Annotated in this window: 58 protein-coding genes and 1 pseudogene (2 of these 59 cut by a window edge); 43 read left to right on the top strand and 16 right to left on the bottom strand. The window is 73.9% G+C overall.

What is annotated here, in order from left to right; translation table 11 throughout:
- Positions 1-154: the 5' end (the start) of an ATP-binding protein gene (locus FJR00_RS10080; RefSeq protein WP_141338605.1), read on the bottom strand. It extends 2,777 nt beyond the left edge of the window; only the first 154 of its 2,931 coding nucleotides appear in the window; the start codon lies at positions 152-154; the stop codon falls past the left edge of the window.
- Positions 155-246: 92 nt separating this feature from the next.
- Here FJR00_RS10080 and FJR00_RS10085 point away from each other — a divergent pair, with 92 nt between their 5' ends.
- On the top strand, positions 247-1,392 hold the full coding sequence (locus FJR00_RS10085) for a class I SAM-dependent methyltransferase (RefSeq protein WP_202876641.1): 1,146 nt from the start codon (positions 247-249) through the stop codon (positions 1,390-1,392).
- A gap of 43 nt (positions 1,393-1,435) precedes the next feature.
- Here FJR00_RS10085 and FJR00_RS10090 read toward each other — a convergent pair whose 3' ends face one another.
- Positions 1,436-1,798: a hypothetical protein gene (locus FJR00_RS10090; protein ID WP_141338606.1), complete on the bottom strand. Its 363-nt coding sequence runs from the start codon at positions 1,796-1,798 to the stop codon at positions 1,436-1,438.
- Positions 1,799-1,945: 147 nt separating this feature from the next.
- Between FJR00_RS10090 and FJR00_RS10095 the strand changes: the two genes are divergently transcribed.
- The 8 genes from FJR00_RS10095 (at position 1,946) to FJR00_RS10130 (ending at position 8,791) form a co-directional block, all read left to right on the top strand.
- Positions 1,946-3,547 (top strand): M6 family metalloprotease domain-containing protein, encoded by a 1,602-nt coding sequence (locus tag FJR00_RS10095; RefSeq protein WP_202876642.1) that lies wholly within the window; start codon positions 1,946-1,948, stop codon positions 3,545-3,547.
- Positions 3,548-3,578: 31 nt separating this feature from the next.
- Positions 3,579-3,806, top strand: a complete 228-nt coding sequence (locus FJR00_RS10100) for a hypothetical protein (RefSeq protein ID WP_141338607.1) — start codon at positions 3,579-3,581, stop codon at positions 3,804-3,806.
- A gap of 28 nt (positions 3,807-3,834) precedes the next feature.
- The gene (locus FJR00_RS10105) at positions 3,835-4,248 is read left to right on the top strand and encodes a hypothetical protein (RefSeq protein ID WP_141338608.1); all 414 of its coding nucleotides are present in this window, start codon (positions 3,835-3,837) and stop codon (positions 4,246-4,248) included.
- A 33-nt stretch (positions 4,249-4,281) separates the two neighbouring features.
- Positions 4,282-5,040, top strand: coding sequence for a DUF2589 domain-containing protein (locus tag FJR00_RS10110; protein WP_202876643.1), 759 nt, complete (start codon positions 4,282-4,284; stop codon positions 5,038-5,040).
- A gap of 27 nt (positions 5,041-5,067) precedes the next feature.
- A complete protein-coding gene (locus FJR00_RS10115; protein ID WP_141338609.1) occupies positions 5,068-5,811 on the top strand; it encodes a hypothetical protein in 744 nt (247 codons plus the stop codon).
- Between the two features lie 2 nt (positions 5,812-5,813).
- Positions 5,814-6,404 (top strand): hypothetical protein, encoded by a 591-nt coding sequence (locus tag FJR00_RS10120; protein ID WP_141338610.1) that lies wholly within the window; start codon positions 5,814-5,816, stop codon positions 6,402-6,404.
- Positions 6,405-6,498: 94 nt separating this feature from the next.
- Positions 6,499-7,260, top strand: coding sequence for an AfsR/SARP family transcriptional regulator (locus tag FJR00_RS10125; protein WP_141338611.1), 762 nt, complete (start codon positions 6,499-6,501; stop codon positions 7,258-7,260).
- 76 nt (positions 7,261-7,336) lie between these two features.
- Positions 7,337-8,791, top strand: a complete 1,455-nt coding sequence (locus FJR00_RS10130; protein WP_141338612.1) for a phage tail sheath family protein — start codon at positions 7,337-7,339, stop codon at positions 8,789-8,791.
- A gap of 13 nt (positions 8,792-8,804) precedes the next feature.
- Here the strand turns inward: FJR00_RS10130 and FJR00_RS10135 are convergent, their stop codons facing one another.
- The gene (locus FJR00_RS10135; RefSeq protein WP_141338613.1) at positions 8,805-9,305 is read right to left on the bottom strand and encodes a glutathione peroxidase; all 501 of its coding nucleotides are present in this window, start codon (positions 9,303-9,305) and stop codon (positions 8,805-8,807) included.
- Positions 9,306-9,370: 65 nt separating this feature from the next.
- On the opposite strand from FJR00_RS10135, the gene FJR00_RS10140 reads away from it, so the two are divergent.
- The 3 genes from FJR00_RS10140 to FJR00_RS10150 all read left to right on the top strand — a co-directional run bounded on the left by FJR00_RS10140 (position 9,371) and on the right by FJR00_RS10150 (position 13,458).
- On the top strand, positions 9,371-10,168 hold the full coding sequence (locus FJR00_RS10140; protein WP_141338614.1) for an LLM class flavin-dependent oxidoreductase: 798 nt from the start codon (positions 9,371-9,373) through the stop codon (positions 10,166-10,168).
- A 57-nt stretch (positions 10,169-10,225) separates the two neighbouring features.
- Positions 10,226-12,295: an LTA synthase family protein gene (locus FJR00_RS10145; protein ID WP_141338615.1), complete on the top strand. Its 2,070-nt coding sequence runs from the start codon at positions 10,226-10,228 to the stop codon at positions 12,293-12,295.
- 92 nt (positions 12,296-12,387) lie between these two features.
- On the top strand, positions 12,388-13,458 hold the full coding sequence (locus FJR00_RS10150; RefSeq protein WP_141338616.1) for an alpha/beta fold hydrolase: 1,071 nt from the start codon (positions 12,388-12,390) through the stop codon (positions 13,456-13,458).
- A gap of 39 nt (positions 13,459-13,497) precedes the next feature.
- Here the strand turns inward: FJR00_RS10150 and FJR00_RS10155 are convergent, their stop codons facing one another.
- The 3 genes from FJR00_RS10155 to FJR00_RS10165 form a co-directional block, all read right to left on the bottom strand.
- Positions 13,498-13,893, bottom strand: a complete 396-nt coding sequence (locus FJR00_RS10155) for a type II toxin-antitoxin system VapC family toxin (RefSeq protein ID WP_141338617.1) — start codon at positions 13,891-13,893, stop codon at positions 13,498-13,500.
- Positions 13,890-14,132 carry a FitA-like ribbon-helix-helix domain-containing protein gene (locus FJR00_RS10160; RefSeq protein ID WP_075958623.1) on the bottom strand — a complete coding sequence of 81 codons (243 nt, stop codon included), beginning with the start codon at positions 14,130-14,132 and terminating at the stop codon, positions 13,890-13,892. The genes FJR00_RS10155 and FJR00_RS10160 overlap by 4 nt, the downstream gene beginning before the upstream one ends.
- Positions 14,133-14,225: 93 nt before the next feature.
- Complete coding sequence (locus FJR00_RS10165; protein ID WP_141338618.1) at positions 14,226-15,407, bottom strand: NAD(P)/FAD-dependent oxidoreductase; 1,182 nt, start codon at positions 15,405-15,407, stop codon at positions 14,226-14,228.
- Between the two features lie 131 nt (positions 15,408-15,538).
- Between FJR00_RS10165 and FJR00_RS10170 the strand changes: the two genes are divergently transcribed.
- Both FJR00_RS10170 and FJR00_RS10175 read left to right on the top strand, forming a co-directional pair.
- Positions 15,539-15,784 carry a DUF6457 domain-containing protein gene (locus tag FJR00_RS10170; protein WP_202876644.1) on the top strand — a complete coding sequence of 82 codons (246 nt, stop codon included), beginning with the start codon at positions 15,539-15,541 and terminating at the stop codon, positions 15,782-15,784.
- A 109-nt stretch (positions 15,785-15,893) separates the two neighbouring features.
- Positions 15,894-17,042 (top strand): 6-phosphofructokinase, encoded by a 1,149-nt coding sequence (locus FJR00_RS10175; protein WP_181409582.1) that lies wholly within the window; start codon positions 15,894-15,896, stop codon positions 17,040-17,042.
- Positions 17,043-17,081: 39 nt separating this feature from the next.
- Here the strand turns inward: FJR00_RS10175 and FJR00_RS10180 are convergent, their stop codons facing one another.
- Both FJR00_RS10180 and FJR00_RS10185 read right to left on the bottom strand, forming a co-directional pair.
- Positions 17,082-18,284, bottom strand: coding sequence for an amidohydrolase (locus FJR00_RS10180; RefSeq protein WP_141338620.1), 1,203 nt, complete (start codon positions 18,282-18,284; stop codon positions 17,082-17,084).
- Entirely contained in the window at positions 18,281-19,315 is a 1,035-nt protein-coding gene (locus tag FJR00_RS10185) for a pyridoxal-phosphate dependent enzyme (RefSeq protein WP_141338621.1), read from the bottom strand. The genes FJR00_RS10180 and FJR00_RS10185 overlap by 4 nt, the downstream gene beginning before the upstream one ends.
- 176 nt (positions 19,316-19,491) lie before the next feature.
- Here FJR00_RS10185 and FJR00_RS10190 point away from each other — a divergent pair, with 176 nt between their 5' ends.
- The 5 genes from FJR00_RS10190 to FJR00_RS10210 are packed head-to-tail and all read left to right on the top strand — an operon-like array spanning position 19,492 to position 24,157.
- Positions 19,492-20,277 (top strand): SDR family NAD(P)-dependent oxidoreductase, encoded by a 786-nt coding sequence (locus tag FJR00_RS10190; protein WP_141338622.1) that lies wholly within the window; start codon positions 19,492-19,494, stop codon positions 20,275-20,277.
- On the top strand, positions 20,274-21,605 hold the full coding sequence (locus FJR00_RS10195) for a flavin-containing monooxygenase (protein ID WP_141338623.1): 1,332 nt from the start codon (positions 20,274-20,276) through the stop codon (positions 21,603-21,605). The genes FJR00_RS10190 and FJR00_RS10195 overlap by 4 nt, the downstream gene beginning before the upstream one ends.
- Positions 21,602-22,528, top strand: coding sequence for a bile acid:sodium symporter family protein (locus FJR00_RS10200; RefSeq protein WP_141338624.1), 927 nt, complete (start codon positions 21,602-21,604; stop codon positions 22,526-22,528). The genes FJR00_RS10195 and FJR00_RS10200 overlap by 4 nt, the downstream gene beginning before the upstream one ends.
- 56 nt (positions 22,529-22,584) lie before the next feature.
- Positions 22,585-23,577: an adenosine deaminase gene (locus tag FJR00_RS10205; protein WP_141338625.1), complete on the top strand. Its 993-nt coding sequence runs from the start codon at positions 22,585-22,587 to the stop codon at positions 23,575-23,577.
- Between the two features lie 52 nt (positions 23,578-23,629).
- Positions 23,630-24,157, top strand: a complete 528-nt coding sequence (locus FJR00_RS10210; protein ID WP_141338626.1) for a mycothiol transferase — start codon at positions 23,630-23,632, stop codon at positions 24,155-24,157.
- A 5-nt stretch (positions 24,158-24,162) separates the two neighbouring features.
- On the opposite strand, the gene lhgO is transcribed toward FJR00_RS10210, so the two are convergent.
- Entirely contained in the window at positions 24,163-25,362 is a 1,200-nt protein-coding gene (lhgO, locus tag FJR00_RS10215; protein ID WP_141338627.1) for an L-2-hydroxyglutarate oxidase, read from the bottom strand.
- 90 nt (positions 25,363-25,452) lie between these two features.
- Here lhgO and FJR00_RS10220 point away from each other — a divergent pair, with 90 nt between their 5' ends.
- The 6 genes and pseudogenes from FJR00_RS10220 (at position 25,453) to FJR00_RS10240 (ending at position 29,227) form a co-directional block, all read left to right on the top strand.
- Positions 25,453-25,980 carry a gamma carbonic anhydrase family protein gene (locus FJR00_RS10220; protein WP_141338628.1) on the top strand — a complete coding sequence of 176 codons (528 nt, stop codon included), beginning with the start codon at positions 25,453-25,455 and terminating at the stop codon, positions 25,978-25,980.
- A gap of 57 nt (positions 25,981-26,037) precedes the next feature.
- On the top strand, positions 26,038-26,349 hold the full coding sequence (locus FJR00_RS10225) for a UBP-type zinc finger domain-containing protein (protein ID WP_141338629.1): 312 nt from the start codon (positions 26,038-26,040) through the stop codon (positions 26,347-26,349).
- A 26-nt stretch (positions 26,350-26,375) separates the two neighbouring features.
- Positions 26,376-27,020: pseudogene (locus tag FJR00_RS10230) on the top strand (DUF5996 family protein); the annotation flags it as partial.
- Positions 27,021-27,139: 119 nt separating this feature from the next.
- Positions 27,140-27,295, top strand: coding sequence for a DUF5996 family protein (locus FJR00_RS16665; RefSeq protein ID WP_377466685.1), 156 nt, complete (start codon positions 27,140-27,142; stop codon positions 27,293-27,295).
- Between the two features lie 64 nt (positions 27,296-27,359).
- Positions 27,360-27,956 (top strand): NADPH-dependent FMN reductase, encoded by a 597-nt coding sequence (locus tag FJR00_RS10235; RefSeq protein WP_141338630.1) that lies wholly within the window; start codon positions 27,360-27,362, stop codon positions 27,954-27,956.
- Between the two features lie 149 nt (positions 27,957-28,105).
- Entirely contained in the window at positions 28,106-29,227 is a 1,122-nt protein-coding gene (locus tag FJR00_RS10240) for a maleylacetate reductase (protein ID WP_141338631.1), read from the top strand.
- Positions 29,228-29,253: 26 nt separating this feature from the next.
- Here FJR00_RS10240 and FJR00_RS10245 read toward each other — a convergent pair whose 3' ends face one another.
- A complete protein-coding gene (locus FJR00_RS10245; RefSeq protein ID WP_238330428.1) occupies positions 29,254-29,886 on the bottom strand; it encodes an alpha/beta hydrolase in 633 nt (210 codons plus the stop codon).
- Positions 29,883-30,848, bottom strand: coding sequence for a ring-cleaving dioxygenase (locus tag FJR00_RS10250; RefSeq protein WP_141338633.1), 966 nt, complete (start codon positions 30,846-30,848; stop codon positions 29,883-29,885). The genes FJR00_RS10245 and FJR00_RS10250 overlap by 4 nt, the downstream gene beginning before the upstream one ends.
- Before the next feature lie 147 nt (positions 30,849-30,995).
- On the opposite strand from FJR00_RS10250, the gene FJR00_RS10255 reads away from it, so the two are divergent.
- Complete coding sequence (locus tag FJR00_RS10255) at positions 30,996-31,559, top strand: MarR family winged helix-turn-helix transcriptional regulator (protein WP_141338634.1); 564 nt, start codon at positions 30,996-30,998, stop codon at positions 31,557-31,559.
- Here the strand turns inward: FJR00_RS10255 and FJR00_RS10260 are convergent.
- The gene (locus FJR00_RS10260) at positions 31,475-31,795 is read right to left on the bottom strand and encodes a rhodanese-like domain-containing protein (protein WP_075958633.1); all 321 of its coding nucleotides are present in this window, start codon (positions 31,793-31,795) and stop codon (positions 31,475-31,477) included. The genes FJR00_RS10255 and FJR00_RS10260 overlap by 85 nt on opposite strands.
- A gap of 134 nt (positions 31,796-31,929) precedes the next feature.
- Here FJR00_RS10260 and FJR00_RS10265 point away from each other — a divergent pair, with 134 nt between their 5' ends.
- From FJR00_RS10265 to FJR00_RS10280, 5 genes are read left to right on the top strand one after another with little or no spacing between them, the layout of a single operon-like run.
- The gene (locus FJR00_RS10265) at positions 31,930-33,615 is read left to right on the top strand and encodes a ribonuclease J (RefSeq protein ID WP_141338635.1); all 1,686 of its coding nucleotides are present in this window, start codon (positions 31,930-31,932) and stop codon (positions 33,613-33,615) included.
- A 45-nt stretch (positions 33,616-33,660) separates the two neighbouring features.
- Positions 33,661-34,197, top strand: a complete 537-nt coding sequence (locus tag FJR00_RS10270) for a hypothetical protein (protein ID WP_141338636.1) — start codon at positions 33,661-33,663, stop codon at positions 34,195-34,197.
- Positions 34,194-35,108, top strand: coding sequence for an ABC transporter ATP-binding protein (locus FJR00_RS10275; RefSeq protein WP_141338637.1), 915 nt, complete (start codon positions 34,194-34,196; stop codon positions 35,106-35,108). Before FJR00_RS10270 ends, FJR00_RS10275 begins: the two co-directional genes overlap by 4 nt.
- The gene (locus FJR00_RS15760) at positions 35,105-36,736 is read left to right on the top strand and encodes an ABC transporter permease (protein ID WP_181409583.1); all 1,632 of its coding nucleotides are present in this window, start codon (positions 35,105-35,107) and stop codon (positions 36,734-36,736) included. The genes FJR00_RS10275 and FJR00_RS15760 overlap by 4 nt, the downstream gene beginning before the upstream one ends.
- 4 nt (positions 36,737-36,740) lie before the next feature.
- Positions 36,741-37,868, top strand: coding sequence for a lycopene cyclase family protein (locus tag FJR00_RS10280; protein ID WP_181409584.1), 1,128 nt, complete (start codon positions 36,741-36,743; stop codon positions 37,866-37,868).
- A gap of 4 nt (positions 37,869-37,872) precedes the next feature.
- Here FJR00_RS10280 and ctlX read toward each other — a convergent pair whose 3' ends face one another.
- Positions 37,873-38,901 carry a citrulline utilization hydrolase CtlX gene (gene ctlX / locus FJR00_RS10285; protein ID WP_141338639.1) on the bottom strand — a complete coding sequence of 343 codons (1,029 nt, stop codon included), beginning with the start codon at positions 38,899-38,901 and terminating at the stop codon, positions 37,873-37,875.
- 79 nt (positions 38,902-38,980) lie between these two features.
- On the opposite strand from ctlX, the gene FJR00_RS10290 reads away from it, so the two are divergent.
- Complete coding sequence (locus FJR00_RS10290; RefSeq protein WP_141338640.1) at positions 38,981-39,913, top strand: NAD-dependent epimerase/dehydratase family protein; 933 nt, start codon at positions 38,981-38,983, stop codon at positions 39,911-39,913.
- Positions 39,914-40,019: 106 nt separating this feature from the next.
- Entirely contained in the window at positions 40,020-40,448 is a 429-nt protein-coding gene (locus tag FJR00_RS10295) for a hypothetical protein (protein WP_141338641.1), read from the top strand.
- Positions 40,449-40,464: 16 nt separating this feature from the next.
- On the opposite strand, the gene FJR00_RS10300 is transcribed toward FJR00_RS10295, so the two are convergent.
- Positions 40,465-40,863 (bottom strand): DoxX family protein, encoded by a 399-nt coding sequence (locus tag FJR00_RS10300; protein ID WP_141338642.1) that lies wholly within the window; start codon positions 40,861-40,863, stop codon positions 40,465-40,467.
- 167 nt (positions 40,864-41,030) lie between these two features.
- Between FJR00_RS10300 and FJR00_RS10305 the strand changes: the two genes are divergently transcribed.
- Complete coding sequence (locus FJR00_RS10305) at positions 41,031-41,930, top strand: SDR family oxidoreductase (RefSeq protein ID WP_141338643.1); 900 nt, start codon at positions 41,031-41,033, stop codon at positions 41,928-41,930.
- A 44-nt stretch (positions 41,931-41,974) separates the two neighbouring features.
- Here the strand turns inward: FJR00_RS10305 and FJR00_RS10310 are convergent, their stop codons facing one another.
- Positions 41,975-43,243 (bottom strand): YbjN domain-containing protein, encoded by a 1,269-nt coding sequence (locus tag FJR00_RS10310; RefSeq protein ID WP_141338644.1) that lies wholly within the window; start codon positions 43,241-43,243, stop codon positions 41,975-41,977.
- A 47-nt stretch (positions 43,244-43,290) separates the two neighbouring features.
- The gene (locus tag FJR00_RS10315) at positions 43,291-43,662 is read right to left on the bottom strand and encodes a hypothetical protein (RefSeq protein WP_141338645.1); all 372 of its coding nucleotides are present in this window, start codon (positions 43,660-43,662) and stop codon (positions 43,291-43,293) included.
- 237 nt (positions 43,663-43,899) lie between these two features.
- Here FJR00_RS10315 and FJR00_RS10320 point away from each other — a divergent pair, with 237 nt between their 5' ends.
- The 9 genes from FJR00_RS10320 to FJR00_RS10360 form a co-directional block, all read left to right on the top strand.
- Complete coding sequence (locus FJR00_RS10320; RefSeq protein WP_141338646.1) at positions 43,900-47,754, top strand: nSTAND1 domain-containing NTPase; 3,855 nt, start codon at positions 43,900-43,902, stop codon at positions 47,752-47,754.
- 61 nt (positions 47,755-47,815) lie between these two features.
- Positions 47,816-49,411, top strand: a complete 1,596-nt coding sequence (locus FJR00_RS10325; protein WP_141338647.1) for an alpha/beta hydrolase — start codon at positions 47,816-47,818, stop codon at positions 49,409-49,411.
- An 81-nt stretch (positions 49,412-49,492) separates the two neighbouring features.
- The gene (locus tag FJR00_RS10330) at positions 49,493-50,035 is read left to right on the top strand and encodes a cupin domain-containing protein (protein ID WP_141338648.1); all 543 of its coding nucleotides are present in this window, start codon (positions 49,493-49,495) and stop codon (positions 50,033-50,035) included.
- A gap of 59 nt (positions 50,036-50,094) precedes the next feature.
- Positions 50,095-50,613, top strand: a complete 519-nt coding sequence (locus tag FJR00_RS10335; RefSeq protein ID WP_141338649.1) for a hypothetical protein — start codon at positions 50,095-50,097, stop codon at positions 50,611-50,613.
- Positions 50,614-50,778: 165 nt separating this feature from the next.
- On the top strand, positions 50,779-51,165 hold the full coding sequence (locus FJR00_RS10340; protein ID WP_141338650.1) for a GntR family transcriptional regulator: 387 nt from the start codon (positions 50,779-50,781) through the stop codon (positions 51,163-51,165).
- Entirely contained in the window at positions 51,162-51,902 is a 741-nt protein-coding gene (locus FJR00_RS10345; protein WP_181409585.1) for an ATP-binding cassette domain-containing protein, read from the top strand. Before FJR00_RS10340 ends, FJR00_RS10345 begins: the two co-directional genes overlap by 4 nt.
- Positions 51,899-52,681 (top strand): hypothetical protein, encoded by a 783-nt coding sequence (locus FJR00_RS10350; protein WP_141338651.1) that lies wholly within the window; start codon positions 51,899-51,901, stop codon positions 52,679-52,681. Before FJR00_RS10345 ends, FJR00_RS10350 begins: the two co-directional genes overlap by 4 nt.
- A 54-nt stretch (positions 52,682-52,735) precedes the next feature.
- Positions 52,736-53,635 carry an ABC transporter ATP-binding protein gene (locus FJR00_RS10355; RefSeq protein WP_141338652.1) on the top strand — a complete coding sequence of 300 codons (900 nt, stop codon included), beginning with the start codon at positions 52,736-52,738 and terminating at the stop codon, positions 53,633-53,635.
- Positions 53,632-54,072: the 5' portion of an ABC transporter permease gene (locus tag FJR00_RS10360; protein WP_141338653.1), read on the top strand. Its footprint extends 369 nt past the window's final position; the window shows 441 of its 810 coding nt (coding positions 1-441); its start codon is at positions 53,632-53,634; its stop codon lies beyond the right edge, outside the window. Before FJR00_RS10355 ends, FJR00_RS10360 begins: the two co-directional genes overlap by 4 nt.

Here is a 54,072-nt window from a genome sequence, read left to right on the forward strand (position 1 = left end):
CCGCCTCGACGAGGGTGTCCGTCGTGACCGCGGAGCCGGCGTGCACGAGCAGGCAGGTCAGCACCGCCCGTCGACGCCCGGCAGGGACCTGCACGGGTTGCCCGTCGACGAGCACCTCCAGCGTGCCGAGCACGCCGAACCGCAGCCGTGCCACCTGCGCCAGTCTGCCCGACAGCCCGGTGACAGCGTCGTGAAAGCGGCGCCCGCCACGGTGGACCGGTCAGCACGACCCGCCGAGGAGGAACCATGAGCACGCACACCGCATCCCACCGCGCCGACCCCGCGGGCATCGCGACGACGCCGTCCGCGGCGGCCGACGGTGCACCCCCCCACCTCGACCTGGAGCAGGTGGGCGCCTTCGCCCAGCAGGTCGGCATGATGCTCGCCGGCGGCGCCACCGCCGCCATGATGGTCGTCGGCGACCGGGTCGGGCTGTATGCCGCGCTCGCCGGCTCGGGCCCGGTCACCCCGGCCGGTCTGGCCGCCAGGACCGGGACCGCCGAGCGCTACGTCCGCGAGTGGCTCGCCCAGCAGGCCGCCGTCGGCATCGTCCGCCACGACCCGCAGACCGGCACCTTCGTTCTGCCGGCCGAGCATGCCGCCGTCCTGGCCTCGGACGACTCCCCGGCCGCGATGATCGGCGCCGCGCCGCTGGTCACCGGTCTGCACCGGCGCACCGACGAGCTCGCCGAGGCGTTCCGCACCGGCCGGGGCGTGCCCTGGTCGGAGCAGGACCCGGCGATCTTCGAGTCGATCGAGCGCTTCTTCCGCGTCGGCTACCGCAACAGCCTGCTCTCCGAGTGGGTGCCCGCGATCGACGGGCTGTCCGACCGGCTGCACGACGGTGCCACCGTCGTCGACGTCGGCTGCGGGCGTGGGGCCCCGCTGCTGCTGCTCGCGGAGGCCTTCCCGGCGTCGCGCTTCGTCGGCTACGACGTGCACGAGGGCTCGGTCGAGGTCGCCCGCCGCCGGGCCGACGAGGCCGGGCTGGCGGACCGGGTGCGCTTCGACGTCGGGGACGCCCACGGCTTCGCCGACCGGGACGTGGACGTCGTGACCTACTTCGACGCCTTCCACGACCTGGGTGACCCGGTCGGGGCGGCCGCGCACGCGCGCGCTGCGCTGGCCGACGACGGCCGGCTGCTGCTGGTCGAGCCGCGGGCGGCCGACGACCTGGCGACCACGCTGGCGACCGTGCCGCTGGCACCGATCAGCTTCGCCGCGTCGACGTTCCTGTGCACCGCCAACTCCCTGTCCCAGCCGGTCGGGCTCGCGCTGGGCTCGCAGGCGGGGGAGGGACGGCTGACCGAGGTCCTCCACGAGGCCGGCTTCGGCACGGTCCGCCGGGCCGCGGCGAACGACTTCAACATGGTGCTGGAGGCGAGGGTCTGACCTGGGCGGCGGGGCCTTCCGGTCCGTCACTCATCCCGGCCCGTCACTCCTGGGTTGGGCCGCGCCCACCCGCAGGGGGCGAGTCCCGTTCGGGCGGCTCGACCTGCAGGACCTCGTGCAGCTGCAGCTGCCCGCCCTGGGGGCCGCCGAGGTACTCCACCTCGGCCTCGAAGACGTCCCCCGCCCGCAGCCCCGGCTCGTCGCCGACCACGAACATCCGGGCGGAGTCGCCCTGGCGGACGAACAGCCCGCCCGACTCCGCCCGGGCCTCCAGCACGTCCACGGTGAAGTAGCACTTGGGCTGGTCCTCGACCGGCTCCACGGCGTCGACGCGGGCCCTGATCCGGCTGCGGTTCGGTGCGGCCATGACGTTCACGTCCACCACCTCCTCTTCTCCTGCGGCCATTCTGCTCCCCCTCCGCCCCGGCCGCCACGCCCGGCGACGGTGCCGAGACGGTGCGGTGACGGGTCGGTGACGCCCCCTGCCGATGCTGGTGCGCAGCCGGTCGGACACGGGGTCGAGACCCCGCTGAGACAACGAAGGAGGCCCACCGTGGCCAGCAACCAGGTGCACACACCCCGGGGAGAGACAGGGCCGCCCGTCCACTGCGTGATGCCGCCCGCCCCGGAGCTGGAGGAGAAGATCCGCGCCGCCAAGAAGCTGGTGGCGGCCGGACGCGACCTCAGCGAGCAGAACGGCGACGGCCTCGGCTGGCGCGAGTTCAACCTCATCACCAGCCGGCCGGCGCGGACCCGACCGGACACCTTCGGCGAGGTCCGCAGGGAGGCGGCGCCGGTGCTCGGCACCCGCCGGGCGATCGTGCTGCTGGTGGACTTCTCCGACGCGCCGGCCACCCGGACCCAGGCGCACTTCCAGGACCTGCTGTTCTCCAGCGGCACCTCCGCCAACGGCAGCATGCGCGACTTCTTCCGCGAGGCCTCCTACGGCAAGCTCGACGTCACCGGTCAGGTCGCCGGGGCCGGCGGCCCGACCGCAGGCTGGTTCCGTGCCCCCCGGCCGAAGTCCTTCTACACCGACGGCAACTACGGCTTCGGCAGCCACCCCAAGAACGCCCAGGGCCTGGTCGAGGACGTGCTCCAGCTGGCCGACGGCCACGTCGACTTCTCCACCTTCGACAACGACGGCGACGGCACCGTCGAGGCGCTCGTGGTCGTCTGCGCCGGCAGCGGCGCGGAGCAGACCGGCAACGTCGGCGACCTGTGGTCGCACAAGTGGGGCATCAGCCCCCAGACGCGGGACGGCAAGAAGATCTCCACCTACTTCATGGCCCCCGAGGACGGCCGGGTCGGCGTCATGGCCCACGAGCTCGGCCACCTGCTCATGGGCTGGCCCGACCTCTACGACACCGACTACTCCTCCGCCGGCACCGGCGCCTGGGACCTCATGGCCGGCGGCAGCTGGAACGGCGGCGGCGACCGGCCGGCCCACCCCACCGCCTGGTGCAAGGCCCGGGCCGGATGGATCACCCCCACCGTGGTGTGGAACGCCAGCCGGAGCGTGACGATCGCGCCCTACGCCAGGCAGGCGACGGCATACAAGCTCCCTGTCGGCTCGGCCGCGAGCACGGAGTACTTCCTGGTGAGCAACCGTCAGCAGACGGGCTTCGACTCCGACATCCCCGGCGAGGGCCTCCTCATCGAGCACGTCGACGACACCCAGCAGGCCAACAGCGACGAGAACCACTACCTGGTGGACATCGAGCAGGCGGACGGCCGGCGCGACCTCAACCTCAACGCCAACCGCGGCGACGCGACCGACGTCTACCCGACCGGCTCCAACGCCGCCTTCACCGACGCGACCACGCCGAGCAGCAAGAGCTACGCCGGGGCCGCGTCGAAGGTCTCGGTCGAGAACATCGCCCGGTCCGGGGACGACGTCACGGCCGACCTGTCGGTCGGGGGAGCGGCCGCCCGCGGCTGGGTCCACCACCGCACGGTCCGCGCCACCTTCGCCCACGCCACGTCGCAGTGGGCCTGGGCCGACCTCGAGGGAGTCGGCTGGCGACGGGTCCAGGGCGGCTCCGCCGACGCCGTCACCAACATGTTCGTCGGCCTGTGCGAGGCGATGGCCAACCAGCGGCCCGTCCACGCCGACGTCGACGGATCCCTCATCTACACGATGTACGTCGTCTGACAACCCACCCATCTCGACACGAGGAGCAGTCATGGCCTGGCAGCACAACAAGAAGGTCCTCTCGACGTTCATCCACTCCGGGAGCCAGTGGTCCTGGGCGAACCTCGACGGCGGCACCGGCTGGAAGCGGATCAAGGAGGGCTCGCCGGACGGGTGCACCAACCTGACCGTCCTGCTCAACACCGCCTTCGCGAACAACCGCACGGTGCACGTCGACATCGACGCCTCCGGGCTGATTACGACCGCTTACATGATCTGACCGACCCCACGACGCACAGGAGCGCACCATGAGCGAGTCGACGCAGGTGACCGTCACGGTCACCACCGGCGGGCAGACCGGCACCGCGGCCACGGCCGGCGCAGGGACGGGACGGGCCGAGGGGCCGGTGCCGGTCCCGCTGGACCAGCTGTCCGTGCAGGCCGGCGGCGCGTCCGCGGGCACGGACGGCATCGGGTCCGGCCCCGTCCCCGACCTGGGCGCGCAGACGTCCGGTGCGGGGCAGGACGGTCCCCCCACCCCCGGGGCGTATGCCGTCGGCGCGCCGGGCACGGACGCCGGCGGGGACCTCCCGGGCCCGGCCGACCTGGAGGACCTCCCCGACGAGGCGGAGGAGACCGAGGCCGGGTCCGGCGAGGGCACGGCGCGCAAGAGCACCGCGCGCAAGCGGCAGAGCAAGCGGCCGGCGCCCACCGACGGGTGACCGGCACCCACCCACGCACGAAGGAGCCAGGAGATGGCGGACAAGGACGACAGCGCGCAGACCGGGGGCGACGGGCGGAAGAGCCCGGCGCGCTCCGGACGGGGAGGCAAGGACGCGGCATACCCCGCGCCCGACGCGGAGCAGACCGCACAGGAGGTGACGCGCGTGGCCACCGACACCGTGTCCTCGGCGGTGGCCAGCGGGCTGGAGCGGGCACCGGGCGTGTCCACCAACCTCACCAGCGAACTGAACAACATCGACTTCCGGAAGATGATCGGCGGGCCGCTGCAGGCCGCCGTCGACGCCCAGGTCGCCTCGTCGCTGGCGACGGTGGACTTCATCTCCAAGGTCGGCTTCGCCTACCCGCTCGACGACGACGGGGAGCCGGACACCTCCAAGCCGCGCGAGCTGGTCATGGTCGACTTCACCCACACCCGCGACGACGGCGAGCTGGACGACGAGGGCAACCCGGTCGTGCAGAACGTCACCGTCAAGGTGCCGCTGCTGGCGATGCTGCCCATCCCCTCGCTGCGGATCGAGCACGTGGTCATCGACTTCAACGTCAAGCTCAACTCGGTGCAGTCGGCCAGCACCAGCGACGCGCTCGGGGTGAACGCCGAGGTCAAGGGCGGCTGGGGACCGGTCAACCTCAAGGTGTCGGCCTCCTACCAGCGCAAGACGGCCACGAACGTCGAGGTGAAGAAGGAGTACGCGCTGAACGTCAACGTCAAGGCCGTGCAGGACGAGATCCCCGCCGGCCTGGAGAAGATCCTCAACATCCTGGCGGCCTGAGGCGGTCCGGGCGGAGAGGCCGGACCGATGGCCGAGGTCACGCTGGGCGACTACGCCGGCTACATCTTCACCGAGATGGTCAGGGCCCGGGAGGCGGCCGACGCCTACTCCCGGGCCCTGGCCGACCGGTACAACCAGGACGAGGTGCTCCGGCACTTCCCGGTGCCCCGCTTCCGGACCCCCAAGGTCGACATCACCGTGCCGGTCCTGATCTCCGGGGCGCGGTTCTCCCGGACCGTCCGCTTCGTGGAGCCCGAGCAGGACTTTGTCGACGCGCTGGCCCAGTGGGCCGAGGCCGTCCGCACCGAGGTGGAGCACTCCCAGGGCGGGCTGCCCCGGCGCCGGCTGCGCACGGGGGGAGGCGAGGAGCTGTCCGAGGTGCGCCGCCTGGCCGCCGACCTCCACGCCGAGCTCGTGGCCAACCCCGACCCGTCGCACCCCGAGGCGGTCGTGGTGACCTGGTGGCGCCAGATCTTCCGGGCCGCGCTCGCCGGCGCCCGGCTGCTGACCTATTACCTGGAGACCGACGAGAGCAACCGCCTGCTGGCCCGGACGACCGCGGAGGTCCTCGACCACGTGCGCCGGCGGACGGTCGTGTCGCACACCGAGATCGAGAGCCTGCTGGTCGACCCCGAGACCGTGGTCGTGGCCGACGGCAGCACCGACAGCACCGTCTTCGTCGTGCGCGCCGAGATGCTCGAGGAGGGTTTCCTCCTGCGCGAGGTGCAGGAGGAGGACGGCACGGTCTCGCGGATCGTGGAGTTCGACTGACGATGAGGCCCTTCCTGCACGACCGTCGCGCGCGCTACGTCCGGCTGCTGCAGGCCTCGACCGAGGCGCTGCGGGTGTGCATCGCCAAGGACCTGGACGCCGGGGCCCGGGCGTCGACGGCGCTGGAGACCGCGGCCCGGGAGTATGCCGCGATGGGGGAGTCTGCGGGGGAGAACGAGCTGGTCGCACTGCAGGCCCAGCTGGCCTCCGCCCGCGACGGCGTGGACCCCGCGACCCTGGCCCGGGTCACCGTGCGCCGGCGCGAGCTGGAGCGCAGCGTGGCCCTGCGGGTCCTGCTGGAGGCCGGCGAACGGCTGCGCGGGGACGAGGCCGCAGCCGGGGCCACCCTGGAGCGGACCCGCGAGCAGCTCGCGCCGCTGGTCGTCCACGCCCTCGGGCAGGGCTACGTCGTCCCCGGCGAGGACGGGAGCATCTCCCAGACCGAGCTGGTCGCGATGTGGCACCGGCTGCTCAACGACGCGACGACCGGGCAGAGCGCCCGGCTCGTCGCGCTCGGCGTCGCGGCCAGCGACGTCGTCATCCTGCTGGGCGACCTGCTGGCCTCGCTGTCGGGCCCGGGGGAGGAGCCCTGACGTGCCTCGGTGACGGTGCCGTGACGGTCCGCCCCTATACCTGCAGAACTGGATAGAGTTGACGATCGGCTGTGTGAACTACTCGGAGGGTCACATGAGCGACGGACTGCTGAGAGCCCTGGCGGCTGACGACGGGCATGCGGACGCCCCGGTGGTCCACCTGCTGGGGCATCCCCGGGTCAGTCTCGGGGGCCGGGAGCTGCGGCTGGCCGACCGGGGGCTGCGGCTGCTCTCCTTCGTCGCGCTCAACGAGGGCGTCATCGACCGACGGCTGGCCGCGTCCACGCTGTGGCCCGACGACGACGACGTGCACGCCGCCGCCAACCTGCGCACCGCGCTGTGGCGGGTCAACACGGCCGGGACCCACCTGGTGGACGCGACCCGGACGTCCCTGCGACTGGCCCCGGGGGTGCAGGTGGACACGCGGCTGCTCGGCGGCTGGGCCGCCCGGGTGATCTCGCGCACCTCCTCACCGCGCGACCTGTGCCACGGCTGCTGGGACCTGTGCCGGCTCGACCTGCTGCCCGGGTGGTACGACGACTGGATCGTCGACGAGCGCGAGCGGCTGCGCCAGCGGCTGCTGCACGCGCTGGAGGTGACGGCCGGCAGCCTGCTCACCAGCGGGCGCTGCGCCGAGGCCGTGGACGTGGCGCTGCTCGTCGTGCGGGCGGACCCGTTGCGGGAGAGCGCACACGAGGTGCTCATCGGGGCCTACCTCGCCGAGGGCAACCGGGAGCAGGCCTTCCGGGCGTTCGGCCGGCTGCGGACGACCCTGCGCCGCGAGCTCGGGGTCGAGCCCTCGACGCGGCTCGTCCACCGGCTCCGCAGCGAGCGGTGCGAGGCCGCCCTGGGGTAAGGACCACCTCCGCGCCCGGTGCGGCAGGTTGGGGCGGGGTCTCGCGCTCGGGCAGGCAGGCGCGCTTGGATGGCCTATGCCGCACACCGAGCCCAGCGCCGCCGGCGCCCCCATACAGCCGCTGCCGACCTCGGTGACCGGGTTCGTCGGGGCGGCCGACGCCGGGCCGGTCGGCACCCCGGTGACGGTCACCAGCGCGGCGGACTACCACGCCACGTTCGGGCCGAGCCTCGACTCCGACCGGCCGCTGGGTCACGCGGTCGAGCTGTTCTTCGCCAACGGCGGCACCAGCGCGGTGGTCGTCCGGTCGGCGGGTCCGGCGCCTGCGCAGCTGGTCCCGGTAGAGGGACCCGGCGGGGTGCATGCGCTCGACGGATCGGGCGTCACGGTGCTCGTGGTGCCCGGCCTGACCGCGGCCCATCCCGACCAGGTGAGGGTCGCGCTCGGGCGGTGCGCGGCATCCCGCGCGGTGCTGCTGCTCGACCTGCCGCCCGGTCCGTGGGGACCGGCGCACGAGGCAGCGCTGGGGGCGGTGACGGATCACGCGGAGCGTGCCGCGGCATACCACCCGTGGGGCGTCGTCGACGGCGTGACCGTGCCGCCGTCGGGGGCGGTCGCCGGGGTGGTCGCGCGCACCGACGTCGAGCGGGGGGTGTGGAAGGCGCCGGCGGGCGTCGAGCTGCGAGGGGTCGACGGCTTCGCCGAGACACTGACGGACGAGGACGTGGACCGGCTGGTGCAGGCCGGGGTCAACCCGCTGCGCGAGCTGCCCGGACGCGGCCGGGTCGTCTGGGGTGCGCGGACGGTCGCGGGCGGGCGGCCGGCCGACCCGGTCGCGCGCTACGTCAGCGTGCGCCGGCTGACCGACCACGTGCTGGCGTCGGTGACGGCCGGGCTGGGCTTCGTCGCCGACGAGCAGAACGACGCGGCGCTGTGGGCCCGCGTCAGGGGGCTGACCGAGGGCTTCCTGCACGACCTGTGGCGGCGGGGAGCGCTGCAGGGCGCCAAGCCGGAGCAGGCCTACGGGGTGCGTTGCGGACCGGGGGAGACGATGACCGAGGCCGACGTGCTCGCCGGGCGGTTCGTGGTGCGGCTGTGGTTCGCGCCCGTGCGGCCGGCGGAGTTCGAGGTGCGGACGGTCCACCTGCAGGCGGCCGTGGCGGCCGGGGAAGGCGGGTCGCCGGCGGAGCCCGCTCCCCCGGTCGCGCCGAGGTTGGTGGTCCCGTCCGTCGTCGAGGAGCCGGCCGCCGTGCGGCGCGTCGACCTGCGGCGGGTGGTGTCGCGCTACATCGGGGAGACGGAGAAGAACCTCTCGCGCCTGTTCGACCGTGCGCAGGAGACGGGCGAGGTCCTGCTCTTCGACGAGGCGGATGCGCTGTTCGGGAAGCGGACGCGGGTGCGGCACGCGCACGACAGGTACGCGAACCAGGAGGTGGGCCGGCTGATCGAGAGGCTGGCGCGCGAGAAGGGTGTGGAGGTGCGCTGGCAGCAGGGGAAGGCCCGACGGCGGTGGTTGCGGCGCAGGTGGTGAGAGGTGTGCGGTGTCAGCGGGAGGAGGATCCGGCCAGGGCGGCCTCGATCACGTCGACGACCTGCGGATCGGTCGGCTCGGTCTGCGGGCGGAACCGCGCGACGGGCTCGCCGCGTCCGTCGACGACCCACTTCTCGAAGTTCCACGCGACGTCCCCGGCCTCGCCGTCGGCGTCCGGCACCTGGGTCAGCTCGGCGAAGACGGGGTGCTGGTCGGCCCCGTTGACGTCGACCTTGTCCATCATCGGGAAGCTCACGCCGTAGGTGGCCGAGCAGAACTGCGCGATCTCCTCGTTGGTGCCCGGTTCCTGGCCGCCGAACTGGTTGCAGGGGAAGCCGACGACGGTCAGGCCACGGTCGCCGTACTGCTCCTGCAGCTGCTCGAGCCCGGCGTACTGCGGGGTCAGACCGCAGCGGGAGGCGACGTTGACGATCAGCAGGACACGGCCGGCGTGCTCGCCCAGCGTGGTCGGTCGGCCGTCGAGGGTGGTCACAGGTATGTCGTGCAGGTTCACGCGGCCACTGTAGGCGGCCCCGGGGGCCGGGCCACACCCATGCCCCGGGGGCCTAGCGTGGGCCCATGAAGTTCGGCGTGAGCATCCCCCCGTTCACCGATCCTTCCCGGGTCGTCGGCTGGGCCCGGGAGGCCGAGGCCAACGGGTGGGACGGGGTCTTCCTGTGGGACCACGTGCAGTGGCGGCCCGGGGCGGCCCCGCTCGACCCGTGGGTGATGCTGGGGGCCCTCGCCTCCGTCACCGCCACGGTGCGCCTCGGCACCCTGGTCACCCCGCTCTCACGCCGTCGCCCCTATGCCGTGGCCAAGCAGCTCACCACGCTGGACCGGCTCAGCGGCGGCCGGGCGGTGCTCGGGGTCGGCCTCGGCGAACCGCCGGACCGGGACTTCGCCGACCTGGGCGAGGAGTCCGACCCCCGGGTGCGCGCCGCGATGCTGGACGAGGGGCTCTCCGTCGTCGACCGGCTGATGCGCGGCCCCACCGACGTCGCCGGCGACCACTACCGCGTCCGGGCCGACCTCCACCCACGCCCGGTGCAGCAGCCCCGTCCGCCGATCTGGGTGGCCGGGGTAGCGCCCCACCGTCGGCCGCTGGCCCGCGCCCGCCGCTGGGACGGGATCGTGCCGATCGGCCCGGAGGACCACCTCACCCCCGAGCAGCTGGCCGACTACCTGGCCTTGGACGGCGCCGAGGCCCGCCCGGGGTGGGACGTCGTCGTGCACCCGGCCGCCGGGGTGCCCGCGCAGGAGTATGTCGACGCCGGGGCGACCTGGCTCGTCCGGTCGGTCTTCCCGGTGGAGGAGCGATGGGAGGACCAGGTCGAGGCGATCGTGCGCGACGACCCTCGGGCTCCTGCCGGCTGAACGACACACCAGGTCCGGAGCGGACCCGAGGCGACGCGCGGCGCGTACCGTGGACAGATGACACCGGCGACGACGCCGGGTGGAGCATCGGTGCCGCCCGTGACGGCCCGCCAACGCCCCGGTCGGGGTGCTGGCGCGAGGCCGCTCGCCCTGGCCAGGTTCCTCTTCATCGCGGTCCTCGCTCTCGAGCTGATCCTGCGGGCACGGACCGAGGCGCCCTTCCTGACCGTCGGGCTGCTGTGGGCCGCCGTCTTCGCCGCGGTCACGGCCCTGGCGATCACGCTGGTCGCCGGGCTGCTGCCCGGGCGGGCCCGCGACGTGGCGGTGGGGCTCGCGCTGGCCTTCCTCACGCTGCTGTTCGTGTCGCAGCTCATCTACTACGACATCTTCGGCACCTTCTACACGGTCTTCTCCGCCACCAACGCCGGCCAGGTGGCAGAGTTCGCCGCCGACATCGTGGGCAAGATCGCCGAGAACGCCTGGTGGCTGCTGGCTCTGTCGGTGCCCCTGCTGGTCTTCGTCGGGTCGCGGTTCCGCGCCGGCCCCCGGCGCCGGGCCTCGTGGCGGCAGCAGGCCGTGACCGCCGGGATGCTCGTCCTCCTCGTCGGCGGTGCCCTGGCCGGGATCAACCTGGGCGACCGCGGTCAGAACAGTGCCTACGACACCTACTACCGCGACCAGCACCCGGTGACGGCGGTCAACCGGCTGGGGCTGGTGACGAGCATGCGGGTCGACCTGCAGCGCAACCTGCTCGGCCTCGGCGGCGAGAAGGCGCCGCCGGCGGCGGTGGCGCCCCCACGGCATACCCCCGACGGGGCCGTCACCGAGGAGCCTCCCGCGGACGGGGCCCGGCAGACCTCGGGAGCCCGGGGCGAGCCGGAACGGGAGGCGGCACCGGAGCCCAACGTGCTGGACATCGACTTCGACCAGCTCGCCGCCGAGGAGGACGACGACGAGCTGCGCGCCCTGCACGAGTACTTCGCCGCGCGGGAACCGACCGTCCAGAACGAGCAGACCGGCCGGTTCGAGGGCTACAACCTCGTGTTCGTCACCGCCGAGGGCTTCTCCCACCTCGCCGTCGACCCCGAGGTCACGCCCACGCTGCACAGGCTGACCACGGAGGGCTTCCGGTTCACCGACTTCTACACCCCCATCTGGGGCGTGAGCACCTCCGACGGGGAGTACGTGGCCACCACCGGGCTGATCCCCAAGAGCGGCGTCTGGAGCATGTACCAGTCGGGCGACAACGCGATGCCGTTCGCCATGGGCAACCAGCTGGGGCGGCTGGGCTATGCGACCCTCGCCTACCACAACCACACCTACGACTACTACCGGCGGGACGTCTCGCACCCGAACCTGGGCTACGACTACAAGGGGCTGGGCAGCGGGCTGGACGTCACGCCCACCTGGCCGGAGTCGGACGTGGAGATGATCGAGCTGACCATGCCGGAGGTGCTCGAGCAGGAGCCGTTCCACGCCTACTACATGACCGTCAGCGGGCACCTGCAGTACAACTTCGGCGGCAACTTCATCGCGGCGAAGAACCGGGAGCTGGTCGAGGACCTGCCCTACTCCGAGGCGGGGAAGGCCTACATGGCGACCCAGATCGAGCTGGACCGGGCGATGGAGCTGCTGCTCGAGGAGCTGGAGGAGGACGGCGTCGCCGACCGGACCCTCGTCGTGCTCAGCTCGGACCACTACCCCTACGGGCTGACGCGGGAGCAGATCGAGGAGCTGGAGGGGCACGAGGTGGACGACGTCGAGCTCTACCGCAACAGCCTCGTCATGTATGCGCCAGGGATGGAGCCGGTGACCGTCGACGAGCCGGTCGCGAGCATGGACATCATCCCCACGCTGTCCAACCTCCTGGGGCTGGAGTTCGACTCGCGGCTGCTCATGGGCCGGGACGTCTTCTCCGACGCCGAGCCGCTGGTCATCTTCAGCGACCGCAGCTTCCTCACCGACATGGGCAGGTATGACGCGGTGGCCCAGGAGTTCACGCCCGCCGAGGGGGTGGAGGTGCCGGAGGGCTACCGGCAGGCGATCTCCGACGAGATCGACCGGCGGTTCTACTACTCGGCGATGATCCTGGACCGGGACTACTACGGGGTGGTCGTCGATCGGTGACCGTCCTCAGCGCTGCCGGCGCCACGACCCAGCAGTGCCGCACCCCCGGCTAGGCTCGTCGCACCCCGACCCTGCTCGACGAGGAGACAGCGATGACGTTGGAGAACCCGTTCTACAGCCCCGAGGTGCAGGGAGCCTACGAGCTCCACTCCGTCGGCCGGTTCGAGCTGGAGGAGGGCGGGGTCATCCCCGACCTGCAGCTCGCCGTCGCCACCTACGGCCAGCTCAACGAGGCCAAGGACAACGCGATCCTCATCCCCACCTGGTTCTCCGGCACCCACCAGACGTGGGAGCTGACCTACATCGGCGAGGGGCGCGCGCTGGACCCGTCGAGGTACTTCATCGTCGTGGTCAACCAGATCGGCAACGGCCTGTCGACCTCCCCGCACAACACCGACGGCGAGATCGCCATGTCCTCCTTCCCGCACGTGCGGATCGGCGACGACGTCCGGGCCCAGGAGCAGCTGCTGCGCGAGGTCTTCGGCATCGAACGGCTGGCCCTGGTCGTCGGCGGGTCGATGGGCGCCCAGCAGACCTGGGAGTGGGCGGTGCGCTTCCCGGAAAGGGTGCAGCGGGCCGCGATGATCGCCGGCACCGCGCAGAACACCCCGCACGACTTCCTCTTCACCCAGACGCTCATGGACGCCATCACCTCCGACCCGGGCTGGAACGGCGGGGAGTATGCCGCTGCCGCGGACGTCGGCGAGGGGTTGCGTCGGCACGCCGACATCTGGGCCGTCATGGGCCTGTCCACCGAGTTCTGGCGCTCGGAGTTCTGGCGCAACGTCGAGCTGCCGGACGTCAGCTGGGACACCTTCGAGGAGTTCCGCGACAACTTCCTGCGGCCCACGTTCGCCGCGATGGACCCCAACGCCCTGCTGGCCATGGCCTGGAAGTGGCAGCGCGGCGACGTCGCGCGCAACGCCGGCGGCGACCTGGCCGCCGCCCTCGGCCGGATCACCGCCAAGACGTTCGTCATGCCGATCGACGAGGACATGTTCTTCCCGCCCCGCGACTGCGCCCGCGAGCAGGAGCTGGTGCCCGGCAGCGAGCTGCGCACGCTGCACTCGATCGCCGGGCACTTCGGGCTGTTCGGCTTCGAGGAGTCCTACCTGGCCGAGGTCGACGACAACCTCAGGGAGCTGCTCGGCTCCGAGGTGTGAGGCGGGCGGGCGTCACCAGGTGGCTACTCACGGACGGGGTCAGAGGACGAGCACCCGCGCGTCGCTCAAGGATGTCGCCCCTCTGGCCAGACGGGTGTCACGGGTCACCAGCGGCGCGGCGAGCTCCTCGGCCAGGGCGACGTACGCCGCGTCGTAGGCACTCAGGTTCCGACCGAGGTCCAGCGCCCTGAGGGCGGAGGACCGATCCATCGCCCACCGGTCTATCCGCAGGTCGTGCAGGTCGTGGAGCGCGTCGCGAGCCCGGCCGATCGTCAGGTGCCTGCCCCTGACCAGGCCTCTCACCGCGTGCAGGACCTCGACGTCCACGTGGGCGGGGGCGTGCCACCGACCGGTTGCTGCCGGGCCCAGCCGTTCCGCCTCCAGGACGCCCGTCAGCAGGTCGACGACGACCGAGGCGTCGACGACCCAGGTCATGCGTCCCGTGGCTGGTCGGCGTCACGGAGCTGGCGGATCAGCGCCGTGGAGGAGACGGTGGACCGCTCGGACCGGGCCGCGACCCGGTCGAGCACCTCGGCACGCTCGGGGCGGGACGCCTCCTCCTCGAGCAGCCGTCGTAGCAGGAGGTTCAGCGAGATGCCCTGCCGCGCGGCCCGAGCCTTGAGGGTGTCGCGGACGGTCTCGTCGACGTCACGGATCTGGATGAGCACCGACATGGATGGATTGTAATGCACAGTGCATGAAAACCGTGCGGTGGCTTGTGGTGGCCCGCCGAGGGGCCTCGACCGGTCGACCGCAGTGGGCAGCGTTCAGGGCACGAGGCGCCCCTTGAGCAGCGACCGGAAGTAGATCATCGGCTCGACGTAGCGGTCGAAGGCCCACAGCCAGCGGCGTGGCACGGTCAGGTCGACCAGGCCGGTCGTCTGCTGCTGGGCCCCGATGCGGTCGAACTCGGCCAGGAACAGGTGCCGGCGGTCGACCGTGACCGGGATGATCGTGTAGCCGTCGTAGCGCTTCAGCGGCTCCTCCAGCCGGGCGGCGCGGATGTTGTCGGCGAGGATCTCGACCTGCCGGCGCAGGGCCCCGCCCGAAGGCCTCGTCCCCAGGGCCGCGACGTCGCCCAGGCTCCACACCCGCGGGGCGGAGCGGTGGGCCATCGTCCCCGGGTCGACGTCCACCTGGCCAGCCACGTCCTGGCCGGCCAGCGGGGCCAGCCATCCCGGCCCGCGGTAGTGGGGGACGACGAACGCGTGGTCGACCTCGTCGAGCAGGACCCCGTCCGCCGCGCCATCAAGGGTGAGGGTGCGCGCCTCGTGGTCGACGGCCGCGACGGTCGAGCCATGGTGCACGCTCACGCCCGCCTCGGCCAGGCGCGGCTCCAGCCGGCGGTCGGCGAACGGCAGGTCGAGGACGGCGGAGTACGGCGTGACGAGGTGGACGTCGATCCCCGGCAGGACGCCCTGCTCCCGCCAGTGGTCGAGGGCCAGGAAGAGCGGCTTGAGCGCCGTGCCCCCACAGGGGGAGGGCTCCGGAGGGATCGTGAAGACCACCCGGCCGGCCGTCATACGCCTGACGGCACTCCACGCGGGCTCGGCCTGGCTCTCCAGGTGGGGCGTGGTCGACCAGCCCGCCTCCATCGCCGCCGCCAGCCCCGGGATGCCGTCCAGGTCCTCCTCGAGCCCGGGGGCCAGGACGAGGTCGCCGTACCCGACGAGGGCGCCGTCCTCGAGCTCGAGCTCGCGCTGCTCCGGGTGGACCGCGACGGCGCGGCTGGGCAGCCAGGTGCACCCGTCGGGCACGACCTCCAGGGCCGGGCGGGTGAGCTCGGTCATCGACGCCTGCCCGCCGGCGACGTAGTTGAGCATGGGCCGGTAGCGGTGCGGGCGGTCCGGCGTGACGATCGCGACGTCACGGGCGCCGATCCGCCGCAGCCGCGCGGCCAGGGAGATGCCGGCGTTGCCGCCACCGACGATCAGGACGTCGTGCCACATGGGGTGCTCCTTGTCCTCGGGTCGTGCGGGTCGCCCCCGACGGTAGCGGTGGGGCCGGGTGCGTGCCGGACGGAGGCCCCGCGGCCGCCGCCCGGCGGGTCGGCCCGGGGCCTCGGTGGGGCCGTGGGCGCATGAGAAAAGCGAGCGAGATCGAGCAGCAGCACAGGCACTGGCTGGACCGCGTGGGCGAGGTCGCCGGCGAGCCGCTCGACGTCCACGCGGTCGAGCGCGTCCTCGAGCTGGCCAAGCGCGTCGCCCACGGGGCCGACCGTCCGCTGGCGCCGATCGCGGCATACGCCCTGGGGGTCGCCGTGGCCCGGGGTGCCGACGCAGATGCGACGGCCCGCCGCATCGCCGACCTGGGCGGGCAGGACTGAGGGATGCGCCCCCGCGTGGTCGAGCGCCGGGGCGTGCTCCTCCGTTAGCCTGACGCGCACCCCTACGACCGGCCGGGGCGGAGCGGCCCCGGTCAGAGCGGAGAGCGACGTGCGCATCGGCATCCTCACCGGCGGCGGTGACGTCCCGGGACTCAACCCCTGCATCAAGGCCGTGGTCAACCGGGTCCACGAGAAGGGGCACCAGGTCACCGGCATCCGGCGGGGGTGGGGCGGCCTGTTGAGCACCGACCTCGACGACCCGGCGTCCGTGGCCGAGAACCTGGTCGAGCTCGACCCGGTGGGCGTGCGCACCGTCGACCGGACCGGCGGCACCTTCCTGCACAGCTCGCGGACCAATCCCGGGAAGGTGAAGACCGGCGACGTGCCGGACTTCCTGGCCGGGTCGGTCGAGGGGGACGGCCCGCACGACCTCACGCCGCACGTGCTGAAGGTCATCGAGGCGGCCGGCATCGACGTGCTCATCCCCATCGGCGGCGACGACACGTTGTCCTACGGGTTGCGGATGCACCAGGAGGGCGTGCCGACGATCGCCATCCCCAAGACGATGGACAACGACGTCAACGGCACCGACTACTGCATCGGCTTCTCGACCGCGGTGACCCGGGGCGTGCAGTTCATCCACAACCTGCGCACCTCCACCGGGTCGCACGAGCGGATCGCGGTCGTCGAGCTGTTCGGGCGCTACTCCGGGGAGACCTCGCTCATCACGGCATACCTCGCCGGGGTCGACCGGGCCCTGATCCCGGAGGTGCCCTTCGACGTCGACCGTGTCTGCGAGCTGCTGCTGGCGGACAAGGCGGCCAACCCCTCCAACTACGCGATGGTGACGATCTCCGAGGGGGCCACCGTCAAGGGCGGGGACATGATGCTCACCGGCGAGGCCGACGCCTACGGGCACCGCAAGCTCGGCGGCATCGGGCAGGTCGCCGGCGAGCTCATCAAGGAGCGGACGGGCGAGGGGATCATCTACCAGCAGGTCGGCTACCTCATGCGCTCGGGCAGCCCGGACTCCCTCGACCTCATGGTCGCCACCAACTACGCCGTCATGGCCGCCGACCTGGCCCTGGACGGGTCGACCGGGCGCATGGTGGCGCTGCGCAACGGCAGCTACAGCAGCGTCCCGATCTCGGTGACCGGGGAGGGCGTCAAGCGGGTCGATGTGGGCGAGCTCTACGACGCGGCGAACTACCGGCCGATGGTGCGGCACGTGCGCGGGAAGCCGATGTTCCTCTACTGACGGCCGGTCCGCGCCTGGCGGGCGGTCCGGCTGCGAGGGTCAGGGCTCCGGCAGCTCGGCCCGCACCGCCTGCACGAGGAAGGCCACGCCGGCGGGGAGGATCTCGTCGTTGAGGTCGTAGTCGCTGCTGTGCAGGGGCGTCCCTCCGCGGCCGGGCTCGGTGCCGTTGCCCAGCAGGGAGAAGCACGCCGGCACGTGCCGGGCCAGGACCCCGAAGTCCTCGCTCGGCATGACCGGGTCGCAGTCGGCCACCACCCGGTCCGGACCGAGGACGGCGAGGGCGGCTGCGACCGCCCGGGCGGTGACCTCCGGGTCGTTGACCGTCGGGGCGAACTCGTGGGTGTAGGTCACCTCGGCCCGCGCCCCGTGCGCCGCCGCCACGCCGGTCGCGATCCCACGGATCCGCTCCTCCAGCAGGACCTGGACCTGCGGGTCGAAGCTGCGGGTGTCCCCGGTGATCCGAACCGTGGAGGGTATGGCGTTGCGCGCCCCGTCGGTCTCGAACCCGGTGCAGGACACCACGGCCGGGTGCACGGGGTCGACGTTGCGAGCGACCACCGTCTGCAGGGCCAGGACGATCTCGGCGCCGGCCACGAGCGGGTCGACGACCGCCTCCGGGGGGGCGGCGTGGCCGCCCCGGCCGTGGACCGTGATGGTGAAGTTGTCCTCGCTGGCCATGATTCCACCCGGACGCACGTGCAGGTGGCCGGCCGGGACGCCGGGCAGGTTGTGCAGCCCGTAGAGGACGTCGATCGGGAAGCGCTGCAGCAGACCGTCGTCGACCATCGCCTGGGCGCCACGGCCGGGCTCCTCGGCGGGCTGGAGGACCAGCCGGACCGTCCCGGTGAAGCCGCCCTCCTCGGCCAGCACCGCGGCCGCGCCGAGCGCCATGGTCATGTGCCCGTCGTGCCCGCAGGCGTGCATCGTCCCGGGGTTGGTCGACCCGTGCTCACGGCCCTCGACCTCCTGGATCGGCAGGGCGTCCATGTCGGCACGGAGCCCGACGGTCCGCGAGGGTCGGTCGTCGTCGGCGTCGCCCCGGGTGAGCGAGGCGACCAGGCCGGTGCCGCCGACGCCGCGGGCGACGGCATACCCCAGGTCCTGGAGGGTCGTGGCCAGGCGGTCTGCGGTGGCGTGCTCGGCGAAGGCGGTCTCCGGGTGGCGGTGCAGGTGGTGGCGCCAGGCGTGCAGCCTCCCGCCGAGGAGGCGGTGGACGTCGGCGGGCGTGGTGACGGCGCTCATGCGGCGTCGAGCCCTTCCGTGCTGAGCAGAACGACGACGGCGTCGGGCGGGAGAGCCAGGTCGGCGCGTCGAGAGGGGTCGTCGAGCGCCGCGCGAGCCCCGGCCAGGGTGGCTGCGCCGCACGGGCCGGAGGAGACGCCGAGCTCCCGGAGGTCGCGGGACGCGGTGAGGGCCTGCTCGTCGGTCACGGCTACGGCGGCGTCGCACCCGTCGCGTAGGACGGGCCAGGCCAGGGCCGAGACGGTGCCGCAGTTCATCCCGGCCATGACGGTGCCGGCCGTGGGAACCGAGGTAGGTGTGCCGTCCCGCAGGCTGGCGAGCAGGCACGCGGCGGTGTCTGGCTCGACGGACAGGACGCGGGTGGTCTGGAAGGAGTGCGGGGCGGTGCGGTAGTGCGACACCACGGCCTGGGCCAGGGAGCCGACGCCCACGGGGACGGCGACGAGGTCCGGCCGGCGGCCCAGCTGCTCGTCGACCTCCTCCACCATCGTCCGGTAGCCCTCGACGATCCATCCCGGCACGTCCTCGTACCCCTCCCAGGCGGTGTCCTGCACGAGGGCCCGGTCGTCGGCCGCCGTCGCGTGGTGGGCCGCGGCCCGGACCGCGTCGTCGTAGTCGCCCTCGACCCGCACCACCCGGGCGCCCTCGCCCTCGACGAGGGCCGACGTGCTGGCCGGCATGAGGGCCGGGACGAAGATCGTGGCGGTCGCGCCCAGCTCGCGGGCCGTCCGGGCGACCGCTCGGCCGTGGTTGCCGTCGGTGGCGGTGACCAGCTCGGCCCCGGGGAAGCGGTCCAGCACCTGGCGGCAGGCCCACGAGGCGCCGAGGATCTTGAACGCCGGCAGTCCCAGGCGGGAGGACTCGTCCTTGACCAGGACCCGGCCGACGCCCAGCTCCTCCGCCAGGGCCGGCAGGTCCGCGAGCGGGCTGGGGGCGTAGCCGGGCAGGGAGCGGTGGAAGTCGCGAGCGCCGCCGGTGGCGTCGGCAGGCGTCCACCGCCGGGCCGCGGGGTTGCTGAACCAGGACGTCATCGGCCCAGTCTGCCGGGATCCTCGTCCTGCTGCGTGTCGCGTGCTGCACCGCCGGGGTCCAGGCACGGGACACGCCGCAACGGCCACGGCACAGTGCGCGACACGCCGGGGGTGGGGGTTGGGCTGGGCGACACGCCGGGGAGGGGCGGGGGCCGTCGGCTAGCCTGCGTGCCACCGTGACGAAGAGGACACCCAGCACTGCGCATCCGCGCGGCCGAGCCGACCTGCGCGACGCCGTCGTGCTGGTCACCGGTGCCGCCGGGAGCATCGGCACGGCGCTGCGGACGCAGTTCGCCGCCGAGGGCGCGGTGGTCGTGGGGCTGGACCTGGTCGCCGACCCGGAGGCTGGCATCCTCGCCTGCGACATCACCGACCAGGAGCAGGTCGGTGCGGCGGTCGGGCAGGTCGTCGCCGACCACGGCCGCCTGGACGTCCTCGTCAACAACGCCGGCATCTCGGCCATCGGCACGGTCGAGGACCACGACCTGGCCACGCACCGCCGGGTCCTCGAGGTGAACCACCTCGGCGCGCTGGCCTGCACCCTCGCCGCCCTGCCGCACCTGCGGGGGAGCAGGGGCAGCGTCGTGACGATCGGGTCGGTCGCCGGCTTCGCCCCGGTCGCGGGCCGGCCTGCGTACGTCGCGGCCAAGCACGCCGTCACCGGCCTGATGGAGGCGCTGCGTCCCGAGCTGGCCGCCGACGGGGTCCACGTCGGTCTCGTCCACCCGACCTTCGTCACCACCGTGCTGACGACCGCCGACGGCAGCCGTGACCGTTCGACCACGGGAGCCCCGGTCAGGCCGGACGACGTGGCCGCCGCCGTGCTCGACGTCGTCCGCCTGCGCCGGGACCGCGCCCTGGTCGGACGCACCGCGCACCTCGCCTGGCAGGCCTCGCGCCTGGCCCCCCGCACCTACGCCCGCCTGATGACCCGCCGCCTGCGACAAGGAACCCCTGGATGAGCTCGCCCTCCTACGCCGTCATCGGCGCCGGTCCGTCCGGCCTGGCCGCGGCCCGCAACCTCCAGCGCTTCGGGCTGCCGTGGACCGGGTACGAGCTGGCCGCCGACGTCGGCGGGCTGTGGGACATCGACGCGCAGCGGTCGACGGTCTACGAGTCGGCCCACCTCATCTCCTCCCGGACGACGACCGAGTTCGCCGAGCACCCCATGCCGGAGGGCACGCCCGACTACCCCTCGCACCGGCACCTGCTGGCCTACTTCCGCTCCTACGCCGACCGCTTCGGCCTCCGCGAGCACTACCGCTTCGGCACCGAGATCACCTCCGTCGAGCCGCTGGGCGACCCCGGCGACCCGTCGACCGGGTGGGTGGTCCGCGCGACCGGGCGCGACGGCATACCCGTGGAGACCGAGCACGCGGGCGTGGTCGTCGCCAACGGCACCCTGTCCGAGCCGAACGTGCCGCAGCTGCCGGGGCACTTCGACGGGGAGGTCTTCCACACGGCGGAGTACAAGCGGCCCGACGTCCTCGCGGGCAAGCGGGTGCTGGTCGTGGGCGCGGGCAACTCGGGCTGCGACATCGTCGTCGACGCCGTCCACCACGCCGCCAGTGTCGACATCAGCGTGCGGCGCGGCTACCACTTCGTGCCCAAGTACGTCTTCGGCCGCCCCGCCGACACCCTCAACCAGGGCCGTCCGCTGCCGCCGCGGATCAAGCAGGTGGTCGACAGCCGGCTGCTGCGCATGTTCACCGGCGACCCGACCCGCTTCGGCTTCCCCGAGCCGGACCACAAGCTCTACGAGTCGCACCCGATCGTCAACAGCCTGATCCTGCACCACCTCGGGCACGGCGACGCGACCGTGCGGCCGGACGTGGAGCGGCTCGACGGCGACGGGGTCGTCTTCCGCGACGGGACACGGCGCGAGTACGACGTTCTCGTCCTCGCCACCGGCTACCGCCTGCACTACCCCTTCCTCGACCCGTCGCTGCTGGCCTGGCCGGACGGTGCCGGCGCGCCGGAGCTCTACCTGCAGATCGTCAGCCCGGCCGCCGAGGGCCTGTACGTGGTCGGCATGGTCGAGGCCTCCGGGATCGGCTGGCAGGGGCGCTGGGAGCAGGCCGAGCTGGTGGCCGCATACCTCGCCGCGCGCGAGCGCGACCCCAAGGCGGCGGCGCGGATGTGGGCCACGGTGGGCGACCGCTCAAGCTGGCCCGACCTCACGGGCGGCTACCACTACCTCGGGCTGGAGCGGATGGCGTACTACGTCAACAAGGACGCCTACCGTCGGGCGGTCCGGGCGCAGACGGCCGAGCTCGGGGTGGCGCCGTGACCGACGTCGACGACATCCGGATCGCCTTCGACGAGGGCTCGCTGACGACGCTGCGGATCGTGCTCGGGCTCATCCTGCTCGGGGTGGCGCTGGACACGCGGGTGTCGGACTTCCGGCGGGCGGTCAGGCGGCCGTGGGCGATCCTCGTGGCGGTGTTCGCGCAGTTCCTCGTGCTGCCGGCGATCACCTTCGTGCTGACCCTGCTGCTGGACCTGCGCGGGTCGCTGGCGCTGGGACTGATCCTCGTGGCCTGCTGCCCGCCGGGCAACGTGTCCAACATCCTCACGCACCGGGCCGGCGGCGACGTGGCGATGTCGGTGTCGATGACCTCGGTGGGCAACGTGCTGGCGATCTTCCTCATGCCGGTCAACGTGGCGTTCTGGGGTTCGCTGCACCCGACCGGGCGCGACCTGCTGCGCGAGATCGAGCTGAGCCCGCTGTCGATGCTGGCCGAGATCCTGCTCGTCATCGGGCTGCCGTTCGTCGTGGGGATCTACCTCAGCCACCGGTTCCCGCGGTTCGCCGGGAAGGCCCGTCGGGTGGTCGGTCCGGTCGCCACGCTGGGCCTGGCGGCCGTCATCGTCGTCGGGGTGGCCAACAACTGGGCGATCTTCACCGCCTACATCGGGTTGGTCGTGGTGGCGGTGTTCGTGCACGACGCGTTGGCGCTGCTGCTGGGGTACGCCATCGGGCGGGCCGCGCGGCTGCCCGAGGGCTCGGTCAAGGCGTCCACCTTCGAGGTCGGGATCCGCAACGCGGGCCTGGGCCTGCTGCTGGTCTTCAGTTTCTTCGACGGGCTCGGCGGGATGGCGCTCGTCGCCGCCTGGTGGGGGATCTGGGACATCGTCGCCGGGCTGGCCGTCGCCGCGGTGTGGAAGCGGCGGACCGGGGTGAGTCCGGAGGTGGGGGCGGCGGTGGCCTGAGCCCGGCGCGGAAGGACCTCGGGCCCCACGGCCCGGGCTCCTGCCATCATGCCCCCATGACGATCCCCACCGCAGAGCTGCACCTGCACCTCGAGGGCACCCTCGAGCCCGAGCTCATCTACACCCTGGCCGAGCGCAACGGCGTGCAGCTGCCGTGGGCCGACATCGACGACCTGCGCTCGCGCTACGACTTCACCGGGCTGCAGCACTTCCTCGACCTCTACTACGCCAACATGGCGGTGCTGCGCACCGAGGAGGACTTCGCCGACCTGACCCGCGCCTACCTGGCGCGGGCGGCGGCCGGCGGCGTGCGGCATACCGAGGTGTTCCTCGACCTGCAGGCGCACACGGCCCGGGGCGTCTCCGCCGAGGTCGTGCTGCGGGGGGTGTCCGGGGCTCTCGAGGCCGCCGAAGGCGAGCACGGGCTGACCGCCGGGCTCATCGTCACCTTCCTGCGGCACCTGCCCGGGGAGGAGGCGACCGCTGCGCTGCGGGAGGCCCTGGCTGTCGACGTCCCGCTGCTGGGGGTCGGGCTGTGCTCCTCGGAGACCGGGTCGGCGGCGCCGTTCCGCGAGGCGTTCGAGCTCGCAGCCGCGCACGGGCTGCACCGGGTGGCCCACGCGGGCGAGGAGGGGCCGGCGGCCAACGTCACCGAGGTGCTCGACGTCCTCGGCGTGGAGCGCGTCGACCACGGCCTGCGGTCGCTGGAGGACGACGCCCTGGTCGACCGGCTGGCGGCCGAGCGGGTGCCGCTGACGCTGTGCCCGCTGTCGAACGTCCGCCTGCAGGTGGTGGACTCCCTCGAGGGCTACCCGGTGCGTGAGCTGATGGACCGCGGCGTCGTGGTCACCGTCAACAGCGACGACCCGGCCTACTTCGGCGGCTACGTCGACGACAACTACCGCGAGCTCACCGCCGCGCTCGGACTGACGACCGCCGAGCTGGCCACGCTCGCGCACCACAGCGCCGAGGCCGCGTTCGTGACGCCGGAGCGGCGGGCGCGGCTGGACGCCGAGATCGAGGAGTGGCGCGCCGCGCAGGGGGAGTAGGACCTGGCCGGTCCGGTTGTGGGGTGTCGGTCGTCGTGGACACACTGACGGCATGACCGCTGCCGCCACCGACCTCGTCCGTGCCGTCCTGCTCGACGGCTTCCAGCGCATCGAGGAGGGGGTGGGGGAGGTCCTCGGCGGGCTCGACGCCGAGGACCTGCGGTGGCGTCCCGGCATCGACGCCAACCCGGTCGGGTGGCTGCTGTGGCACCTGAGCCGCCAGCAGGACGCCCAGCTCGCGCAGATCGCGGGGGAGGAGGAGGTCTGGCGTGCGGGCGGCTGGCAGGAACGGTTCGACCTGCCCTACGCCCCGGACGCGCACGGCTACGGCCAGGACCCGGGCGACGTCGGCCGGTTCGAGGTTCCGGACCCGGCCCTGCTCGAGGGGTATGCCGCCGCCGTCCACGAGCTGACCCGTCGGCTCGTGCACGGGCTGGGGGAGGAGGACTACGGCCGGGTCCTCGACGACAGCTGGGACCCGCCGGTGACGGTCGCGGTGCGGATCTACTCGGTGCTCGAGGACGCGGCGAAGCACCTCGGGCAGGCGGAGTACGTCAAGGGGCTGCTCGGCCGGGGCTGACCGCGTCAGCCGATCGCTGCCAGCACCTCGTCGCGGATCAGCTCCCCGATCGGGATCGCGGAGGTGGCAGCCGGCGAGGGGGCGTTGCACACGTGCAGCTGGCGGGCGGTCCGGCGCAGCAGGAAGTCCTCGACCGACCTCCCGCGGCGGTCGACCGCCTGCGCGCGGATCCCCGCCGGGTAGGGGCGCAGGTCCTCCAGGGTCACCGACGGGCAGTAGCGCCGGACCCGCTGCAGGTAGGCCCGCCGGCTGATCGAGTCCCGGACCTCGGCCAGGCCGGTGCGCACGTGGTGGCGGGCGAAGCGCCACATCCCCGGGAAGGTCGCGAACGAGGCCACGTCCCGCGGGTCCAACGACCACCGCGGGTAGCCCTCGCGCGCCAGGCCGAGCACCGCGTTGGGTCCGACCGTGACCCGGCCGTCGATCGTGGGCGAGAGGTGCACGCCCAGGAACGGCAGGGCCGGGTCGGGGACGGGGTAGATGAGCCGCTGCACGGGCCGGCGGTCCAGCGGCAGCTGGTAGTACTCCCCGCGGAAGGGCACGATCCGGAAGTCCACGTCCAGCCCGCCGAGCCGGGCGACCCGGTCCGCCTGCAGACCGGCGCACGCGACGGCATACCGCGCCCGCACCAGGCCCGTGTCGGTCTCGACGTCCACGCCGGGGGAGCTCCCGCCCGACTCCTGGACGGCACGCACCGACGAGCGGAGGCGCACGCTCCCGCCGCGCGCGAGGACGTCGTCGGCCATAACCCGGGCCACCCGCCGGAAGTCGACGACGCCGGTCCCCGGGGAGTGCACGGCCCCGAGCCCGGTGACCAGGGGTTCCATCTCCGCCAGCTCGGCCCGGTCCACGCGACGGACCGGTATGCCGTTCTCCAGGGCCCGGGCGTGGAGCGCCTCCATGCGCCCCAGCTCGGTGGGGTCGGTGGCCACGACGAGCTTGCCGACGGTCCGGTGGGGGATGCCGTGCTCGTCGCAGAACTGCGTGGTGGCCGTGGCCCCGGCCCGGCACAGGCGGGCCTTGAGCGAGCCGGGGGCGTAGTACAGCCCGGCGTGGATCACCCCGGAGTTGTGGCCGGTCTGGGCGGTGCCGACCTCGTCGGCCTTGTCGACGACGACGACCCGCAGGCCGGGACGGGCCAGGAGCAGGGCGCGGGCGGTCGCCAGACCGACGATGCCCGCACCGATGACGACGACGTCCTCCACGGATGCCTCCTCCTCCTCGGCGTGGTCCCCTCCCCGGACGCTACCGGCCGGAGGACCATGGTCGGAGCCCGACGAGCGAAGGAGACGACGATGGCAGCAGCAGGTCTGGTCCTGCCCCTGGGCGACCGGCGGCCCGAGATCGACCCGGAGGCGTGGCTCGCGCCGCAGTCCGTGGTCAGCGGCAGCGTGCGGATCGGGGCGGGCAGCAGCATCTGGTACGGCGCGTCCGTGCGGGGCGACAGCGAGCAGATCACCCTGGGGGAGCGGGTGAACCTGCAGGACAACGTCGTCGTGCACGCCGACGCCGGGTTCCCGACGACGGTGGCGGACGACGTGTCGGTGGGCCACGGCGCCGTGCTGCACGGGTGCTCGGTCGGCACCGGCACGATCGTCGGCATGGGGGCGGTCGTGATGAACGGCGCGGTGGTCGGGGAGTCGTGCCTGGTCGCGGCCGGGGCGGTCGTGCTCGAGGGCACGCAGGTGCCGTCCGGGTCGCTCGTGGCCGGGGTGCCCGCCAAGGTCCGGCGGGAGCTGACCGACGAGGAACGGGCGGGCCTGCGGAAGGGCATCGGGCACTACCCCGCGCTCGCGCAGCTGCACCGGGCCGCCCTGGCCTGAGGCTGCGCCCAGGACGCGTCCACCTCTAGCCTGGAACCCCGGACCCGAGGAGAAGCCATGGCCATGCCTCCCTGCACGCACCTGGACACGGTGCGCGACGTCATACCCTCCGCCCAGGGGTGCGAGGAGTGCCTGCGGACGGGGGACAGCTGGGTCCACCTGCGCATCTGCATGACGTGCGGGCACGTCGGGTGCTGCGACAGCTCGCCCAACCAGCACGCGACGGCGCACTGGCACCAGCACGACGACCATCCGTTGATCCGGTCGTTCGAGCCGGGGGAGGACTGGTGGTGGTGCTACGCCGACGCGGTGGCGTTCGAGGTCCCCGGGGCAGGACCGGCGCCGTCCTACGACCCCTCCTCGACGTGACGGGCTCCGCCTGGCCCGAGCTGCCGGTGGACGGGTGGGTCGACACGCGCGACACGTTCACCCTCTGGCTGCAGGTCGTGGGCAAGATCCGGATCGCCCGGACCCCGCTGCTCAACCACTGGTGGAACGCCCCGCTGTACCTGACCGGCCGGGGCCTGACGACCTCCCTGATGCCCGACCGGCCCGGTCGCAGCTTCACCATCGACCTCGACCTCGTGGACCACCGGCTCGACATCGTGACCACCACGGGGGAGGCCGGGTCGATGGCCCTGGAGCCGAGGTCGGTCCGGGACTTCCACGCCGAGCTGATGGCACGGCTGGACGAGCTCGACCTGGCCACGGAGATCTGGCCGGTGCCCGTGGAGATCCCGGGAGCCGTCCCGTTCGCCGACGACGAGGTGCACGACGCCTACGACGCCGCGGCCGTGACGAGGTTCTGGCGTGCGATGGTCGAGACCGAGCGGGTCTTCGACGTCTTCCGGGCCCGGTTCGTGGGCAAGTCGAGCCCGGTGCACCTGTTCTGGGGCGCGCTGGACCTGGCGACCACGCGCTTCTCGGGACGCGAGGCCCCTCCGCACCCCGGGGGCGTACCGAACTGCGGGCCGCACGTCATGCACGAGGCCTACTCGCACGAGGTCAGCAGCGCGGGGTACTGGCCCGGTGGCGAGGGGGAGGGCATCTTCTACTCCTACGCCTACCCCGAACCGGACGGCTTCCGGGCGTGCTCGCCGGGGCCCCCGCTGCGCGCTTCGACGAGGCGCTGGGCGAGGCCGTCCTGCCGTACACGGCCGTGCGCACCGCCGACGACCCGGACGCGGTGCTGCTGGACTTCCTCCAGAGCACCTACGAGGCGGTGGCCACGACGGCCGGGTGGGACCGGGCGGCCCTGGCGCGCCGGGCTGTGACGCGGACCACGGCGGGCGGGGGAACATCCTCCGGTAGTTGACGCTTCACAGACGTGAGGGTGCGAGGGACGCGCCCCGACGTGCTGTGCAGAGGAGAACGACACCGTGACGAAGATCGCCATGGTGACCGGCAGCGTCCGTCCGGGACGCAGGAGCCTCGAGGTCGCCGCCTGGGTGAAGTCGCTCGCCGACGCCCGCGGCGACGCCGACTTCGAGATCCTGGACCTGGCCGACTTCGACCTTCCGGTGTTCGCCGAGCCGGCCTCGCCGTCCGTGGCCCCGCCGGAGAGCGAGGCCGGGCAGCGGTGGTCGAGGGCCGTCGAGGGCTACGACGGCTACGTCTTCGTGGTGCCGGAGTACAACCACTCGGTCACCGGGGCGCTGAAGAACGCGATCGACTACCTCTCGCCGGAGCTGCAGGACAAGGCCGCCGCGTTCGTGTCCTACGGCGCCGTCGGCGGGGCCCGTGCGGTCGAGCACCTGCGCGGGATCCTGTCCCAGATGCAGATGGCCCACGTCCGGGCGACCGTGTCGCTGTCGCTGTTCCACGACTTCGAGAACTTCTCCGAGCTCGCCCCGACGGGGCCGGTCGTGCAGTCGGTCGGCCCGATGCTCGACCAGCTGCTGCGCTGGACCCGTGCGATGGCGGCCGTGCGGGGCGGGGAGTTCGACGCCGAGGAGGGCTCGGAGGCCGCGGCCTGACGCCCGCGGGGCCCGGGCTCAGCGGGCGTGGCGCGAACAACGCCCGTCACGGATCCTCCCTCTCCCGGCGGACACCCTCGATCCTAGAGGGAGGGGTACGACGTGGGTGGGCCGGCGCACCCCGGGAGCCTGCGGGCAGGATGGGCATCATGACGACACCCGAGCCCGCCCCGGACCGGTTGGCCTTCGAGCACCGCGTCCTGCCCCAGCGCGTCCTCTTCGGCAGCGGGTCCGCCGCCGAGCACCTGCGTGCCGAGCTCGGGCGGCAGGGTGCGCTGCGGCCGATGGTTGTGGTGACGTCCAGCTCCGCCGGGACCGCCCGCCGCCTGCTCGACGGGGTGGAGGTGGCGGTGTGGTTCGACGAGGTGGTCCAGCACGTGCCGGTGGGCACCGCAGAGAAGGCGCGCGCGGTCGCGCAGGATCACGGTGTCGACCTGGTCGTCAGCGTCGGGGGCGGCTCGGCCACCGGGCTCGCCAAGGCCGTGGCCCTGACGACCGGCCTGCCGGTGGTGGCCGTGCCCACGACCTACTCCGGGTCCGAGGCGACGGATGTGTGGGGCCTGACGCAGGAGGGGCGAAAGACCACCGGATCGGACGAGCGGGTCCTGCCGAGGGCGGTCGTCTACGACGCCGAGCTCACCGTGTCGATGCCGGTGGGGCTGAGCGTGGCCAGCGGGCTGAACGCGATGGCCCACTGCGTGGACTCCCTGTGGGGGCCGACGGCGAACCCGGTCGCGACCGGCCTGGCCGTCGAGGGGGCACGGCTGCTGGGCGCCGGCCTCCCGCTCGTCGTCGCGGACCCTGGGGGCCTGCGCGGGCGTGAGCTGACGTTGGCCGGTGCCTACCTGGCCGCGGTGGCCTTCGCCGGCGCCGGGTCGGGGCTGCACCACAAGATCTGCCACGTGCTCGGCGGCCGCTTCGACCTGCCGCACGCACGGACCCATGCCGTCGTGCTTCCGCACGTGCTGGCCTTCAACGCCCCCGCGGCCCCGGAGGCCGTGCTGCGGCTCGCCGGGGCGCTCGGCGCCGACGACGCGGTGGGCGGCCTCGACGCCCTCTACGGCGACCTCGACGCCCCGCGGTCCCTGCGCGAGCTGGGTCTGCGGGAGGAGGACCTGCCCGAGGCCACGGACCTCGTCCTGGAGCAGGCCCCCCCGTCCAACCCCCGGCCCGTCGACCGCGAGAACCTCCGGGATCTGCTGCGAGGGGCGTGGGCGGGGGAGCCGATGGTCGCCGGCACGCGGTCGAGCGCCGGCACGCGGTCGAGCTGACGCCCGGGCAGGCCCCGGTCGCCGGGTCAGCTGGCCCGCGCCACGGCCTCCCGGCCCCGGGCCAGGTCCTGCGGGAAGATGCCGTGGCCCCCCGCGCGCAGGTGCTGCTCGACGTCGGCGCCCCGGTCCCGGAGCACCTCGACGAGCCGGGTCACGCTCTCCAGCGGGGCCATCGGGTCCTCGCGACCGTTCAGCGTCGTGACCTGGACGCCGTCCAGGGAGACGGCCTCGTCCCGGTCGGCGAAGGGGTACATCCCGGAGAAGGCCACCACCCGGTCGAGCACGTCGGGGTGCAGCATCGCGGTGGCCAGGGCGATGTTGGCGCCGTTGGAGAAGCCCACGGCGACCAGCGGGCGCCCGACCAACCCGTGGTGCGCACGCGCGGCGGTCACGAAGCCGGCCAGCTCCCCGGCGCGGGCCACGACGTCGTCGACGTCGAAGACGCCCTCACCCAGGCGGCGGAACCAGCGCGGCATGCCCTGCTCCCGAACCCGCCCGCGTGGGGCGAGGACGGCCGCCCGCGGGTCCAGCTCGGGGGCCAGCGCGGAGATCTCCTGCTCGTTGCCGCCCGTCCCGTGCAGGAGGAGCAGCACCGGGGCGTCGGCGTCACCGGGGGTGAACAGGTGGGGCCAGTCCCGCACGGTGTCCGCGGCGCTCACTGCTCCACCGCCGGGTTGTTCTCCTGCGGCAGCGCGATCGGGGCGACCGAGTGCTCGATGGCCTCGCGGCTGGGCTCCAGCCATGGCGGCAGCTTGAGCGAGCGGCCGAGCTCGAGCAGGGGCTCGTCGACGTCGAAGCCCGGGGTGTCGGTGGCGATCTCGAACAGCACGCCGCCGGGCTCGCGGAAGTAGATCGAGGTGAAGTACTGCCGGTCCAGGATCGAGGTCACGTGGTGGCCCCGCTCGACCAGCTCCTGGCGCCACTGCTCCTGCGTCGCCTGGTCGGGGACCCGGAAGGCGATGTGGTGGACCGTGCCGCCGGCGGTCAGCCCGTCCTGGGCGCGGGGGTCGGCGACGACGTCGACGAAGCAGCCGGGGCCGCCCTCACCGGCCGCCACGCGCGTGCGGGTGCCGTCCTCCTCGACGATGCTCATGCCGAGGTCCTCGGTGAGCACCCGCAGCGTCCCGGCGGGGTCCCCCACGGTGAGGACCGAGGAGTGCTGGCCCCGGACGGCGTGCTCGGCCGGGACGGAGGCGGAGTCCCACGGGTCGCGCGGGTCGGTGGTCGATGAGGCGACCAGCTCGATGACCAGGCCGTCCGGGTCGCGGACGAGGAGACGGTCCTCACCGGTGCTCGAGGTCAGGGTGGGCTCGACGCCCAGGCCGGCGAAGTGGTCCTTCCACCAGCCGAGGCTGTCCTGCGGGACCGAGAAGGCGGTCGAGGTGGACTGGCCGGCACCGACACGGCCCTTCGGGACCCCGCGCCAGGGGAAGAAGGTCATCAGCGACCCGGGGTTGCCGGACTCGTCGCCGTAGTAGAGGTGGTAGGTCGACGGGTCGTCGAAGTTGACGGTGCGCTTGACAAGACGCAGCCCCAGGCCCTCGATGTAGAAGTCGATGTTGCGCTGGGGGTCGCCGGCGATCGCGGTCACGTGGTGCAGGCCGCTGGTCCGTGCGGTCATGGTGTCCCTCCTCAGGGGTCGGGTCCGACGGGGGTAGCGTCGGCATCACCCTGGTCAACGGGCAGCGTCCCGATATTATTTCCGTGGAAACTGTTTCCCGGTCAACGACAGTCGCGGCACGTGACCGGCGACAGGAGGAGGAGCGGCATGACGGCATCCGGGAGGCACGGCGGCGGCCACGAGCTGGCGCCGGCCGTCAGCACCGACCCGGTGTCCCTCTGGGGGCACGTCATCGAGGGCTTCCAGCGCACGAACCGTCACCTGCACCGGACGGTCGAGCAGGAGCTCTCGCTGACGCCCGCCGAGTCCGAGGCCCTGCTCCGCCTGGTGCGCAGCCCCGAGCACCGGCTGCCGATGGCCGAGCTCGCCGGCCAGGTCGCCTTCAGCACCGGGGGGGTGAGCAAGGTCGCCGACCGGCTGGCCAGGCGTGCGCTGGTCCGCCGGGTGCCCAGCGAGGAGGACCGCCGGGTCACCTTCCTGGCCCTCACCCGCGAGGGCGAGGAGGTCGCCGCACGTCTGCAGGAGCACGTCGCGCAGGTCGTCCGGTCGACGTTCGTGGACGTGCTCGGCCGGGAGCGCGCCACCGCGGTGGCGGAGGCGATGGCGGTGCTGGCCGGGGCGGACCCTCAGGCGGCGAGCCGGCCGGTCACGACCGGTCGGCCGGCGGCCGTCCAGGCGGAGGTGCCGCCGTCGACCGAGACGGCCTCGTAGCCCAGGGCGGTCAGCAGGTCGGCCATCGACCGGCTGCGGTTCCCGGTCTGGCAGATCACGTGGACGGGGCGGTTCCTCGGCACGCCCGACAGGGAGGACATGATGCGGCTCATCGGGGCGAGCACGGCGCCGGGGACGTGGCCGTCGACGTACTCGGCCGCCTCGCGGACGTCCAGCACGAAGGCGCCGTCGGCGTGACGGGCGGCGAAGGTCTCGATGGAGATCGTCGTGGTCATGTCCCCATGATACCCCGGGGGGTATGTGCGGACGCAAACTCTCGGTGGGCCGGCGCCCCGGGGACGAGTAGGGTCGACCCCAGCACCGGCGTGAGGCGCCGGAGACCCCATACCCCCTGACGACGAGGAGATCCATGAGCCACCCGCACCCCGAGCTGGGCAACCCGCCCTCACTTCCCCGCAACGGTCTGCGGGTGGTGCCGCTGGGAGGCCTGGGCGAGGTCGGCCGCAACATGACCGTCCTGGAGCACCGCGGCAAGCTGCTCGTCATCGACTGCGGCGTGCTCTTCCCCGAGGAGCACCAGCCCGGCGTCGACGTCATCCTGCCCGACTTCTCCATGCTCCGGGACCGGCTGCAGGACATCGTGGCGATCGTGCTCACCCACGGGCACGAGGACCACATCGGGGCGGTGCCCTACCTGCTCAAGGAGCGGGGCGACATCCCCGTCGTCGGCTCGCGGCTGACGCTGGCCTTCATCGAGGCCAAGCTCAAGGAGCACCGGATCAGGCCCAACACGGTCCAGGTGGCCGAGGGCGACCGGCAGACGTTCGGGCCGTTCGACTGCGAGTTCATCGCCGTCAACCACTCGATCCCGGACGGGCTCGCGGTGGCCGTGCGCACCGCGGCCGGGCTGCTGCTGCACACCGGCGACTTCAAGATGGACCAGTTCCCGCTGGACGAGCGGCTGACCGACCTGCGCGCCTTCGCCCGGCTGGGCGACGAGGGTGTGGACCTGTTCCTCGTCGACTCCACCAACGCCGAGGTGCCCGGGTTCACCACCGCCGAGCGCGACCTCACGCCGGCCATCGAGACCGTCTTCCGCACGGCTCCCGGCCGGATCGTCGTCTCCAGCTTCGCCAGCCACGTGCACCGCATCCAGCAGGTGCTCGACGCGGCCCACGAGCACAAGCGCAAGGTGGCCTTCGTCGGCCGCTCGATGGTGCGCAACATGAAGATCGCCCAGGACCTGGGCTACCTGCGGGTGCCGCGGGGGCTGGTCGTGGACGTCAAGAAGCTGGACGACCTGCCGCCGGAGAAGGTGACGCTGGTCAGCACCGGGTCGCAGGGCGAGCCGATGGCCGCGCTGTCCCGGATGGCCAACCGCGACCACCAGATCCGCATCGGCGAGGGCGACACCGTGCTGCTGGCCAGCTCCCTGATCCCCGGCAACGAGAACGCCGTCTCCCGCGTCATCAACGGCCTCACCCGGTGGGGCGCCAAGGTCGTCCACCAGGGCAACGCCAAGGTGCACGTCTCCGGGCACGCCAGCGCCGGCGAGCTGGTCTACTGCTACAACCTCATCAAGCCGCGCAACGTGCTGCCCGTCCACGGCGAGTGGCGCCACCTGCGGGCCAACGCCGACCTGGCGATCGCCACGGGCCTGGAGCCCGAGCGGGTGCCGGTCATCGACGACGGCATGGTCGTCGACCTCGTCGACGGCAGGGTCAAGGTCACCGGCAAGGTGCGCGCCGGCTACGTCTACGTCTCCGCCGGCACCGTCGGCGACGTCACCGAGGACGAGCTGCGCGACCGGGTCACCCTCAGCCGGCAGGGCACGGTGACCATCGTCGCGCTCGTGGACGCCGACACCGGGCAGCTGACCGAGCCGCCGGACTTCGTCGGCCGCGGGCTTGGCACCGACGAGTCGATCTTCGAGGCCGCCGTCCCGGTGATCGAGAAGGCCCTCGCGGACGCCGCGGCCAACGGCATCGGCGACCACGCCGAGCTGGAGCAGCGGATCGAGCGGGCCGTGTCGCGGTGGGCCGAGCGCAAGCACCGCCGCAACCCGCTCATCATCCCGGTGGTCATCGAGGCCTGAGGGAGCGTCGGCGGCGGCGGATAGGCTCAGGGCGGAGGTGGATCCATGCTGGTCCGGCTGATTCCGCTGCTGCTGATCCTGGCCGTGCTCGTGGCGCTCTACGTCCTGCTGCAGCGGGCGAGGTCCGTCGGGCACGACCCCGGTCCTGCGCGGGTCGGGGCGGGGCCCGTCGGCAACGGCGACCCGGGGGACGCCGGCGACACCGGTGACCCTGTCGACGCAGGGGACCGGCACGCCCGGGCCGTGCGGGCCGCCCGCGAGCTCGTGCGGCAGGCCGAGGCCGCGCACGCACGGACGGTGGCGCGGGCCCAGGAGCGGTTGACGCTGGCCGAGCTCGAGGCGCAGCGGGACGCCGACGGCGGACGGGCGGCGCAGCGGGTCGAGGCGGCCCGCCGCGAGCTGACGGCCGTGCGGGCCGACACCGAGGAGCTGGACCGGGCGCGGATGACCCTGGAGGACCTCGAGGGTGCCGGGCCGCTGCGGGGCGACCTGCCGCCCCCGCCCGACGACGACCGGGGCGACGACGACCGCGGGCGTGGGGACGACGACGGGCCCGACGGACCACCGGAGAGGACACGATGAGCGAGCAGCTGGTCCGGATCGAGGGCCTGGACAAGAGGTTCGGCAGGGTGCAGGCCCTCGACGGGCTCGACCTGGAGGTCACCCGCGGCGAGGTGCACGGCTTCCTGGGGCCCAACGGGTCCGGCAAGTCGACGACCATCCGCGTGCTGCTGGGGCTGATGCGCGCCGACGGCGGGACCGTCCGGCTCTTCGACGGCGACCCGTGGGCCGACGCCGTCCGGCTGCACCGGCACCTGGCCTACGTCCCCGGCGACGTGACGCTGTGGCCGGGCCTGACCGGCGGGCAGTGCATCGACGTCCTGGCCCGCGCGCACGGCCACATCGACGAGCGGCGCCGCGCCGAGCTCGTCGAGCGCTTCGACCTGGACCCGACGCGGCGGTCCCGCGACTACTCCAAGGGCAACCGGCAGAAGGTCTCCCTCGTGGCGGCGCTGGCCGCCGACGTGGAGCTGCTCGTCCTCGACGAGCCGACCGCCGGGCTGGACCCGCTCATGGAGCAGGTCTTCCAGCAGGTCGTGCACGAACGACGGGCCGAGGGCACGACCGTGCTGCTGTCCAGCCACCTGCTCGGCGAGGTCGAGGCGCTGGCCGACCGGGTCTCGATCATCCGCGCGGGGCGCACGGTGACGACGGGCACGCTGACCGAGCTGCGACGGCATACCCACAGCCAGGTGCGGGCGGTGACGGTGCGGGCCCCGGCCCTGGACCGCCTCGGCGGGCTGGAGGACGTGCGCACCGGCACCGACGAGGAGGGGCGCACCGAGCTGCACGCCAGCGCCGAGCCGGACGCCGTCGGCGCGCTGGTCGGCGCCCTCCACGACGCCGGGATCCACACGCTGACGGTGACCCCGCCGAGCCTGGACGACCTCTTCCTCAAGGCCTACGCGACGCCGGAGGCGGAGCGGGCATGACCGGCACGCACCGGGAGGCGCGCTCCCTCGGGGCCGGCCTGGACGGCGTGGGCACGATGACGCTCATCGCGCTGCGCACCGGCTGGAAGGGCCTGGCCGCGTGGGTGCTGGCGCTCGTCGGGGTGATGGCGCTCACCGGGGCCTCGATCGGGGCCCTCTACGACACGCCGGAGAAGATCCGGGGGTATGCCGAGTCCCTCGGCGGCGACGCCATGGCCGTGCTCAACGGCCGGGTGGCGGGGCTGGACACGATCGGCGGGGTGTTCGCCAACGAGTTCGGCTTCGTGCTCTCCTTCGGGCTGCCGCTCATGGCGATCGCGCTGACCAGCCGGGCCACGCGCCGGGACGAGGAGGCCGGGCGGCTCGAGCTGCTGCTGGCCGCCCGGATCGGGCGTCGCGCCCCGCTGCTGGCCGCGGTGCTCGTCGCCTCCGGCGCGGTGCTGTTGACCGGGCTGGGCTGCGGCGCGGCGATGGCCGCCTTCGGGGCGGACCCCGCGGGGTCGCTCCTCTACGGGCTGGGGATCGCCGCCCTGGGCTTCGTCTTCGTCGGCCTGACCGCGGTGGCCGCCCAGGTGGTCGAGCACGCCCGGGCGGTGTGGGGGATCGGGCTGGCGCTGACGGTCGTGTCCTACCTGCTGCGCGGGGTCGGTGCCCTCGAGCGCAACGCCCTCGTCTGGGTCTCGCCCCACGGCTGGGTGGACGAGGTGCGGGCCTTCGGCGACGCCCGGGCCTGGCCCCTGCTGCTCGCGCTCGTGGTCGGCCTGGTGCTGGTCGCGCTGGCGTTCCGGCTGCTCGACCGGCGGGACGTCGGCAGCGCCCTCGTCCAGCCCCGGCGCTCCGTGGCCCGGGCCTCGACGGCGCTGCGGACCCCGCTGGGCCTGGCCGTCCGCCAGCACCGGGGGGCGGTGGTGGGCTGGACCGTCGTGGGCGCGGCCCTCATGGGCGTGTACGGCTCCCTGGCCCAGGCCGTCATCGACGTCATCACCGAGAACCGGGCGCTCGGCGGGTTTCTCGGGGCCGACGTCGAGGCCGCGGCCGAGGTGGTCCTGCGCACGGTGATGTCGACCTTCCTCATGATGCTGGGGATGCTCGTGGCCGCCTTCGTCATCGCGGGGATCGGCACCCTGCGCAAGGAGGAGGAGAGCGGGCGGCTGGAGGTCGGGCTGTCCTCCTCGCGGTCCCGAGCCTCCTGGCTCGGGGTGCACGTGCTCGTCGTCCTGGCCGGCGCCCTCGTCGTCGGCCTGGTCGGCGCGGTCTCGCTCGGCGTGACCACCGCCGCCTCGCTCGGCGACGACGCCTGGGTGGCGGACGTGCTCGAGGGGTCGCTGGCGCACGGCGCCGCGGTGCTCCTCTTCGCCGGGCTGGCCGTGGCGCTCCTGGGCTGGCGGCCGCGCTGGCACGGGCTGGCCTGGGCGGCGCTCGCGGCGGGTGCCGTGCTCGCCTACCTCGGGCCGGGCTTCGACCTGCCCGACCCGCTGCTCGACGCCTCGCCGTTCCTCGCCGTCGGGCGCGACGTGGTCGGCGAGGGGGCCTCCACGACCGGGGTGGTCGTGCTGCTCGTGCTCGCGGTCCTGCTCACCGTGGCCGGGTTCGTGGGCTTCCGCCGACGCGACGTCCCGGTGGTCTGAGGTGGTGCCTCACGACGTCGCGGTGGTCGGCCTGGGCCCCGCCGGCCGGGCCCTGGCCTCCCGCTGCCTCGCGCGCGGGCTGTCGGTGCTCGCCGTCGACCCGCGGCCGGACACGGTCTGGACGCCCACCTACGGCGTCTGGGCCGACGAGCTCGGCGACCTGCCCGCGTCCGTGGTCAGGGCCCGCACGGGGGACCCGTGGATCCGGGTGCACGGCGACCACCCGCTCGGGCGGGAGTACGTCGTCCTCGACAACGCCGCCGTTCAGGCCGCCCTGCCCCTCGACGGCGCCGAGGTCCGCCGGGCCCGGCTGACCGACGACGAGGTGGCCGCCCTGCGTGCGCAGGCCCGGACCGTCGTGGACGCACGCGGTGCCCGGCCCGAGGGGCGGGTGGCCGACGACCCCGCGCCGGCGCAGACGGCATACGGGATCGTCGTCCCCGCGGCCGCGGCCGTCCCGGCCCTTCAGGGCGCCGAGGGGCTGCTCATGGACTGGCGCACGGACTGGACCGACGATCCCGAGCCGACCGGCACGCCGACCTTCCTCTACGCGATCCCGCTGGGGCAGGACCGGGTGCTGCTGGAGGAGACCTGCCTGGCGGCGGCGCCCGGGATGCCGGTCGAGGAGCTGCGGTCCCGGCTGCGGCACCGCCTGCTCTCCCGCGGCGTCGACCCGGCCGCCGTCGACACCCCGCTGGAGCGCGAGGTCGTCCGGATCCCCATGCGCGGCCGCGGACGACCGGCGCCCGAGGGCGTGGTCGCCGTCGGGGTCGCCGGCCGCGGGGGCAACCTGGTGACCGGCTACTCGGTGGCGCACGCGCTGCGCAGCGCCGACGGGCTCGCGGCGAAGGTCGCCGACGGGACGCTGACCGACGCGGACCCGGCCGGCCCCGCGGACCTGCTGCGCGAGGCCGGGCTCCGCGCACTGCTGCGGCTGGACACGGCCGGCACGCTGGCGCTGTTCGAGGCGTTCGGGCGGCTGCCGAGGCGGCAGCAGCGCGACTTCATGTCCCGGGACTCCGACGCCGCCGGGCTGGCCCGGGCGATGTGGGGGATGTTCGGGGGTATGCCGTGGGCCGCCCGCGCCGAGCTGGTGCGGGCGACGCTGGGCCCGGGCCGGGCCGGCGGCTGACCCGTCAGCCCGTGCCCTCCGCGACGTCCTGGCCGTCGGCGGTGTGCGGGTGCTCGTCGATCGCCACGGCGGTGGCCGTCGGCTCCCCGCCCTCGGCGGGGCGAGGGTCGAGGTGGACGCCGGCGATCATGCAGCGCACGGACCCGCCGGCCAGCTCGATCGTCGGCACGTCGACGGACACGATCTCGCAGGAGCGCTCGATCTCCGCGACCTGGTCGGGGCGCAGGCTGCGCCGGGCGCTGCCGGACATCGCCATGACGTAGCGCTTGGTCCCGTCCGGCCGGCGGCCGCACAGCTCCACGGCGTTGCCGGCGAACTGCCGCACCTGCTCCTCGGTGATCTCCACGACCCGACGGCCGTTGACCGACAGGCGCTCGCGCACCTCCTGCCGGCGCTGCTCGTCGGGGATCATCCCCAGGGCCACGAGCGCGACGTCGGTGCCGATGCAGGCGATGACGTTGGTGTGGTAGACCGGCACGCCCCCCGAGTCGAGGGCCTCGAAGGCCATCGGCTCGTAGCGGAAGTCGGTGCAGAAGCGCTCCAGCACGTTGGTGTCGGCGCGGCTGCTGACCGCGGTGTAGGCCACCCGCGAGATGTGGTCGAGGACCATCGCCCCGGTGCCCTCGAGGAAGATGCCGTCGGGCTCCAGGCCGGAGTAGTCGATGATCGTCTGCACCCGGTACGTCGACTTGAGCATCTCCAGGACGTCCCCGCGGCGCTCGTGGCGGCGGTTGGAGGCGTACATCGGGTAGACGGCGACGTAACCGCCCTGGTGGGTGGAGAGCCAGTTGTTGGGGAAGACGCTGTCGGGCCGGGTGTGGTCGTCGTCGTCGAAGACGTGCACCCGCACGCCGACGTCGCGCAGCGCCCCGGCGAGGGCGTCCATCTCGGCCAGCGCCTGCCGCGACGTCTCCTCCGTGGGCTGCCCCTCGGGGATGACGTGCTGGAAGGCGTTGTCGGCGGCGGTCGCCGGGTTGGGGACGAACTTGGTCGCGCGGACGAGGATGACGGACGAGGGGGCCTGTGCGCTCACGAGCAGAATGTATGCGATGCCCGGCCGGCCGGACGCATCCGTGGCACCGGCCGGTGACCGGGCCGGTACGGTGCCGCCCATGAAGGTCCTCGTCACCGGAAGCTCGGGCTTCCTGGGCTCCTCGGTGGTCCCCGGCCTCGTCGCGGGGGGCCACGAGGTCGTCGGCGCCGACGTACGGGACCCCGCCCGCCCGACCCCGGGGGCGGTGCACGTGCGGATGGACGTGCGCGAGCGGCATACCGTGCAGGAGGTCCTGGCCGGGCACCGCCCGGAGGTGGTGGTCCACCTGGCCAGCGTCGTCACCCCCGGCAAGGACTCGGACCGGGCGCGCGAGCGGGCCGTCGACGTCGACGGGACGCGGCACGTGCTGGACGCCTGCCGCGAGCACGGGGTCCGACGGATCGTCGTGAGCTCGAGCGGGGCGGCGTACGGCTATCACGCCGACAACCCGGTCCCGCTGACCGAGGACGACCCGCTGCGGGGCAACCCCGAGTTCGCCTACGCCGACCACAAGCGGCAGGTGGAGGAGATGCTCGCCGTCGAGCGGGCGCGCACCCCGACCCTGGAGCAGGTGGTCCTGCGCATCGGCACGATCCTGGGGGAGCGGGTCGACAACCAGATCACCCGCCTGTGGTCGGGGCGGTTCATCCTCCGGCTGGCCGGCGCGGAGTCGCCGTTCGTGCTCGTGTGGGACGAGGACGTCGTGCGGGTCGTCGTGGCCGCGGTGACCTCGCCGACGACCGGGGTGTTCAACGTCGCGGGGGAGGGCACGGTGACCGTGCCGGAGATCGCGAGGGCCCTGGGCAGGCGGACGCTGACGGTGCCCGAGCCGGCGCTGCGGACGGTGCTGGCCGTCGGCAGACGGCTGGGGCTGACCGCCTACGGCCCCGAGCAGACGGTGTTCCTCGCGCACCGGCCGGTGCTGGACGCCTCCCGCCTGCACGAGCTCGGCGTCGAGGTCGCGCCGACGCGCGAGGTGCTGCGCAGGTATGCCGCGCTGAGGCGTCGATGACGCTGCGACCCTTGTGATCTCGCAGACATTCCGGCGCCGTTTCGGGGTGGCGGGTCTAGCGTTGGAGCTGAGGTCGACGACGACCTCCCCGACGAAGGAGCCGATCATGAGGAGTGCACGGATCAGGGCCAGCGCAGCTGCTGTCGGGGCGGCGGCGATGCTGGTCACGGTAGGCGTGTCGGGGGCGACGGCGGCACCGCCGGCACCATGGTTGCCGGACGCCGACCTGGTGTGCGGGAGCACGGTCGTGACGGCCGACCAGTGGGTGCACAACCCGAGCTCGAGTGTCCTGTTCATCACCGCCGGTGACCTGGCCGGCCACTACGTCATCAAGGACGTGACCGGCTACCTCGTCCCGGGCCTGATCCCGGCGGCCGAGATCCCCGCGGACTACGCGGCCTACCCCCTCGCCCTGCAGTGGGACCGTGGTCGCAAGGAAGGTCTCGAGACGGAAACCTGCCTGGTCGTGTCCCGTTTCGCTCACATGGACGCGACGATCATCGGGCCGGTCTCCCTGACGAAGGTCTCGGGCTGACCCGGTCCCGGCGGGGCTACCGTCGGTCGCCCCGCCGGAACCAGCCGCCGCCGTAGAGCGCCCACAGCACGAGCACGGGCTGGAAGAACAGGCGGAGCAGCCGCTTGCGGTCGGTGTCCAGGCCGAAGGCGTCGGTGCCCTCGACGTACTGCGCCACGTTGCCGGGGAAGATCACCACGAAGAAGGCCGCGAGGAGGGCACCGACCAGCCGCTTGCGGCGGGGCAGGACGACGAACGAGGCACCGAGCGCGATCTCGACGACGCCCGACCCGAGCACGGTGAGGTCCTCGTCCAGCGGGAACCAGTCCGGCACCTGGGCCTGGAACTCCTGCCGCTGGGTGGTCAGGTGGGCCACCCCGGCCCCCACCATGGCCAGGCCGAGGGTGATGCGGGCGGCGGTGCGCAGGAACGACATGGAGGGAGACTACGCGGCCACGGGCGTCCCGGCCGCGAGGTCGCGAGCGAAGGCCCTACCCCGGCCGCCACGTGCGGAGTAGCGTCACCCTCAGGACGACAGGGGTGTCGACCGACCGGCCGACCGGTCGCCCTCACGGGTCGCGGAGGCGACCACGAGGAGGAGCCATGATCCTGGTCTGCGGCGCCACGGGAGAGCTGGGCGGACGCGTCGTCCGTCGTCTGGTGCAGGACGGGCGGACGGTCCGGGCGCTCGTCCGGCCGACGACCGACGCGGGTGCGCTCGAGGCCCTGGGGGTGGAGGTCGTCCGTGGGGACCTGCGCGACCCGGCCAGCCTCGCGCGGGCCGTGGAGGGGGTCGACACGGTCGTCACCACGGCCAACGCCCTCGCGCGGTCGCTGGCGGGGGACAAGGAGCTGAGCGTGCGCGACGTCGACGTCGAGGGCAACCAGCACCTCGTGACGGCGGCCGACGAGGCCGGGGTGCGCAGGTTCGTCTTCCTCTCCGCCGCGGGTTTCGACCGGGGTGCCGGCGCCCGGGCCCCGTTCGTGGCGGCCAAGCGGGCGACCGAGCGGGCGCTGCGGGCGACGGGCATGGAGGCGGTGGTCGTCCGGCCCGACATGTTCCAGGAGGTCTGGCTCGCCGGCGCGGGCGGCATCGACGTGGCGCGGGGCAGGGCCGTCGTCTACGGCAAGGGCGACGCCGCCCACCGCTACGTCGCGATCGACGACGTCGCGGCCCTGGTGGCCCATCTCGCGGTCGCGGAGTCCGTGCCGTCGGAGGTGGAGTTCGGCGGCCCCGAGGCGATCACCCCCAACGAGGCGGTGGCCGCCTTCGAGCGGGCCGCCGGCCGCTCCTTCACCGTCCGGCACGTGCCCCGGCCCGTGCTCGGGGTGGCCAGCCGGGTCCTGGCCCGGCCCCGGCCGGCGCTGGCCTCGGTCATGGCGATGGCCCTCCACTCCGACACCCACCCCAGCACCTGTGACGACAGGCCGCTCCGGGAGGCGGGGATCGAGCCACGGGCAGCGTCCGACCACATCCGGCAGGTGGCGGCGCCGGCGACCTGAGGAGGGGGCGTCGAGGGCTGAGACGCCCGGAGTGCCTCCCCGACCTATCCCTCCGCCTGGCCGAAGGTCACCACGTGCCGCAGGGCGGCGCGCAGGTCCCGGACGGACGACTGCCAACGGTGCAGCTCCTCGGTGGCGGCGCGGGCCCTCTCCACGTCCCCGGCCTCCCGCGCCTCGTCCACCGCCCCCCGCCCGGAGATCGTGCGCTCCTCCGCGATCCGGATGAAGCGCAGGATGAGCGCACGGTCGTGGTGGCACACGTCGGCCACCAGGGCCGGCTCCAGCGGGACCGGGCCCTCCCGGTCCAGGTTGAGCAGGGTCAGCAGCTCCTCCGGAAGCCCGTCCGGTGCCTGGCCGGAGCCGAGGTCGCCCTCCTCCTGCCCGCCCGTGCCGTCCCGCGTGTCCGGGGTGGCCGAGGCAGTCTCCACCCCTCCCGGCCCACGGCCCGTCATGACGTCGATCCAGCGGCGGCCCTGGACGCGCACGGCCAGGGCGTCGTCGAGACGGTCCAGCTCGCGGCCCATGAGCTCGATCATCCCGACCAGGTGCCGGGGCACGAAGGGCAGGCTCGGGATGGCCACGCTGGCCACCACCTGGCGTCCCACGAGGTGGAACTTGGCGAAGACCGACTCCCGGTTGAGGATGCCCACCTCCCGTCGCGCCGCCTCCAGGTCGGCGACGTCCTGCACGAGGATGGCGAAGATGCTCACCACCGGCTGGGCGTCGGCCGTGCGGACGTAGACGAGGGTCGTCCCGAACACGATCGGCACGTCACCGTCTGCGTCCCGCCGGGGCGGGTGCCCCATCGTGGCGTGCAGCGTCGTCTCGACCGCCTGCCGCAGCTCGGCCGGGGTGGTCACCCGCACCGGCTCGTCCAGGTCGATCTCGGGCCGCACCGCCACGTCGTCCGCGGGGTCGGGCGGGGCGATCGTCAGGCTCCCGGCGTCGAGGAACGCCGGGTGCGGGGCCCCCACGACGTGCCGGAGCGTGTCGGACACGACCGCCGCGAGCAGGTGCGCGTGGGTGCGGGGACGCTCGAGGAGGTATGCCGTGGGCGACTCCTCCCGCCACCCCAGCGATCCCAGGTGCCGCCGGTTCTGCTCGTCCAGCGCCGGGCGTCCCTCGGGGATCCGCAGCTCGGCGTGCAGCACCTCACCGTCGGGCCGCACCTCCAGCGCGGGTGCGCTCTCGGATCCGGCCCCGTAGGGGGTGATGCGCAACGGCTCGGTGGCCGTCGCCAGGTGCGCGGCCAGCCGCGTGAGGAACCCGGCCCACCCGACCTCGGTGGCGCGGTCCAGGTCGAACCCGTCCATCCCCCGACCTTAGACCTGCGACGCCGCAGCGGTGTCGGTCCGCGAGATCAGACGAAGGTCTGGTCCGCCTCCCAGGCGGCGTAGAGCCGGCGCTCCTGCTCCTCGGTCATGCCGAAGGCCTCGACGAACAGGTTCAGCGTGCTGGCCGTCACGAGACGGCCCGTGAGTGCCCGGGAGACCCGGTCCTTCAGGCTGCGGGGGACCGACGACCGCGCGGCGGTCGTCCCACCGCCGCCACCGTCCCGCACCGCGGCGGCCAGGACGTGGGCGACCCCCGCCTGGTTCGGCAGCTGGCTGCTGTTGCGGCGGGTGTGCCGCTGCCACCGTCGCCGGCAGCGCAGGTCCGTGAGCAGCACCTCCGCGAGCGCTGCCGACGTCCGGGGGAACTCCACCCGCGGATCGGTGTCGACGGTGGACAACGGCGTCCTCCTTCGAGTGGGTGCGGTGCGGGTCGGGGTGCCTGGCCCCCTGCAGCCAGGCACCCACCACTCCTGTGTAGCCGTCCGAGGCGTACGGGCGCCAGCCGGCTGTGGATATCCGTACGACTCCGTACACCGTAGGCCGCTGACCTGCGGCTGAGACGTGGGTGCGACACAAGGGTGGGAGGCTGTCCGAGGTTGTCCGTACGCTCTCCCTGCGACGAAAGGAGGCCCTCAGTGAGCCGCGCACCCGACTCGATGGCGTCCTTCGCCGGCGACCTCTCCGAGCTGCGCCGGCGGGCCGGACGGTCGGTGCGCGACGTCGCCCGCGCGACCGGCGTCCCGTCCGCCACCCTCGGCGGCTACTTCGCCGGACGGCACCTGCCGCCGGCCAACCGTCCGGAGGTGCTCGAGGGTGTCCTGCGGGAGTGCCAGGTCCCCGAGGCGGAACGGTCCGCCTGGCACCGCCGGCTCCAGGACCTGCACGAGCAGCGCCGGCAGGTGGTGACGCGCACGCCCTACCCCGGGCTGCGCCCGTTCGGCGCCGAGGAGCACGACCTGTTCTTCGGCCGGGAGGAGCTGCTCGACCGCCTGCTCACCCTGGTCCAGACGGCCGCGGGCACGACCCCTCACCTCGTCACGGTGGTCGGACCCTCGGGGTCGGGCAAGTCCTCGCTCCTGCGGGCGGGGCTCCAGCCGGCCCTGGGGGCCGAAGGCTGCACCGTGCTGACCCCGACCCAGGCCGGGGAGCGGGGGTCGGGGTGGGTCGAGGGTGCGGCCGGGACGGACCCGGGCGGCGGGCCCGACGCGACCGACCGGGGCGGCAGGGGTGGAGGCGCCGTCGGCCGGGTGCTCGTCGTCGACCAGCTCGAGGAGCTGTGGACCCACCCCGACCTGCGCGCCCGGGCGGAGGAGCTGGTCGCCGACCTGACGGCGTGGGCGGCCGCCTCGCCGGGGCGGGTGGTGGTGCTGGGCCTGCGCGCCGACTTCTACGGCGAGGCCATGACCTTGCCGGGTCTGGCGCAGGCCCTGCAGCACCACCAGCTGCTCGTCGAGCCGCTCAGGCTGCCCGAGATGAGGTCGGCCATCGAGGGGCCGGCGCGCCAGGTGGGGCTGGTCCTGGAGCAGGGCCTGGCCGAGCTGATCCTCGCGGACGTCCGGCCCGACACCGTCGGATCGGTGCTGCCGCACCTGGCGCACGTGCTGGACACCATGTGGCGCTCCAGCGACCGACGGGCGCTGACCGTGGCCGGCTACCGGGACGCCGGCGGCTTCGAGGGGGCGATCCGGCAGTCCGCCGAGGAGGTCCTGGCCTCCCTCCCGGCCGACCGCCGGGACCTGGCCATGACGCTGCTGCTGCGGATGGTGACGACCGCGCCCGCCCAGGGGTGGACCCGACGCCTGGTGCCGCTCGAGGAGCTGCTGGCCGCCGCCCCGGAGGCCCGGGCGGTCCTGGACCGCCTCGTCGAGGGACGGCTGGTGGTGGTGCGGACCGACGACGCGACGCTCAGCCACGAGTCGCTCGTGGGTGCGTGGCCGCGCCTGCGGGAGGCCGTGGACGCCCGCCGTGGCGACCTGGCCCGACGTGAGGCGGTCGAACGGGCCGCCCGCGACTGGGACGCCGCCGGCCGGGGCGAGGACCACCTGCTGCGGGGCTCCCGGCTCCAGGCCGTCGACGAGTGGCGGTCTACCGCCCAGGACCCGTTGACGCCGCTGCAGGAGGACTACGTCACGGCCAGCCGGGAGCTGGCCGCACGGATGGCGGACGAGCAGGCGGCCAGACGACGGCGGAGCCGGGCCGTCAGCGCCGTGCTCGCGCTGCTGCTGGTCGCCACCACGGTGGCCTCCCTGGTGGCCCTGCGCTGGTGGGACCGCGCCAAGGACGAGCGCGACCAGGCGCAGTCGCGGCAGATGGCCGTGGCCGCCGAGAGCCTGCGGGACCGCGACCCCCTGCTCTCGCGCCAGCTCGCGCTGGCCGCGTTCCGCACCGCCCCCACGCGCGAGGGCCGATCGGCCCTCCTGGACGCGACGACGACCCCGGTCCTCGGCGACTGGGCCGACCCCGAGGGGGCGGTGCTCGACCGGGCCGTCCCGCTGCCCGACGGGGAGCACCTCGTGCTGGCCGGTTCGGCCGGGGGCGTGGTCGTGGTCCGCCACGCCGAGGGCGGCACCGGGGCGTGGGAGGTGGTGGCCCGCCTGCGGGACGTGGTCGAGGGCGTCGAGGCGCCCTCCGTGGTCCGGCTCGCGGCCCATCCCGACCGGCCCTGGGTGGTCGTCGGCGGCACCGCGGTGCCGGAGGGCGCGCAGGAGGGGACCGGCACGGGCGAGCCGATGCTGGCCGTGCTCGACCTGACCGACCCGACCGGGCCGGTCGCCCACCGCCTCGAGGTCCCGGCACCGCCGACCGCGATGACCTTCGCCGACGCCGGGAGGACCCTCGTCGTGGCCGCCGACGGTGTGCTCCACCGGTATGCCGTCGGGGCCGGCCGTGGCGGGTCCGCCGCCGCCGACGACAGGCAGGCCCCGGTCGACGCGCAGCCGCTGGAGGGCACGACCGACGTCGGCGTCCTCGTCGAGGCCCTGGGGGCCGGCGACGACGGGCAGGTCCTCGCGGCCGCCGGGGCCGACGGCACCGTCTCGGTCTGGCAGGTGGGACCGGGAAGCGGTGAGCTGGAGGAGGTCGGCGCACTGGACACCGGGCGCGACCTCTTCGACCTCGACGTCAGCGCGGACGGGACGGCCGTGGCCGCGGTCGGCCGGTCCGGGCTGGTCCACTGGATCGAGGTCGCCGGCGACGGGCTGGAGGAGACGCACCGCCCCTACGGCTCCGACACCAACCTGTTCGCCGTCCACATTGACGACGGCAGCGGGCTGCTGGCCGCCGCCGGGTGGGACGGGCAGGTGTCCCTGTGGCGCCTCGGCCAGGACGGCCCGGTGACGGAGTCGCCCAGCCTCGTCCTGCCCTCGCCCCGGCCGGTCTTCGACGTCGCCGTCGCCCAGGGCCGGTGGCTGTTCACCACGATGGGCGGGACGACCTACACCTGGGACTCCCAGGGATCGGCGCTGCCGCGGCTGGCGGGCAACGTGTTCACGGTCGCCGCCTCGGCCGGGGGCGACCGCTGGCTGACGGCGACCGGGCCGCCCGACGGTGCCGTCCAGGTGTGGGACGCCTGGCGGCCCCACGCCCCGCGCCTGCTGCACACGTTGCGGCCCGACGGCGGGGACACCTCGACCGGGACGGGGGCGGTCAGCCACGACGGTTCCGTCGTGGCCACCGGCACGACCGAGGGTCGCGTCGTCGTCTGGCGGCTCGAGGGCAGCACGTCCGAGGTCGTCGTCGACCTGCCCGTGTCCGACGGGGGCATCCCCGTCGTGCTGCTGACGCACGACGCGGAGCGTCTGGTCGCCGTCGGTCGCGACGGCCGCGTCGCGGTCGTGGGGCTGACCGGGCAGGAGAGAGGGCGGCTGCTCGACGAGGTCACCGTTCCGGGGGAGGTCTTCACCGTCGCGGTGCGCGAGGACGGTCTGCTGGCCGTGCCGGACGGGACCGGGGAGGTGCGGCTGGTGCACGTCGACGACCCGCAGCGGACCCTGGGGCGGATCGGCACCGGCCTGACCGTCTACGGGGCGGACTTCTCCCCGGACGGCACCACCCTGGTGCTCGCGGCCTCCGACGAACGGGTCCACCTCTACGACGTGTCCGACCCCGCCCGTCCGACAGCGGCCGGGGACCCGCTGTCGGGTCCGTCGGCCATCCCCAACGGGGTGCGTTTCGCCCCCGACGGACAGCGGCTCGCGGCCGCGGTCGACGAGGGCGAGGCCTGGCTGTGGACGCGGGGTGCGGACGGGTGGCGGCCGACCGAGGTGCTCGGTGCCGGCCTGGTCAACCTGCAGGACGTGGCCTGGTCGTCGGACGGGACGGTTCTGCTCGGCGGCGGGCTCTCGGGGCGCACCCGGCTGTGGCTGACCGACGTGGACCTGGCGACCACGAGCGTGTGCGGCGCCGTGCAGCAGGACGTCACCCGGGAGGAGTGGGAGGGCCTGCTGCCGGGCACCGGCTACCGCCCGCCGTGCGCCGTCGGGGACCCCTGAGGCGACGGCCCGAGGTCCCTCGGCGCCGTCGCGACGCCCCGGTGTGGTTGTCTGTGGGGGCATGGAGGAGGTGCCGGAGGTCCGCTTCGCCGAGGCGGCCGGCTCCACCCTGGCCTACGAGGTGTTCGGCGACGGCCCCGCGACCATCTGCGTCGTGCCACCCATGGCGCAGAACGTGGAGCTGGCCTGGGAGTCCCCGGTCATCCGCCGGATGCTGGAGCGGTACGCCGCGTTCTCGCGCCAGGTGATCTTCGACAAGCGGGGTACGGGGCTGTCGGACCGGTCGCTGGAGATCCCCGGCCTGGACGAGCGGGTCGACGAGCTGCGCTCGGTCATGGACGCCGCCGGCGTGGACCGGGCGTTCGTGCACGGGGTGTCCGAGGGCGGGCCGATGGCGGTGATGTTCGCGGCCACCTACCCCGGGCGGGTCCAGGGCCTGATCCTGGAGGGGACGGCAGCCTCCCTGCTCACGGACGAGCAGCGGGCCGTGCGCTCGACGCCGCAGGGGATGGCCGCGGCGCGGCGGAGGTGGGAGGAGTTCGTCGACGCCTGGGGCACGCCCGGGTCGCGGACCGTCGCGCTGTTCGGCCCGTCCCTGCTGACCGACGAGGACTTCGTTCGGTGGTGGCCGCACTACGAGCGTCACTCCGCGAGCCGGGACGCGCTGACGGAGCTGTTCCGGATGAACGGGGACATGGACGCCCGCGGCGTCCTCGACCGGGTGGGCTGCCCTGTCCTCATCGTCCACCGCACCGGGGACCTGATCACGCCGGTGGACCGCGCGCGGGAGACCTACCGGCAATTCCGGCAGGCGGGCGCCGACGTCGAGCTGGTCGAGCTGCCGGGGGAGGACCACTGGAGCTTCGCCGGCGACATGGACGCGGTCTGCGACGCCGTCGAGCGGTTCACGACCGGCCGTTGCGGGCGGGCCGGCCCGAGCGGCGGGACCGGCCGTCCGGCGACTGGACCGACGCAGGCGCCGGCACCGTCCGTGGCCCGGCCCACCGTGCAGGTGCGGGCGATGGGCCGCTTCGAGGTCGTCGTCGACGGGACGCCGACCCGGCCGGGGGACTGGGGGTCCCGGCAGGCGCGGACGCTGCTCAAGCGGCTGGTGGTGGCCCGCGGGTGGCCGGTCCCCCGCGAGGAGCTGACGGACCTGCTCTGGCCGGACGAGCTCTCCGACCGGCTCGCCGCCCGGCTGTCGGTCCAGCTGTCCGCCGTGCGCAGGGTCCTGGGCGGGGCCGTGGTGGCCGACCGGTCGACGGTCCGGCTGGACCTGGCCGCGGTGGACGTCGACGTCGAACGATGGTTCCGGCTCGAGGACGACCTCGCCCTGGTCCGGGACTACGCCGAGCTGCTGCCCGAGGACCGCTACGACGACTGGACCGCCCCGCTGCGCGACCGGATGCGCGACCGTTTCGTGGTGGCGGCGCACCGGGTCGCCCGGGCCGTGCTCGCCGACCCGGCGGGAGGAGCAGCCGGCGGCGAGGACGCCGTCGTACTGCTGCGGCGGGTGCTCGAGCTGGACCCCTACGACGAGGAGGCCCACCGGTCCCTGGTCGAGCTGCTGCACCGGGACGGCCGGCACGGGGAGGCGGTCGCGGCCCGGGAACGCTACGAGGAGGCGATGGACGAGCTGGGGATCGACGACCGCTGAGCCGCGCCGGCAGGACGTGCCGGGGACGACGGCGGCCCCGGTCCAAAGGTTTCCGAAAGGGTGCCCGGGCACGGTGCCGCCATGAGCACCACGACCAGACCCCGCACCCCGTCCACCACCGGCGACCCGGACCGCTTCCGCCACCTGCCCGAGGGGGAAGGGGTGCACCGCGCCTTCCTCAACCACCTGGCCACCGTCAAGCTCGACCCCGGCAGCTCCGCCAGCGGGATGGGCGCGGTGGAGTTCCTCGCCCCCCGGGGCTTCGGCCCCCCGCTGCACGTGCACCGGGAGGAGGACGAGCTCTTCTACGTCATCGAAGGTCGCGTCCGCTTCGAGCTGGGTGACCAGGTCGTCCACGGCGGGACCGGCGCCCTCCTGGCGCTGCCGTGCCGGGTGGCGCACACCTTCCAGGTCGAGTCGGGGACGGCCCGCTTCCTCACGGTCGTCGCCGGGCGGCGCCGCGAGCCCAGCTTCGTGGAGATGGTCCACGACCTCGGGACACGGATGCCGCAGGCCCGGCTGCCCGAGCCGGTGCAGATCGACCCCGGACAGGTCGCCGAGGCCTGCGCCCGGCACGGCATCGAGGTGCTCGGACCCCCACCCGGGGCGCTGCCGCCCGCCTGACCATGCCCGACCCCCACCCCCCCGGGCCCCGACGGCCCGACCGTCCAGAGGAGAGTTCGATGATACCCACCACCACGACCCCGACCCGTCGCACCCGGAGCCGGGTGGCGGCCGCCCTCGCCGGGCTGGCCCTGGCCGTGGGAGCACCCGCGGCGACCGCCGGCGCCCACCCCGGTCACGGCGGCGAGCGCCCGCTCGGCGCCCAGCTGGCCGAGGTCCGGGCGACCACGGCCAAGTACCACGACGTCGACGCGGCGACCGCGGACGGCTACCTGCCGTCCTCGCCGTGCGTGCCGAACATGGGGTACCACTACCAGCGCGGGACCGCAGCGACGGCGGCCGACCTGGACCCGACCGCACCGGAGATCCTCGTCTACGCGCCTCGCAAGAACGGCAGCCTCAAGCTGGTGGCCGTCGAGTACGCGACCTGGGACGCCTCGGCGAGCCTGTTCGGCCGGGCCTTCGACGCTCCCCACCCGCACGGGGGCCCGCCGTTCCACACGCTGCACGCCTGGGTCTGGCAGGGCAACCCAGCGGGCGTGCTGAGCCCGTTGAACCCGAACGTCTCCTGCGACTGACGGGACCTGCACCCGCGCCGCCCGAGGGGGCGGCACGGTGGCAGATCGCGACGCCCCGGAGGGCCTGCGCCCCCGGGGCGTCGCCGTGCCCGGGGGTTGCGCCGACGGTCGTTCTATGGTTCATTAGTCATGTAATGAACCACTGAACGAGATCGGAGGTGGCCCATGGCCACCCAGGCCGTGCCGGCGGAGTTCGAGCCGTTCGACGACCGCACCCCGATCTACCAGCAGATCGCCGACCGGATCCGCCACGCGGTCCTGGTGGGCGACCTCCCGGAGGGGGCCCAGGTCATGTCGACCACGCAGTACGCGACCACCCACCGCATCAACCCCGCGACCGCGGCCAAGGCGATGAGCACGCTCGTCGACGACGGCCTGCTGCACAAGCGGCGCGGGCTGGGCATGTTCGTCTCCGAGGGGGCCCGCGAGCTGCTGCGGCAGCAGCGCCGGGCGACCTTCTGGGACGACACGCTGGGGCCCGTCCTCGACGAGGCCCGGGCGCTGGGGATCACCACCGACCAGCTCATCGACCATCTCAAGGAGCAGCCGTGAACACGCCGCTGGGCGTCGAGGTCGACGCCGTCACCCACCGGTTCCGGGGCGTCGAGGCGCTCTCGGACGTCAGCCTGAGCGTCCGGCCGGGCACCATCACCGGGCTCGTCGGGCGCAACGGTGCCGGCAAGACGACCCTCCTGTCGCTGATCGCCGCGCTGCGCCCGGTCCAGACCGGCACCGTCCGCGTCGGCGGCCGGGGCGTGTGGGAGGACCCGTCGGTCACCTCCCGCGTCTGCCTGGTCCGGGACCGCGGAGGCATCCTCGAGGACCAGCGCATCCGCCAGACCCTGCGCCTCCAGCGGGCGCTGCGCCCGCACTGGGACGAGGAGTATGCCGTGGAGCTGCTCCAACGGTTCGCCGTGCCGCTGCGCAAGAAGCCGGAGCAGCTCTCCCGCGGCCAGCGGTCGATCCTCGGGGCGGTCATCGGCCTCGCCTCCCGCGCCGAGCTCACCCTGCTGGACGAGGTCTACCTGGGCATGGACGCCGTCGCCCGCCGCCTCTTCTACGACGAGCTCATGGCCGACTACGTCGCCCACCCGCGCACGGTCGTGCTGTCCTCCCACCTGCTCGACGAGGTCGAGGACCTCATGGAGGACGTCGTCGTGCTCGACCGCGGCCGGGTCGTCGCCGCCGGCGACGCCGCGGCCGTGCGCGAGCAGCACTCCACCGGCGACCGGCTCGCCTCGCTCACCGACGTGCTGGTGCACGTCAGCACCGGAAGGACCCCGTCATGACGACCACCGACACCGCCGGCACCACCGCCACCCGCACCACGGGACCGGCCTCCCGGCCCGACCGGCAGTGGTGGGCCCTGGGCCGGCTCCAGGTGGCCGACGCGCTCCGCGGGCTCACCGTCACCGCGCTGGTCACCCTGGCCGTGCTGGGCGTCATGGCGCTCGTGGCGCGCTGGCAGGGCTGGGACGTCGTCGTCATGGACGAGGTCGAGTGGAGCGGCCCGCCGCTCCTGGTCGAGGGCGGCCGGACGATCCTGTGGGTCTCCCTCGTCGTGCTGCCGATCTCGGTCGGCATCGCCGCCGTCGTGCACGCCGTTCTCGCCACGGCCCGCACCCGCGTCCACGTGGCCTCCGGCGCCACCCGGTGGCAGGTCGTCCTGGCCCACCTGCTCACCGTCGCGGCGATGACCGTCTACGTGCTCGTCGTGGCACTGGTCGTCCTGCTGCTGCTGGGGAGCGGACCGGGCGGTGCGGTCGAGATCCTGGGCTCGGAGACCGCCGGAGGCCCGGTCCCGGCCGTCGTCGCCGCGGTCGGGGCGACGGTGGGCCCCATGATGGCCGCCGTCACCATCACCGCCATGTTCCTGCGCTGGCCGTGGTGGGTCGGCACCGGCGTCCTGGTCGGTTTCTTCGTCGTGCTCCCGATGGTCGCCGGCCTCCTCCCGGCGGTCGGCGAGGCGCTCGACCGCGCCGACGCGTGGTGGGGCTCGGACCTGCTCGTCGCCGTCGTGCTCACCGGCGTCTTCGTCGGCATCATGCGCCGGGTCCCGGTGAAGTGACATGGTGACGAGGACGTTCGAGGAGTCGCAGCACCGGAGGGAGGCCGACGACCGATGATCGAGATCCAGGGCCTGACCAGGACCTACGGCGCGACCACCGCCGTCGACGACGTGACCTTCACCGTGGAACCAGGGCGGGTCACCGGCTTCCTCGGCCCCAACGGGGCGGGCAAGTCGACGACGATGCGGATGATCTGCGCCCTCACCCGACCCACGTCCGGGCAGTCGCTCGTGCTGGGCCGCCGCTACGAGGATATTCCCAACCCCGGGCGGACCGTGGGCGTCCTGCTGGACGCGCAGGCCCAGCACGGCGGACGCACCGGCCGGGAGGCCCTGACCGTCAGCGCGCTGACCATGGGCCTGGACCGGCGGCGGGTGGACGAGATGCTGGAGCTGGTGGGCCTGACGCCCGCGGAGGCCCGCCGCCGGGTGGGCGGCTACTCCCTGGGGATGCGCCAGCGTCTCGGGATCGCCAACGCGCTCCTGGGGGACCCCCAGGTGCTGGTGCTCGACGAGCCGGCCAACGGGCTGGACCCGGCCGGGATCCACTGGATGCGCACGCTGCTGGCCGACTTCACCCGGGCCGGCGGCACCGCGCTGCTGTCCTCCCACCTGCTCCGGGAGGTGGAGGTCATCGCCGACGACCTCGTCGTCATCGGACGTGGCCGGATCGTGGCCCGGGGCACCAAGGCCGAGCTGCTGGCCACCGGCGGCGCCGTCGTGCGGTCCGCGGACGACGCCACCTTGCTGGTCGCGCTGCAGCAGGCCGGTCTGGACGCCGTCGAGTCCCCGGGCGGAGGCCTGGTCGTGGAGGCCGAGCCGGCCGTCGTCGGCCGGGTCGCCGTCGACCGGGGGATCGCGCTGACCGAGCTGCGTCCCTCCGACGGGGGCGGCCTGGAGGAGCGCTTCCTGCAGCTGACCGCCGCGGACGCACGTGAAGGAGTCCACCGATGAGCACGACGACCGGCAGCCACCCCTCCGGCGGGGCCGCGACCCGGCCGCGGGGCGGGACCGAGGTTCAGGCGCGCCCCATACCCCTGCTCCGGCTGGTGCAGGTCGAGCTGCGCAAGATGGTCGACACCCGCTCGGGGCTGTGGCTGCTCGCCATCATCGCCGTCCTCAGCGTCGGCGCCGTCGTCCTCTTCCGGCTCTTCGGGCCGGAGGAGGGGCACACCTTCTACGGCTTCGCCGGGATGGCGCTGACCCCCCAGGCCTTCCTGCTGCCCGTCCTGGGCATCCTGCTGGTCACCAGCGAGTGGAGCCAGCGGGCCGGCCTGGTGACCTTCACCCTCGAGCCGCGACGTGGGCTGGTCGTGGTCGCCAAGTCGATCGCCGCGGTCGTCGTCGGCCTCCTGGGCCTGGCGCTGCTGCTGGCCGTGGCCGCCCTCTTC

It is taken from the genome of Ornithinimicrobium kibberense (assembly GCF_006519705.1).
GTDB lineage: Bacteria > Actinomycetota > Actinomycetes > Actinomycetales > Dermatophilaceae > Ornithinicoccus > Ornithinicoccus kibberensis.

What these genes read in the sequence shown, in the direction of transcription:
- FJR00_RS10085 (WP_202876641.1), top strand. Translation starts at nt 247, where the DNA reads ATGAGCACGCACACCGCATCCCACCGCGCCGACCCCGCGGGCATCGCG.
- FJR00_RS10090 (WP_141338606.1), bottom strand. Translation starts at nt 1,798, where the DNA reads ATGGCCGCAGGAGAAGAGGAGGTGGTGGACGTGAACGTCATGGCCGCA.
- FJR00_RS10100 (WP_141338607.1), top strand. Translation starts at nt 3,579, where the DNA reads ATGGCCTGGCAGCACAACAAGAAGGTCCTCTCGACGTTCATCCACTCC.
- FJR00_RS10105 (WP_141338608.1), top strand. Translation starts at nt 3,835, where the DNA reads ATGAGCGAGTCGACGCAGGTGACCGTCACGGTCACCACCGGCGGGCAG.
- FJR00_RS10110 (WP_202876643.1), top strand. Translation starts at nt 4,282, where the DNA reads ATGGCGGACAAGGACGACAGCGCGCAGACCGGGGGCGACGGGCGGAAG.
- FJR00_RS10115 (WP_141338609.1), top strand. Translation starts at nt 5,068, where the DNA reads ATGGCCGAGGTCACGCTGGGCGACTACGCCGGCTACATCTTCACCGAG.
- FJR00_RS10120 (WP_141338610.1), top strand. Translation starts at nt 5,814, where the DNA reads ATGAGGCCCTTCCTGCACGACCGTCGCGCGCGCTACGTCCGGCTGCTG.
- FJR00_RS10125 (WP_141338611.1), top strand. Translation starts at nt 6,499, where the DNA reads ATGAGCGACGGACTGCTGAGAGCCCTGGCGGCTGACGACGGGCATGCG.
- FJR00_RS10130 (WP_141338612.1), top strand. Translation starts at nt 7,337, where the DNA reads ATGCCGCACACCGAGCCCAGCGCCGCCGGCGCCCCCATACAGCCGCTG.
- FJR00_RS10140 (WP_141338614.1), top strand. Translation starts at nt 9,371, where the DNA reads ATGAAGTTCGGCGTGAGCATCCCCCCGTTCACCGATCCTTCCCGGGTC.
- FJR00_RS10145 (WP_141338615.1), top strand. Translation starts at nt 10,226, where the DNA reads ATGACACCGGCGACGACGCCGGGTGGAGCATCGGTGCCGCCCGTGACG.
- FJR00_RS10150 (WP_141338616.1), top strand. Translation starts at nt 12,388, where the DNA reads ATGACGTTGGAGAACCCGTTCTACAGCCCCGAGGTGCAGGGAGCCTAC.
- FJR00_RS10155 (WP_141338617.1), bottom strand. Translation starts at nt 13,893, where the DNA reads ATGACCTGGGTCGTCGACGCCTCGGTCGTCGTCGACCTGCTGACGGGC.
- FJR00_RS10160 (WP_075958623.1), bottom strand. Translation starts at nt 14,132, where the DNA reads ATGTCGGTGCTCATCCAGATCCGTGACGTCGACGAGACCGTCCGCGAC.
- FJR00_RS10165 (WP_141338618.1), bottom strand. Translation starts at nt 15,407, where the DNA reads ATGTGGCACGACGTCCTGATCGTCGGTGGCGGCAACGCCGGCATCTCC.
- FJR00_RS10170 (WP_202876644.1), top strand. Translation starts at nt 15,539, where the DNA reads ATGAGAAAAGCGAGCGAGATCGAGCAGCAGCACAGGCACTGGCTGGAC.
- FJR00_RS10180 (WP_141338620.1), bottom strand. Translation starts at nt 18,284, where the DNA reads ATGAGCGCCGTCACCACGCCCGCCGACGTCCACCGCCTCCTCGGCGGG.
- FJR00_RS10185 (WP_141338621.1), bottom strand. Translation starts at nt 19,315, where the DNA reads ATGACGTCCTGGTTCAGCAACCCCGCGGCCCGGCGGTGGACGCCTGCC.
- FJR00_RS10195 (WP_141338623.1), top strand. Translation starts at nt 20,274, where the DNA reads ATGAGCTCGCCCTCCTACGCCGTCATCGGCGCCGGTCCGTCCGGCCTG.
- FJR00_RS10205 (WP_141338625.1), top strand. Translation starts at nt 22,585, where the DNA reads ATGACGATCCCCACCGCAGAGCTGCACCTGCACCTCGAGGGCACCCTC.
- FJR00_RS10210 (WP_141338626.1), top strand. Translation starts at nt 23,630, where the DNA reads ATGACCGCTGCCGCCACCGACCTCGTCCGTGCCGTCCTGCTCGACGGC.
- FJR00_RS10220 (WP_141338628.1), top strand. Translation starts at nt 25,453, where the DNA reads ATGGCAGCAGCAGGTCTGGTCCTGCCCCTGGGCGACCGGCGGCCCGAG.
- FJR00_RS10225 (WP_141338629.1), top strand. Translation starts at nt 26,038, where the DNA reads ATGGCCATGCCTCCCTGCACGCACCTGGACACGGTGCGCGACGTCATA.
- FJR00_RS10240 (WP_141338631.1), top strand. Translation starts at nt 28,106, where the DNA reads ATGACGACACCCGAGCCCGCCCCGGACCGGTTGGCCTTCGAGCACCGC.
- FJR00_RS10250 (WP_141338633.1), bottom strand. Translation starts at nt 30,848, where the DNA reads ATGACCGCACGGACCAGCGGCCTGCACCACGTGACCGCGATCGCCGGC.
- FJR00_RS10255 (WP_141338634.1), top strand. Translation starts at nt 30,996, where the DNA reads ATGACGGCATCCGGGAGGCACGGCGGCGGCCACGAGCTGGCGCCGGCC.
- FJR00_RS10260 (WP_075958633.1), bottom strand. Translation starts at nt 31,795, where the DNA reads ATGACCACGACGATCTCCATCGAGACCTTCGCCGCCCGTCACGCCGAC.
- FJR00_RS10265 (WP_141338635.1), top strand. Translation starts at nt 31,930, where the DNA reads ATGAGCCACCCGCACCCCGAGCTGGGCAACCCGCCCTCACTTCCCCGC.
- FJR00_RS10270 (WP_141338636.1), top strand. Translation starts at nt 33,661, where the DNA reads ATGCTGGTCCGGCTGATTCCGCTGCTGCTGATCCTGGCCGTGCTCGTG.
- FJR00_RS10275 (WP_141338637.1), top strand. Translation starts at nt 34,194, where the DNA reads ATGAGCGAGCAGCTGGTCCGGATCGAGGGCCTGGACAAGAGGTTCGGC.
- FJR00_RS15760 (WP_181409583.1), top strand. Translation starts at nt 35,105, where the DNA reads ATGACCGGCACGCACCGGGAGGCGCGCTCCCTCGGGGCCGGCCTGGAC.
- FJR00_RS10290 (WP_141338640.1), top strand. Translation starts at nt 38,981, where the DNA reads ATGAAGGTCCTCGTCACCGGAAGCTCGGGCTTCCTGGGCTCCTCGGTG.
- FJR00_RS10295 (WP_141338641.1), top strand. Translation starts at nt 40,020, where the DNA reads ATGAGGAGTGCACGGATCAGGGCCAGCGCAGCTGCTGTCGGGGCGGCG.
- FJR00_RS10300 (WP_141338642.1), bottom strand. Translation starts at nt 40,863, where the DNA reads ATGTCGTTCCTGCGCACCGCCGCCCGCATCACCCTCGGCCTGGCCATG.
- FJR00_RS10305 (WP_141338643.1), top strand. Translation starts at nt 41,031, where the DNA reads ATGATCCTGGTCTGCGGCGCCACGGGAGAGCTGGGCGGACGCGTCGTC.
- FJR00_RS10310 (WP_141338644.1), bottom strand. Translation starts at nt 43,243, where the DNA reads ATGGACGGGTTCGACCTGGACCGCGCCACCGAGGTCGGGTGGGCCGGG.
- FJR00_RS10325 (WP_141338647.1), top strand. Translation starts at nt 47,816, where the DNA reads ATGGAGGAGGTGCCGGAGGTCCGCTTCGCCGAGGCGGCCGGCTCCACC.
- FJR00_RS10330 (WP_141338648.1), top strand. Translation starts at nt 49,493, where the DNA reads ATGAGCACCACGACCAGACCCCGCACCCCGTCCACCACCGGCGACCCG.
- FJR00_RS10335 (WP_141338649.1), top strand. Translation starts at nt 50,095, where the DNA reads ATGATACCCACCACCACGACCCCGACCCGTCGCACCCGGAGCCGGGTG.
- FJR00_RS10340 (WP_141338650.1), top strand. Translation starts at nt 50,779, where the DNA reads ATGGCCACCCAGGCCGTGCCGGCGGAGTTCGAGCCGTTCGACGACCGC.
- FJR00_RS10350 (WP_141338651.1), top strand. Translation starts at nt 51,899, where the DNA reads ATGACGACCACCGACACCGCCGGCACCACCGCCACCCGCACCACGGGA.
- FJR00_RS10355 (WP_141338652.1), top strand. Translation starts at nt 52,736, where the DNA reads ATGATCGAGATCCAGGGCCTGACCAGGACCTACGGCGCGACCACCGCC.